The following is a 57320-nucleotide window of genomic DNA, read 5'->3' on the forward strand; positions in this document are numbered from 1 at the left end:
CGAGCAGCCGGCTGGCCCAGGCGGGGGCGGTGCTGCTGTTCAATCCGTCCGCCAGCAACGAGCTTGTCGGCAAGGCGGATTACCGCAGGCAGCTTGTCAGCAACCAGTCCGCTTCCTGTGTGGCGGGATATGTCTATGCCGGCAGCAATACCGGCGAATCGTCGACGGACGTCGTCTTCGGCGGCCATTCCCTCATCGCCGAGAATGGGCAGATGCTGGCGGAATCCGAACGGTTCACCCACGAGAGCCGGATAACCATCGCCGACATTGACATTCCGAAGATCCATTATTCGCGGATCATTATGGGAACCTTCCGCGGCGGCCGGGGCGGCGCCGATTACCGCGAAATCGCGTTCGGCAACCCCGCCCCGCAGAGCGATTCGCCCCGGGAGCTGGCCCGCAAAGTGGTCACGAATCCCTTTGTTCCAGGCAATCCGCTGCAGCGGGACGAGCGCTGCCAGGAAATTCTGGCGATCCAGACCTCTGGTCTGATGAAGCGCATCCGCCACATCGGCACGAAGCAGGCGGTCATCGGCATTTCCGGAGGGCTCGACTCCACGCTCGCGCTGCTTGTGGCCGTAAGAGCGATGCAGCTGCTTGGACGCCCGGCGAGCGACGTGCTCGCCGTAACGATGCCCGGCTTCGGAACGACGAACCGGACGTACGATAATGCCGTCGGCCTGATTAAGGCCCTGGGGGCTTCAATGAAGGTCGTCGATATCAAGGCCGCCTGTCTGCAGCATTTCGAGGATATCGGGCATGACAAGGATGTTCACGATTTGACCTACGAGAACGTTCAGGCCAGAGAGCGGACGCAGATTCTGATGGATCTCGCCAACAAGAACGGCGGCATCGTCATCGGCACCGGCGACCTGTCCGAACTGGCCCTCGGCTGGTGCACCTATAACGGCGACCACATGTCCATGTACGGCGTCAATTCGGGGATTCCGAAGACGCTGATCAAATATGTCGTCCAGTGGTACGCCGACCACGAGGCGGACGAAACGGCCGCCAGGTTCCTGTACGATATTATCGACACGGGAATCAGTCCGGAGCTGCTGCCGCCTTCACCCGATGGCGAGATCGCCCAGCTGACGGAAGACATTCTGGGCCCATACGATGTACATGATTTCTACCTGTATTACATGCTCAGAACGGGCGCTCCGCCCGCCAAAATTCTGTATCTCGCGGAGCACGCTTTCGGCGATCGCTTCACAAGAGAGCAGTTGGTTCAATGGATGCGCGTGTTCTACAGCCGCTTCTTCTCCCAGCAGTTCAAACGCTCTTGCCTGCCGGACGGCCCGAAGGTCGGCACCGTCAGCCTATCCCCGCGCGGAGACTGGCGCATGCCAAGCGATGCTTCCGCCGCCCTCTGGCTGCGGGAAGTGGAAGAGCTGTAAAGCGTCATAGCGGAGCGGACTGAAGCTTTCACCCTTAACTCTTTGTCTCATAACAGTAAAAGCGGCTGAAGCGGCTCGTAAAAGAGCGCAGCTTCAGCCGCTTTTTTTATCGTCTTACGTCTCTAAGCAAAAATCCCCATGCTTAAGTAACGCTCACCCGAATCGGGCGCAATACAGAGCACCCGCTTGCCGCTGCCTAGTCTTTCGGCCTCTCTCAAGGCAGCCCACACCGCCGCCCCGCCGGACGGGCCGATCAGAATGCCTTCCTGGGCCGCCATCGCACGGACGGTATTCAGGGCATCCTCATCGGAGACCTGTACAATCTCGTCATACACATCCGTATTCAAAATGGAGGGCACGAACCCCGGACTTGTCCCCACCAGCTTGTGCGGCCCCGGTTCTCCGCCGGATAATACCGGCGATCCCTTCGGCTCGACCACCAGAATGCGGACCCTGGGCAGATGCGCCCGCAGCGTCTCCCCCGTGCCGGTAATGGTGCCGCCGGTTCCCGAGGTCGCCACAAATGCATCCAGCTTCCCCTCCATTTGCGCCAGAATCTCCATCGCCGTCGTCGTGCGGTGAATGTCGGGGTTCGCCTTGTTCTCGAACTGCTGCGGGATGAAGCTCCCTTCAATTTCTTTTCCAAGCTCCAGCGCCTTGGCGATGGCTCCCGGCATCCGCTCGGCGGCGGGCGTAAGCACCACTTCCGCTCCGTACGCTTTCAGCAGATTGATCCGCTCCTTGGTCATATTGTCCGGCATAACCATAATCGCCCGGTACCCCTTGGCCGCCGCGTTCATCGCCAGACCAATTCCCGTATTGCCGCTCGTCGGCTCGATAATGGTGCCGCCCGGTTTCAGCAGCCCGTCCTTCTCCGCCTGCAGAATCAGATTGTACGCAGCCCGGTCCTTGACGCTTCCGCTCGGATTGAACTTCTCCAGCTTGACATACAGCTCCGCAGCATCCGGTCCGCTCAGGCGGTTTAGCCGGACAACCGGGGTGTCTCCGATCAGTTCCGTAATATGGTTGACTACTTTCTTCGGCATAACAGACCTCCTTCGTTCCTACACGGAAACATTGTACCGTGTCCGGAAAACGATGTCGAATGCCCCGGCGACCGGTCAACCCAAGCCGAAGCAAAAAACGGACCCTCGGGTTTCCCCGAAGGTCCGCATGTATAAGACAAGCTCGGCTGCTTTTTTCACCAAGTTCAATTTCCCGTATCCTTCAAGGAACGAATCGGCCTGGAAAGCTCGGCTGTGTCCGGCTGCAAATTTGTGCTTTTTGGAACTAATGTAAACATTGAAAAGATCACCTGGGACAGCTTTTTATAATTGCAGGCAAAAGCCATTCCAAGAACAGCCTCCGACGTCACAATAAGTCCATATGAATCGGTGGCCGCAGGCACCAGCAGGATTAGCAGCATCAGCCCGAGCCAGACCAGCCTGTAATTGAATAACGCTTCAACATACCGGTTGATCCATAAAACAGCGTTCATTCCGATATAGCTGACCAGCAGAACCCCGGCCCAAACCATATAGACGTTGATCGAATACAGTTTGAAATAAGTGAGTATGAAGATCAGGAACACATGAACGTACAAGAACAGAAACGAATGTTTGCCGAGAAATAGCAGCGGGTTCTTCAACGAATACTGCCGGATCAGCCTGAACAGGGCGAACGACATAAATAGCAGCACCAGGGAAAGGAAAAAGTAGCCTGGCGACATATTGTATTTTATCAGAAATTCCGTCTCCCTCGGGGTAAGAGCATAAGCCGCTGCCAGACCGCATGCCGCAGCTATACCGTAGATCAGATTCACCAGCCTGCGGCTTCGGTAGGCGAACACGCCTAGCAAAAATATCGAAAACCAAGGGACGAAGGTAAAATAGGTGTAATCCCCCTCCGGTATGAAAAATTGCTTGCCCGGAAAAGAAGGTACTTTTGCCGTAAACCCAAAGTGCAGGACGAACAGGGAGACGCCCAATATCAGATACACGTAGCGGCCGGGCCTGAAATACTTTTCTAACAAAATAATGGCAAGCACGCTCATCGCCACGATCTGCGGCACATCCGAAACGGGATCGGACCAAATATAGGGCCTCCACAAAGCGTTATAGGATAGTCCAATGACGGCGAAGACGAAATAGTAGGCAATCAGCGGCAGAACGGATTTTTTGCTCTGGAAGATTGAAGTGATCCCGGACACGGCGAAAAACAAAATAGGAGCCAATTCACCGATGATCTGAAGCGAGCGGCTGCTGCCCGAAAAAACAAGCCCGGTATGAGCCATCATCATCAGCAAACAGCTAAAGCCTTTCATCGCGTCCAACGAATGATCGTATTTTTTCTCCATCCTCTCTACTCCCCTTACATCGTAATCTTTACCAGCCGATACTTATGTAAGTGAGGTAATACTAACAGCTACATAATTACGCATCAATCATACATTCGTGTAAAAAAAAGGGCACTGCAGAGTTATATACTTTCGTCTCTACTTCTCCAAATACCGGCCCAGCTCCGTTAGCGCCCGGTGGCGCGACAGATTAAAGGAAGGCCACTTGCCCGCAGCAACCGCCAAATCCGAGCGCTTATTCCGCAATCCGCTGTCCAGCATTCCGTTATTCTGACGGCTGAACTCGATCAGCCGCGGCACCGCGTCGTCCGACAGTGTGAGAAGATAAGCCGCGTCGATCTTGCCGGTGGCTTCGTAGCGCGCGATATTTTTTCCAGCGATCATGGCATCCATGCCGATAAAGTTCATAACCAAATAAGCCGCAGCAGTCAGCAGAATATAGCATTTGGCCAGCGGAAACCGCGGCAAGCCGATGCGCAGCGCCGTCACCGTCAGCAGCAGCCCCAGAAAAATCATAAAGCCGTGAACGAGAAACCGGATGGTCGTATAGCCGTAAGCCTCTTCGTATAGAGCCAGCCGCGAATAAGCGGAGTACAGCATCACCCCCGAGCAGCCCGTCAGCAGATACAGCAGTCCGCGAATCGCCTTGTTCAGCCTCTCCGTCCCTTTCGTCCCCAGCAGGAGCAGCCCGAGCAGGATGATAAAATTGATACCCGCTACCATAATCAGCTCAAAAAATCCTCTCCTCGCATACTCGGCATAAGTCTCACCCGAAGGCAGCACTCCCTGCCAGGCGCCGAACAGATACGAGAATTGCACACAGACAAACAGCACATATACAGTGTTAACGGCAGTCAGCACGGTGGCGGCAATGATCGAATCGACCCGCATATCCGGCCATTCGGTCTTGTCCGGTTGTTCTGGCTGTGCCATGACTCCCGGAACCCCCTCATCTTGAAACGGAAACAGAAATCCCCGCAGAAGCCCGAAAAAGAACATTCCCAGGACCAGCGCCCACAGCGTCCGGGTAAAGCCTTCCACAAACGAAACGTTGCTCAGCCATACCGGTATTTCCGACAGCACGCTGTGAAACACACCGTCCGCCGATGACAGCAGCAGCAGAACGACCAGCAGCAGCGGGAAGGAAATGCAGAGGCCGATCAGCACTTTGCCAAGAACGTGCCTGCTCCCTTCATCCTCCGATTGTCCGGAGGCTCTCCTGATGATGTCAACGACACGGGGCCACTGCCGCAGGTTCTGCGGAATCAGATGGTCGAGCGCGCCGAAGACAAGGGAGAACTGGTCATAAGCAGGCCTTCCGTCCCCTAGCACATAGGCCAAATGTAAGAAGATCAGCACAGGAATAACTGCCATGTTCAAATGGTAAAAAAATTCATTGCCGAACAGGCCAAAGGTCATGGAAAGCAGAAAGATAAAGGCCAGTCCCGCGTATCCACCTGCACTAGGCTTGCGGATTTTATCTTTGGCAAAGCCCAGCATATAAGCGTAAAAAAGAACGGTGAACAGCGGATACGAGACGCCGTACCTATTTCCAAGGAACAGATACTGATGAATGACGCCCAGTGCAAAAGCGGCGGCCGGCAGTGCCAGGGAACGCGTTTGGCTGGATGCAGCTTCTTCGTTCATGGTAATCCCTCCATTTTTTTACTTACTGTACCTTATTTTAGATGATAAAATAAGAAGATAAAGAGAAATAAAAGATCATTTATTTCCTATTTTATTTGGAAGGAATGAATGCGGATTGAAGCTGCACGGCCAATATATGCGGATGCGCGCCCATTACGGCAGCGAGGGCGAGGTCTCCGTTACTCTGGACGAGCTGGCGGAGGTGCTTGGCTGCACGCATCGGAATGCGCTGAATGTTCTGGGTAAAATGGCCCGCAGCGGCTGGGTATCCTGGACCCCGAGCCGGGGGCGCGGACGTCGTTCCCGGCTCTGCTTTCTGACGCCCCGGGACGATGTCGCCATCCAATCGGTGATGCAGGCCATGGGACGCCGGGACGCTGTGACGTCGGCAATCGAACAAATTCGTTCCCATGCGGGAGTCTCAGCGCTTCACGATACGCTGCAGAGCTGGCTGCTGGCCTATTCCGGCCACCACGCCGAAATGCGCAGAGACCGGGTGATCGATACCCTCCGGCTGCCCATCCGCCAGCCTCTGCATACGATCGATCCTCTGAATATGAATTTGCTGGCTGAATCCTTTGTTTCCAGCCATGTATATGACGGGCTTGTCCGCACAGGGGGCGGCGGCGAAGAGATTGTTCCCGGCCTGGCCCATGCCTGGGAGACCGACGGGACACGGACGAGCTGGACCTTCCACCTCCGCAAGGAAGTGCTTCTGCATAACGCCGCGATCCTTGACGCGGACGATGTCGTCCATTCCTTCTCCCGCTTGATCCGGATGCCCCGGGGCAGGCTGTACAGCTTTATTTTGCGGGATATTGTTGAAGTGAAGGCCCTGAACAGGCTGACGGTAAGCATCCGGCTCAAAACTCCGAACGAGCTGTTTCTTTCTTTTCTGTGTACGAGCCGGGCGGCCGTCGTTCCGCGGGAGCCGGAGCGCAGCCTGGAGGGGCGCTTCGTCACGAAGCCGGTCGGAACCGGCCCATTCAAAGTTGCGGAATGGAATGATGGGTTTTACGTGCTGGAGGCGTTCCCGCATTATTTTCAGGGGAGGGCGCAGCTGGACCGGGTGGAGATTTTGCATGTTCCGTGGGATGCGGAGCCGGATGTGGCCGATGCGGAATTCCCTTTTCACATCATCCAGAATCCTCGTCCGGAAGAATCCGCTTCGTTAAGCCGGATTCACACCGAGACCTCCGTCCGCAAATTTCTTACCTGCAACACCAAAAAAGCGGGACCGCTAAGCGATCCCGCCGTCAGGGCGGACGTGATGTCTTGTCTGGGAAGGCTGGACGAGCCGGGCCATGGTTCCGCCGCTCATGACCCGGACGGTGTCACTGGTGATCCAGGGATTTCCAGCGATCCTGGGATTTCTGGCACGGTTGGTAACCCGGGCATTCACGGCGATCTCGGCGTTCCCGGCACAGTTGGTGCCCCCGGCGATATCGGCGGTCCCGGCTCGGATGGTACCACGGGCAATCCCGGTGCTTTCGACGTTCCCGGCAGCGACCCAAGGGTTTCCGGCGTTCCCGGCGACTCCGGCATTCCCGGCAACCCCACTCCCTCAGGCTCTTACCGACCCGCCGCCTCCGAAGTATCCGGCTCACTGTCCGGGTTGTCCCTGCGGATTGCCACGATTCCGCAGTACGCGGCGGACGCCGGGCTCGTCGCCGCGAGACTATCAGAGCGCGGCGTTGCTGCGGAGATCGTCTCCGTTCCGCCGGAAGAATTCAAGGGGCCGGTGCGGATGGAAGCCGACCTCATCTTATTCGCGCTCGTCCGCGACCGGGACGAGCAGCTCAGGCTCTTCGATCTGTATCAGACGCTGGCGGAGCACGTCACGCTGCAGACCCGGGCGGAGATCGAAGCCGAACTGCATTTGATCGCGCGCGAGCCCGGTCATGCCGCACGGGCCGAGACGTTCCACCGGATCGAGGGCCGGCTGATCCGGGAGCGCGAGCTGCATATTTTGTACGAGAAGCCGGTGGAAACAGCCTATCTGCCTTCCATCCGGGGAGTCCGGTTCAACAGCCAGGGCTGGATCGATCTGCGGCATGTCTGGTTTCCGCAGCCCTGCTGAACTAGAGGCTATTCGTCCGAAACCTTCGTTATGTTGACGGCGTCCCCAACCTGAAGATGTATCTCTACCTTGCCTGCCGTTTGCTTGCCGACGAATTTAATACGGTTTTTGCCTTTGTCTAGAGTCACCATACTTACTCCGTTGCCGCTTCCCTCTGCAATGGTTGACGCCTGCTCGCTTGGGGTTACCAGCACAACCTTGAATTCCCCTTTGCCGACGGTCAGGGAATAGTCGATCCGGATATCGGCTTTTTTCTTCACATTCAGAATCCATATGGTATCCGTACCCGAAAAGCCTTTAAATTCAACATCTGCTATCCGGGAAGTTGTTGAACCGGTCCGCAAGAAATAGCTATATTGGTCGCCTTCCTGAACGATAGCAGCGTTATTATTATACATTTGGTCTTTATCGTACGTTTGGTTCTTGCCGGTGTCGATTAGGCCGCAGCCTGCCATAAGCAGTACAGCGCTTATAACGCCAACAGTTCCGAGCCGCTTGATGGTTATCATTGAAATCCCCTCCTGGAGAGCAGATTTCAATAATTTAACATTTTATTTGCCCGCCGCCTATGACTTTTTCACCGTCTCCGCTGCGAGCAGCTTCATCACCGCCTGCCGGCAGGCAATCCGGTACACGGCATGAAGCTCGTCCCGGCCGGTCATCAGCCACTGGATCAGGCAGCCGTCGATAATCGAGCGGATGACCGGGGCGGTCTCCTGCACCGCCAGCCGGGGATCGAACACGCCCTCTCGCTGGCCAAGCTCCACAATTTCCGCGCTGATCCGCGCGCAGTTGTCATAGAAGCGGCTGTTGATTTCCCGGTAAGAGGCGCTGCGGCTGGCTCTCGCCAGAAAGTCCAGATACACCCTGTAGAAATCCCGGTTCTTTTCCGGTGACACAAAGACAGAATTGATATAGGCGGCCATTTTGTCCACTGCCCGGGATTGTCCGTTTACCGCCGCGGTTTCTTTTTCATAAATTTTCCCTGTCAGCCACCCCAGCAGCTCCACAAGCACAGCCTCTTTGTTATCAAAATAATAATGGACGACGCCTTTGCTGACCTTCGCGCTATCCGCTATCGTCTGGAGCGTTACGGCATCATACCCTTGTTCCGCGATGGCCTGAAAGGCGGCGTACAGAATCTGTTTGCGTTTTTCTTCGGATTTTTTGTAGCGGACCATAGAGCACCTGCCTGTAAAAAAGATATAGTAATTGAAAAAAGGTATAAGAAATCATTGACATAAAAAAGTTGACCGGTCAGAATAAAAATATAATGACATCATGTGACCCAAACCAACCGGCTTTAATCATTCATTAATGCTTTACATACCCATTAAAAGGAGCGTATCACTATGTCCTCATCCTTTCAAGCCCTGTTTGTAGACAACACGGAGCCGTTCAGCGTCGCCGTCAAACCAGTTTCATTAGACGATCTGCCCGCAGGTGAAGTGGTCATCAAGGTTGCTTATTCCAGCGTGAATTACAAAGACGGTCTGGCCTCGATTCCTGACGGCAATATCGTCAAATCGTATCCGTTTGTGCCCGGAATCGATTTGTCCGGCGTGGTGGAATCATCCGAGGATGAACGTTTTAAGCCGGGCCAGCCGGTGCTCGTTACCGGATACGGATTCGGCGTGTCCCATTTCGGCGGTTACAGCGAGTATGCCCGCGTCCCTGCGGACTGGGTCGTTCCGCTGCCGGACGGCCTGTCGCTGAGAGAAGCGATGATTTACGGCACGGCGGGCTTTACGGCGGCCATGTCCATTCAAGCGCTTGAAGACAACGGCGTATCGCCGGATCAGGGAAAAGTGCTCGTCACGGGCGCGGCCGGAGGCGTCGGCGGCGCTGCCGTCGCGATGCTGGCTGCGCGCGGCTATCACGTTGTCGCCGGTACAGGCCGCACATCGGAGAGCGATTACCTGAAAGGGCTCGGCGCAGCCGAGGTGATCTCGAGAAGCGAGATCTACGACCCCGAAGCCAAGCAGCGGCCGCTGGACAAGCAGCTCTGGCAGGCCGCCGTCGATCCGGTGGGCGGGAATCAGCTTGCGGCGATTCTCAGCAAAATTGCGTACCGCGGCTCGGTCGCCGTCAGCGGACTTACAGGCGGGACGAAGGTGCCGGCAACGGTGCTGCCGTTCATTCTGCGCGGCGTGAATCTGCTCGGCATCGATTCCGTCTTCTGCCCGGCCGAGCTGCGGCTCAAGGTATGGGACCGGATGGCGAACGATCTGAAGCCGGCCGATCTGGAAACTCTTGTCGGCCGCGAGGTAACGCTGGCGGAACTGCCGCAGTCGCTCGCCGATATCCTGAAATCGAACACGCGCGGCCGGGTGCTGGTGAAGCTGTCCTAAGCGAGCGGCGGAACTGCCGGGCAAACTGAATCAAGGCAGCAATTGAGAGCAAAAATGACCTCATCTCCACAATTGCGTGGAGGTCGAGGTCATTTTTCAAGTTCCTACTCTAATGCGGACTCTTGGAGATCAGCCCTTTTATTTTATGATCCCGACTTCCGAATCCAGTCTCCACCCCGTGCCTTTCACAAACCGGAACGGCGCATCGACGATGACATGCTCGTTATCGCCTTGCGGTACGTCAAACCGGAACGTCTTGACCTCTGCTCCATCGGCAAGCAGGCTTGCTTTCGCCTTGGTCCAATCCCGCAGACTGCCTCCACCGGCATTTGGCTGGGCGAGGCGTCCGCCTACTTCCGCAAGGCTGCCGCTTTGCGTTTGGCTGTTCCAGTACTGCTGGACTTTCTCCGGCGTGTAGACCTCCTTCAGATAGGCGAACAGCTTCTCTTTGGTGGAGAGATCTTCGCCCAGCCAGCGGTAATGCTCGCCCTTGCCCGGGATGGAGAATTCCTTAATCTCTCCTTCCTTCGTCGCTTTACCGCCGCTTTGGACATGCCAATAATGGGCGGCTGCCTTGGCTGCCAGGCTTGCGGCATCGGCAGGGCCGAATGCGGGAATGCCGTCTTTCTTAACCGGAACGCCGCTTCTCGGCAGCTCACGATCGGAAGCCAGCGCTGCGATCACCCAGCTTCCGTTCTCTTTTTCAAGGGAAAGCGTGAGCAGGACCGACGGCTCGGTACCGGCTGAAGTCGCCATATCCAGTCTCAGCTCGATCTGCTCTTTGCTGTTGCCGATAGGCGTATCCTTGGTCACTTCCCATTTCGTGATCCAGGGACTGGAGACGCCGGTCACCCAGTTCAGCTCTTTGAACACGGGATACATCGTCTTCTTGAGCGCCTCGGAGAAGGTGGCATACTGTATCGAGGCGCTGCGCCGCTGCAGGCCGAAGGCATACAGCTCAGCCGCCTGTCTCGCGTCGGTCAGCACGATAGCCAACGCCGGGGCCGTCTGCGTCGTCCGGTTCAACGAGAAGGACAGCCCCTGTTTCAGGTTGGCCAATATTTTACGCGCCATCCGGTAATCCGGACTACCCGGCTTTTTGGCATAAGGTGCTTCTCCGGACTTGTGCAGCGCATACACAATGCCGTTCAGGCTGCCGAGCTCAGTATAGACTCTGCTTTTCTTATAGTCCGGCCATTTGGCGCTGTCGATCACCTCGATGGTGAACAGCACTTCTCGGGGCAGCGACCGGTTTTGCGGAACGTAATAGACCAGGGTTTGTTTGTCTTTCTGGGTGAATTGAAGCCGGTTCTTCCAATCATTAGGCAGACGAAGCGTGAAAGCAGCGTTCTTGTACGTGAAGGTTTTGGAAGCGGCGGCGATCAGGGTGCCATGCCCCGGTTCAAAGTCTTTGGCCGATGCGCGGCCGGGGGTGCCGACAGCGATGCCGGATAACAGCAGCGTTCCCGCGAGAACACCTGCCGTCATCTTTCGGGTGAGAGGTGTGGTCATAGTCTGTCGCTCCTTCTGAAGTGGATATCCTGAAAACGTATACCTGGGGGCAAATGTTGCAGTCCGGTGAATGTTTTTAGTTCGAACCAGAGACAAAATAAGCGGCCGCACCGAACATGGCGCAGCCGCTTAATATTTTTTACCAAATGGAGTTTTGTTATTCCCGGGAGGTCCCGGTAAAGTAATCCAGTTCCCGCGCTTCGGCATCGCGATCCAGCCTTCTGCGCTTGACCATCTTGACCAGAAGCTGCTGAAAATCAAGTTCCATCATTAAAAGAGAAACCATAATAAGCAGTCCGCCATAAAACAAATCGTCGGTCAACCGTTCGAACCCGAAAGCGATGGAAAAGACGCTCCCAAATACGCCTTCAAGCATCATAATCAGTCCGGCGGATGTCGCCGAGGTATGCTTTTGGGCTGCGATCTGAATCGTTTGCGCGACAAAGGAACACAGGATTCCCACATACAGCAAAGGGATGAGCGCGGCCGACCAATCGATATCGGCAATCCGCTCCGTCTCCGCAAACAGGAAAAAAATCAATCCGCCGGCTCCCTGCACCGCGGCCAGCATAAAAGCCACAATACTCACATCCGTCTGTCTTGCTCCATAACCGAGATAAACAATCGAACCGGCATAAAACACCGCGCACACCAAAGAGTAGAAGTCCCCGATATTTACCGTAAACGCTTTGTTCCAAATCCCTGTCAGTATTCCCATGCCAAGCATGCATAACGAGATTGAGATGAAGCTTTTGGCCCTAAGCGGTTTTCGGTACAGGGCCCAGGCTATGAAAGGGATCAAGACGACATATGTGGCCGAAATAAACGCGTTATTCGATGGAGTGGTATACTTGACGCCAATCGTTTGCGTAAGAAACCCGCCAAAATTGAGCAATCCTGCAATCAAGCCTATTTTAAAATCCTTGAAGGTCATTTTGAATATCTTGGTATTAAAGAAGATAAGCACAAGCAGGGCAAAGAGAAAGCCCCGAAAAAAATTAATAAATCCTACGGACGCGTTGGCGTCCAACGCGATTTTGGTTACCACGAACCCCGAGCCCCAAAGCATGGAAATGAACAGCAGCAGGACATTGGCGGTGGATTTTGTCAATTTCATCGATGCATTCTCCTTCTCTATACAAGAAGAAACGCCTAACGGCGTCTTTTTAAGACGTAGGTGCGTTTCTCGTAGAAATATAAGGTAAATGATAAGCGCGAAGCTTATACTTTCTTATATTTTAAAAAAATCCTGCCTCATTAAGAGACAGGATGCATCCGCTCTTCTATTGTTCTCATCAATACGGAACGTCTACCAACATACTACACTACCTTCATGAGGTCAACCAAAATTTAGGATGTGTGTCAGCCTATACCCGGGTGAATCCAGCAAAATAGTCCAGTCCCATCGCCTCCCGCACCTCCTGCATAGTCTCACGTCCAATGGCGCGGGCCCGGGACGTGCCGCTCATCAGCAGATCGTCCACTTCGCGGGGCCGGGCCGCATAATACGCCCTGCGCTCAACCATCGGCTCAAGCAGCTCCGCGATGGCTTCCACGGCGCGCCGTTTGCACTCCGCGCAGCCGATCGCGCCTTTGCGGCATTCCTCGCCGATCTCCTCCGCACCTTCCGGACGGAAGCAGCGGTGATACGCATAAACAGGGCAGATATCCGGATGCCCCGGATCGCCCTTGCGCACGCGGGAGGGATCGGTCACCGCCTTGCGCATCTTCAGCTCCAGCTCCTCCCGGGAGGAGTCAAGGTGAATCGCGTTACCAAGGCTCTTGCTCATCTTGGCGCTGCCGTCCGTTCCCACCAGACGTGGCGTATCGCCAACAAGCGCCCGGGGCAGGGTCAGCACGGGCCGGTACAGTTCGTTAAAGCGGCGGACGACCTTGCGGGTTAATTCGATAAGGGGAAGCTGGTCCTCCCCCACCGGAATAATCGTCGCCTTGCAGAACGTAATATCCGCCGCCTGGCTGACGGGATAGCCGAGAAACCCGTAGTACATCTCGTCTTCGCCGTGGCTCTGCGCTTCCGATTTTATCGTCGGGTTATGGCGCAGACTGTTCACGGTAACGAACATGGAATAGAACTGGGTCAGCTCGGCGATTTCCGGGATCATCGACTGGACGAAGATGGTCGCCCGCTCGGGGTCGATCCCCGCCGCCAAATAATCCAGGGCGATCTCCCGCAGATGCGTCCGGATCAGCCCGGGCTGATGAAAATGGGTGGTCAGCGCCTGAACATCGGCCAGCATAATAAAGGTGTCGTACCGGTGCTGAAGCTCTACCCGGTTCTTAAGGGTTCCCACGTAATGGCCCAGATGCAGCTTTCCGGTCACGCGGTCCCCGGTTAATACTCTCTCTTGATTCATTTTTCATTCTCCTTTTTTGGTCTATTGTCAACCTTAACCATCGCCACCAGCCGCCATCCAAGGCCATCACCCCCTTTCAAAAATGTCGCCGCCAAGATAAGAATCGGCTTTACAGCCTATAACAACAAAAAAAATCCCGTCCTTATAAGGACGAGACTGCTCGCTATGCCACCTTAAATGGACCGTTTCCTGGGCTGGGTTGCACGGAATAAAGCGGTCCTCGCTGTACGGTGCGGAATCGGCGGTTCACGCCTCATCGATACCGTTCCCTCTGATAACGGCGGGAACCCCGGCCTATCCCTACGACCGGCGGGCCGGGCTCGGGACAGCAACTCGGAAGGCCATTCGATCGTATGCGGAACACCGGCTCGCAGCCACCGCCGGCTCTCTGAAATTCCTGTCATACGTCTACTTACCCTTCGTCTTCGTTGATTCTTATTTTGAAATTCCTTGAATTAATTGTAATTGTTCACCTTCCTCAGGTCAACGCCGGAGCTTGTGAACGGGAATCTCCAGCACGACTTTACCGATCAGCTTATCCTTCGCGACAAAAGGCGTGTCCCACATATGCGCGTCGAAGCTGATATTCCGGTTGTCTCCGAGGAAAAAATAGTGATCTTCCGGAACCGTTACCGGTCCGAAGGCGTAGTCCATTTTTACGCTCAAATATGGTTCGTCCACCTTGTCCCCGTTGCGGTACAGCGCCCCGTCCTTGATCTGAACGACATCTCCGGGAAGCCCGATCAGCCTTTTGACATACAGCTTGGTCTCACCTTCGACGGGAGGATGGAACACGACGATATCTCCATGCTTCAGGTAGGTGGCCCACAGCATTTTCTCCACGATCAGCCGGTCTCCCACCTGGATGGTCGGAACCATTGATTCTGTCGGAACGCTCATCGCTTCGGCGACATAGCTGCGAACCAGCAATGACAGGACAATCGCAATTAGAAGGGTCGGCACCCAGTCTTTAACCAGTTTGGTGAGCTTGTTCACTTTTAATAACCTCCATTCAAATTCCGTATGTACGGGCAATCTTTTCAAGTTCAGCCTTCAAAGGTTTCTCCGCTTCTTTCGGAACGTGAATGATGAGCACCCCGCCAAATACGGTCTCCCATTTCCCGCCGCATTTCAGCACCCGTTCCTTAAATGCGTCAAGCTCCGGCGACTGTGCGGCTTCCCGGCTGAGCAGCCTGACCATTTTCACGTAATCCGATTTACGCACCGTTTCCACGTAGTAATAGACGCCGCGTTCTTCTTTCACTTTGATGATGTCTCCCAAGGACAAGTCCGGTCTGAACACAGGCGTCTCTTCGATCCGGTATTCATTCTCGCCGATGCGGGTTACATCGAGAATTTCAATTTCGCGTCCCGCTTCATCGAAACAAAGCTGGAACTCCATAAAATCAGGCATCGGTTGCCTCCAATCGCTGTTATGTACCTAGCTCTACAATAGACTACTGCATGGCAAAATTCAAACATCGCCATTATTTGAGCGCCCGGGCGACGATCCGCTCGAACCAGCTCCACGGCAGCAGCGCTCTGCCTCCAATCATCAGCCGGGAGCCTCTGCCAAGCACATAGCGCAGCCGGGGTGACCGCAGCCGGACAATGCGGCCAATCAGGTCGGCAACCTCCTGCGGATCGGGGGCCGTAACCGCAGCCTTGCGCGAATACTTCAGCACGGCATCCAGACGCGCCCGGTAAGGCGAGTCCTCGGCGGAAGCGATCTGCGACAGCCCCTTGTTCCAGATGGGCGTGCGGTACGCTCCCGGCTCCAGCAGAACGACCTTCACTCCAAACGGCGACATTTCATGACGCAGACACTCGCTGAAGCCCTCGACCGCGAACTTGGAAGCCGCGTAAGGCCCAAAGCCCGGAAAAGCGGCACGGCCGCTGACGCTGCCAATGTTGACGATAAGCCCAGTCCGCCGCTCCCTCATCTGCGGAAGCACCGCCTTCGTCACAGCGACCAGACCGAAAAAGTTCGTTTCGAGCTGCTGCCGCCACGCTTCGGGCGGCACCTCTTCCACAAAGCCGCCTGCCGCATAGCCCGCGTTATTGACCAGCACGTCGATTCGGTCGTAATCGGCCAGCACCGCCTTCACCGTCTCTTCGATCCCGGCGGGATCGGTCACATCCATGCGCATCACCCGCACGCGGCCCAGAATGCCGGAACGCTCCGCCCGCCGCTCCAGCTCTTCCTTCCTCGACGGCTCGCGCATGGTTGCTATGACCGTGTAGCCAAGCTCCGCCAGCTTTACGGCTGTCAGCAGTCCGAAGCCGCTGGAAGCCCCGGTGACAAGAGCCACAGCTTCCGAGTCCCGGTTCTTGGAATCATTCAATGCAACCTCTCCTTATCTTGCATATTCGTATCCCTACACCATTAGCCGGACGATCAAGGTAATCAAATGGGCGGCGGGTTCCAGAACGAACTGGCCGAGCAGCGTGCCCAGAAACCGGGAGACCATGAGCAGCACATATACCTTGCCAAGCTGGCTGCGGTGCTCCGGACTGGACGTCGCCTTGTCGGTGATCAGACCGAGCTGCGGGTCGATAAAGATCGTCAGCAGAATCGTCGCCATCCCGTTAATAATCCCCGAAGCCTGGGAAGCGGTCGTGCTGAACTGCGGCACGAGATGGGCCGCATACAGCGACGACATTACGCCCACCGTATAGAAAGCCGTAACGAAAATATTCAGCACGATCAGCCGTTTCGGAACATCCAGGTACCGGAAATAGTATAGCCCGATTTTCGGCCGTCTGACATACTTTCGGGTATTTTTCAATTGTCCGATCGTGACGCTGGCCAGCAGCTTCGGGATAGAACCCTGAACCTCCAGCTTGGCAATAATGCGTCCGAACAGCCCGATAAAAGTGGGGAACAGTCCGATGGCAATCAACGTTCCGAGCGAGCCGCCCAGCAGGATAATCCTTAAATAATTCTCCAGATGAAAGCTTGAATCGTTTCTCGCAACATCCACAAATTTGGCAGTCAGCGGAGCCTGAATCAGATTTGCCGTTCGAGAGACGAGCACAATAATGCCGGTCAGGGACAGCGCGATCGCGATTTTGTTCAGTCTGACCCCGGCGTACCGGACGGAATACGACAGCGTTTCGGCGGTATGTATAACCATTGTAAGAAGAAAGACGACAAGCAGACTTCCGGCCATTCCGGTTTCCTCCCCAGGCTCCGCCCTGCCCTAAGGCTGCATGCGGAGCATTCCCAAGACTGGGTATTTCATCCATCCCATTCTAGCACATCGCCCACTACAAGTCTTCGGCAAAAAAATGACAGGCGGCCTCATAGGGAGACCGCCTGTCATTTTCTTGTGTAAACAACGACTCTTTAAGCCCGGACGTTACAATACATCGCCGGCCTCATTGCCAAACTCCATCGCCCCCGCTTCCCTGCGGCGAATGAGGAAAGTCAGGGCAAGATCGGCGGCAAAGCCGAGAGATACCAGGGGAAGGAGCACGCTCCAGACATCCGCCGTCAGCGAGTACAGATGAATCATCAGCGGATGAACGGCAACGAGGCATACAACCGCTAATCCCCACCAGTACAGGGAAAACAGCAGACAGATATGCCCGCCGAGTTGAAACTCCTGGCCCGTGTAATCCCACCACCGGCGGCGGAACAGAAGCTTCAGCAAAGCCCCGGTGGCATATTCCACAGCCGACGGTACGATAAATGCCGCGGCCAGAAACAGCGGCAGCGGCATGGTCGTGCCGCCCAAGGCCAGCAGAAGCAGAGGAGTGAAGCCGTACATCGGTTTATACGGCCCTTTCATCAGTCCCTCCTTGCGGAATGTCCCGTTGCTGTAGCGGTTATACAATCCCTCGATAAACCAGCCCAATATCGAGTAGACGATAAAATAATAAAAGTATTCCCCGGGCAGACTATGCGCCGCATCCCGGCCCCAAGAAAACAATCCCGATATCATTAACTTCCCGCCTTCCTGTCAGAATGGAATATCCGATTTTTTCTTGCAAATCGGGCATAGTATGCCATTCTGGGGACGGGAATATGCGCATAAAGTCAGCCCCGCATTAGCAGGGCTTTAGAGGCCGCATGTGGTTTGCGCGGACCTTAACCTTCATTATTTTAATCGGATATAAATCCCGGTCTTGTCATCCGATACTTTAAACCGGGGATAGCGAATGCATTCGGCGTCTTCCCGTTCCAATTGCAGCAGCCACTCGGCATAACGGCTAAGGCCTGTCTGCCTGACCTCGCGGACCATTGATTTAACCCCATCTTCTTCAGAGGTTTCACCCTCCTCCGGATAGAACAGGCCGTCTGAGACTAGCAGCAGGCTTTGCAGCCGGATCCGGTTGATTCTCCCATACTCGAAGAACTGCTCCGCTTCAGCCATTCCGTTAAGGACGGAGTACCCTTCGGCCGTGTTCATTTTCTGCTTGTTAGCCGCAATTACGGGCTTGACCGTCTCCCATAATTGATCTTTGGAGCGCACTCCCGCCTCGATTCCATCTATCCAAATCCGCTTCGACTCATGATCAATCGCAGCCACATGATCCCGGGTTATCGCCCGGATAGCCCCATCCTCATAAATCGCATAGATCATGCAATCACCGGCCTGTATGAACTCGACGGCGGCATCGGTTATGCGAACAAGGGCTGCGCCCGCTGTCCATAATTCATCCTTCGACTGCGGATTAATCCCGCACCGCTTCATTTCCTGACCCAAACGAAGGTTGGCATCCCGGAGAAGGGCTTCCATTCCTCTAAATTCAGCAGCGGTTACACTCTCGGCATATTGCTTGACGATTTGAGAAGCCAGCCGGCCGCCGGTCTCATTGCTCTTTCCGCGGAAGGGCACGAGCGAAGTGGCGCCGTCCACCACACCATAGAGCTTCAGCTCCTCATTCAGTATGACGGCGTCCTCGTTCCACTCCCCTGTACCTTGAACTGAAATCCAATCCATTTCAATCATGTTAACCTTCCCCTGTCCAATATATAATCCATCCGGCAGCATTCCTGGATTCCCCTTAAAATCAGGGCATGTACGGCAGTAATTGCGCGGCGTATGCACGGAAATCCGCTTCCTGCTCCATCTCCAAATGGTTAAGGATTTGCGTGATCTGTTCCCAGCGCAGACCCGCGTCTGCCGATGGCTTCAGGCTCTCCAGCGTGCCGGCCGCGCCAAGAAGCACTCCATATTTTCTGTTTAAGGCATAGTTTCGGGAGATGGCCTCAATCGTCTGATTTCGAACCGGCAAATAACCGGTTGCCTCAAGCACCTTGGCCTGGGCTTCGGAGGAGGCGAGGTAGTTCACCACATCTTCCGCCGCACTCCCAGCCTTCTCGCCGGCCACGATGCCAAATGAGCTGATGTGAGGCAGTAACACATTCCCGCCCGCAAGCGGCGCCGGAAGCATGTCATACTCAAATTTTCCGGCAATGTAATGGTCCAGCCAAGGTATCATATTTGAATTGGTCATATAAAATAACGTCTTGCCGGAAATGAAATCGCTTGGCGCGAGCTGGCTGCGAAGCGGCTTCATGGCCTTCGAATCAAAGACGAGTCCGCTCCATACCCGGAGCAGGCGTTCCAGTCTTTGATTACCGGGTAGACCGCTTTGCCGGGATTGCTCCCATAAATTCAACAGGATAAACGGCTTCGAATCATCCATGACCAGCGCTTGCTCCCAGCCCGCCGACTTGCGGGCAGTCAGATCGGCTTTCCATGCCTTCGTTTTGCTTCCAAGCTCCTCCAGAGAAGAGAAGTCGATCGCTTTATCCACACCCGTCCATTTCATCAGGTTCTTATTGTAAAACATCACCGGAACGGAGACTCCCGCCGGAACCGCCCATAGCCGTTCGCCATATGTGAATGGCTTGGCCGCCGCAGGCATAATCTCTCCGGGGAGAAGCGCACTGCCGGAGACCGGCGCTAACGCGTTCATCGAGACCAGTTCAGACAGCCCGTAGGAGCTGTCCAGCTCAACGATCTGCGGAGCCGTCTGGATCGACAACGCCGCGAGCAGCTCCGTATACAATTCTTTATAGGAAGGGAATACTCTCACGTCCAGTTCAACACCCGCATGGGTATTCTGATATGCAGCCAACAGATCCGACCAGCCGTCCGTATAGATCCAGCAGACCAGCTTCTCTTTTTCCGTGTCATACTGCTCCGGGACCCGCTTGACCTCAGTGAAATAGTTGGAATATACAATGACGGTAACCGTAATAATGACTAATAAAGCCGCCCATACGACACTGTTTTTTGTCATTGTCATCCTCCCTTTCTACTGGGTCCTTACACGGATAGCCCTTTTCCGCCGGACAGCTTATTTGCAATGAGCAAGGAAATCAACGTGCTTAACGTCAGAATCGATGCAAGCGCCGCGCCCGTTCCATAGTTAGAGGTGAATACCTCGCTGTAGATCGTAACGGAAATCGTTGCTGTTGCTCCATAATACAACACAAGGGTCGAGCTAAGCTCGTTAATCGTTGTAATCCAGCTCAGAATCGCTCCGGATATGACGCCCGGCGCCATCAGACGCCCCGTTGTCTTGAAGAACGTCTTCATCGGCGGAACGCCCAGACTGATGGAAGCTTCCTCCACACTGCGGTCAAGCTGATGAAGAATGGCTGTGCTGGAGCGTATGGTGTATGGAATTTTGCGCACGACATAGGCAATGACAAGAATAATCCATGTTCCCGTCAGCACAACCGGCGGTTTGTTAAAAGCGACAATCAGGCTGATCCCAAGCACCGTACCCGGCATGACATACGGAATCATCAGAATGCCGTCGAGCGCCGCCGTAAGCTTGGATTTGCGCCGCACCAGGATATACGAAATCAGCATGCCGCCCGCAACCATGATAATGATGGACAGAATGGAATACGAATACGTATGAATAATCGAACGGGGAACCCGGTACAGAACCTCCCTGTAGCTGTCGAGGCTAAATCCTGACTGGAAGACAGGACCCTTCGTTTTGATAAATGACGTTAAGATGACTGTAAGCTGCGGCAGGATCGAAATACACGCCGGAATAAAAGCGACAATTGTCAGCAGCGTCTTCGCCAATGGCTTCAGCGGAATCAGCTTCGGTGTGCGCATGCCTGTCATCGAAAAGTTTTTGCGTGCAACGAAATAGCGCTGCGTAAACAAGACCGACGTGGAGAACAAGATCAGGATGATGCTGAGCGTGCTGGCCATCGCTGGATTGCCGCCCATCTCGCTCACGAACTGCTCATACGCCAGAATCGGAAGCACCTTGAAGCCTTGTCCCAACAGCATCGGTGTGCCGAAATCAGCGAAGGATGCCATAAACACCATGAGCGCCCCGGCCGACAGGGTTGGAAAAATCAAGGGCAAGGTCACGGTGCGAAGACGCTGCCAGGAGGTCATCCCTAGGCTTTCCGACGCTTCCTCCAGCGACGTATCGATCGTCTTCAGCGCGCCGGAGACATACAGGAAGATATGCGGATAAAATTGCAGCGCGAATACAAACACGATACCGTGCATCCCGTAAATCGACGGAACCGAAATGCCGAGGTCACGAATGAATCTGGTAATAAAACCGTTGTTGCCCATCAGCAAGATCCACGAATACGCGCCAATGAACGGAGGCGACAGCAGAGACATCACAATCATGATCTGCATAAGACCTTTGAATTTAATCGCATACCGGGTGGATAAATAGGCCAGCGGTACTCCGATCAGGATTGCGCCCAGTGTGGCAAGCGCGGATACCATAAAGCTGTTCAGCAGCGCCATACGGTAATATTTTAATGAAATGAAGGTAATATAATTTTCGATGGTGAAGCCGCCTTCTTCGCTGATAAAGCTGTTGATGAACAACGTGACCAGCGGGTAAACCACGAAGACGCAGAGCAGCAGGTAAACCACGACCGTGACTGCCGTCCAGAAATCCCATTTTCTAAGCAGCAGTCTCTGCCGGATGACATTGCCCGGACTTGGCTCAGCTTTCGATAGCACGGTAGATCACCTCCTCGCCGCTGCCATTGTAAATGACAGACTGGCTCAGCTGAAGATCAAGATATACAGGCTGCTTCGGCTTGTAAATATCCCGTGTATACACCGAGTGGTCATGAACCTCAATGGATTCTCCCGACGCCATTTTGACCGTATAGCTGACTTTCTCCCCAAGGAAGGTGACCTCGTCAATCGTTCCCTTATATTCATGTTCCACGGAAGGCTCCGGCGACAGCTTAACCCGTTCGGGCCGGATGGAGAACAGCACCTTGCCGGAATGCGGCTTCAGCAGAGGCAGCTCGGTTTCAAGGCCCATCAGCTTGATATTGGCTGGATTGCTAAGCGTAGCTCCTGCATCGCAGGTTCCGTCCAGAAAATTCGAAGTGCCCATGAAGTTTGCGACAAAACGGTTCTGCGGATACAGATAAATCTCCTGCGGGGAAGCAATCTGCTGGACGGTGCCATTTTGCAGGACGGCAATCCGGTCGGATACAGCGAGCGCCTCCTCCTGGTCATGCGTTACGTAAATGGTCGTTATGTTCAGGTCTTTTTGCAGCTTGCGGATATCCGTGCGCATCTTCACTCTCAGCTTGGCATCGAGGTTCGACAACGGTTCATCCATTAACAGCAATGCCGGACGGATGACAATGGCTCGGGCCAAAGCAATCCGCTGCTGCTGACCGCCGCTCATGTTGGACGGAATGCGGTCTTTAAGATGCGTGAGCTCCACCATATCGAGCGCCTCCAGCACCCGGGTCCGAATCTCGTCCTTGGGAACTTTTCTCGCCTTCAGGCCGTAGGCCACGTTATCAAATACAGTCATATGGGGAAAAATCGCATAGTTCTGAAACACCATGCCGATATTGCGTTCGTGAGTGGGGACATCGTTAATCAATTGATCGCCAAAATAAATATTGCCTTCTTCCTGTCTGTAGAAGCCCGCTATCGTCCGAAGCAGCGTCGTCTTGCCGCATCCGCTGGGGCCGAGCAGTGTGAAGAACTCGCCTTCTTCTATCGTAAAATGCGCATTATTAACTGCCTTAGCCGTACCGAAGTATTTGGTGACGTGATCGAAAACAACCTTGCTCATAAGTATCTCCTCGCTTCCGGTAATGACGGGAACAGCGGCGGCAGCCGGTTCATGCTTCTCTGCCGCCGCTGTTCTCCTTGATGCGTGATGCGTTATTCCTGTCCAGTCGTGATTCGGGTGAACTTTTTAATAATGTCGTCTTTATTTGCCGCGGCCCAATCGAAGTTATAATCGACCAGCTTGATATCACCTGTCTGAGGCAGACCCTCTACAGGAGCTACATCGCTCCGTACAGAGCGGCGCTTGAATTCCTTTTGCACGATCTCCTGCGCGTCTTTGCTTACGAGGAAATCGACGAACTGTTTGGCCTGCTCCAGATTTTTGCTGTCTTTAATAATGGCTGCGCCGTCAGGTACGGCGGAGGTTCCTTCCGCCGGATAAATGATGCCGATTTGCGAGCCGCCTTCAATGTAACGAAGAGCCGCATCCTCAAGGGTAATGCCGAGCGCGAATTCTTTGTCCGGAACGGCACGCTGCACAAGGCTTGAACCGGAGAGGATTTTGCCGTCCATGTTCGCCACCAGCTTCTTCACGTAATCCCAGCCCTTGCCGTCTTCTTTGCCGAACGCCGTCAGCATCGTTACCAGCTGGGTATAGGAAGAGCCCGATTTGGACGGATCGGCAAAAGCGATGTTGCCTTTCCACTTCGGATCAAGCAGATCCTCCCAAGATTTCGGCAGCTCACTTTCAGACACCAGTTCTTTGTTGTAGGTGATGACCATTGGCAGCGCGTTGAATGGCGTCCAGTAGGAATTCTTATCTACGTAAGCCGGCAGCAGGTTGTCATATTCCTTAGTCTTATATGGCTGGAAGTATTCTTTATAGGATTCCAGGGAGTCGGCGCCGCCTGCCCAGAATACATCGCCTAGCGGATTGCCTGCTTCCGCCTGCACTCTTTTCAGCAGTTCCCCCGTTCCTCCAGAGATTAAGTCCACCGTAATTCCTGTCCGGTCTTGAAACTCTTTAATAATGGGGTTGTTGATTTCCGCCGCATTCGGGGAGTACACTGTCAATTTTCCGCCCCCGGCCTTGCCGCCGCTGTCAGAACCGGTAGTTGCAGCCGGATCCTCTTTAGCCCCGCATGCCGTGATCGTTAGTGTCATGAGTGCCATAGCGACGAGACCTTTAAGCCATCTTTTCTTCATTTCTTTCCAACCTCCGCTTGATGTCATGTTTTCTTTCATCGATTGAATCTATACCCACTATACTTAGCGGCCACTGTTCCCTCAATGGGACAAAATTTCGTAATTGTTTAAAAAAATGATCTCCAAAAACAGTAAAATCGCCCCCTTCCGGGGACGATCCCTTGATTTCACTGTTTTTATTATTAACATCTAACTAACGCACAATTGTCATATCATTCACATAAGTTCTCTTTCTTTACGGAATTCCGTCGGGGTCTTGCCCGTAGCCTTGCGGAATAATTGGCTGAAATAGCGCGAATCCTGATAACCGACGGCCAGCGATACTTCATATATCCGCGAATCGGGGGAACTTAGCAGCTCCATAGCCTTTTCCATTCTCACCTGTGTCACATAATCAATAAAGGTCGTTCCCGTAGCTTTACGAAACAGTCTGCTGAAATGGGCCTCACTTATGTGAAACTGGGCGGCGAGCTGCTGCAATGACAGATCTTCCGCATAGCGTGTCTGAATGAATGCCTCCACTTGTTTGAAATTGGCGGCATCTGTAGCTATAGGCTGCTCTCCCCAACACTCAATATCGCCAAACTCATACACTCCGCTCTTCTGCCCCGGACCCGGGCGCTTGAGATGGAGCGCGTCCGTCGCCTCGCGGTGAGCCTGCCCTACACTCTCAAGGCTTTGATGCGGCAGGCTTAGCCCAATAACGAGCGGGCTGTTCCCTGAAATCTCTTGAATCCGGCTCCAGAGCTGCTTACCATGATCTCCTGAATCAGCTCCGATCATTAGCGCCGCACGGTTCCCGCCCAGCGTCACAGGAGGACCTATGAGCATATCCCATAATCGGTCATGCAGTTCATCCTTGAGCTGTTCGTACCAGCAGGTATGATCCTCATACTGAATCAGTGCAATGCGGAACCCTTCTTCACACAGCCGCCGGTTATCGATGATCTCCGTTAACATCCTGGCGGATTTCGGATCGGAAATCCCCAATAATTGGTCATGAAGAAGCTTTTCCAGCACAAGGGTATACCCGGCAGACACCCATTCTCTAAGCTCCTGTTCGACCGTTTCATTGTCCCGGCTGGCCTTGATATCCCCGCAGACCTTCTCAAAGACCTCCACTAATTCATCCGGATTGGTCGGTTTCAATATATAATCGGCCGCTTTAAGCTTCACTGCCTGCTGTGCATATGTAAAGTCATCAAATCCCGTCAAAAATATAATCCGAAGCTTGGGATGAATCCGCTGCGCTTCTTCCGCAAGCTGCATTCCATCCATACTCGGCATCCGAATATCAGTCAGCAAAATATCCGGTTTATGCTCTTTGACCGCCTGCAGCGATTGCTCTCCGTTCGAAGCCTCGGCCACAATCTCGCATTCGAGAGCCTGCCAGTCAATCGTCTGCTTCAGTCCCTCCCTGATGAGCCACTCATCGTCTGTAATCAACACTTTATACAACCCGTTCAACCTCCTTCGGATCGGCGATGCAAGGAATCCGAATCGTCACCTTCGTTCCTGTGCCCGCTTCACTCTCCACCTCCAGCTGATATACCGTCCCAAAATGCAGCTCCAGCCGTTTCTTCAAATTGTGCAGGCCAATCCGCGTCTTTGCGGACGGTCCGCTATCTCCCTCCTGCTCCCACAGCTTCGCCAGCTTGTCCCCGGTCATCCCGACGCCATCGTCCTCGACGATGAACTGTACATACCGGTCTACGGCGCCTGCCCAAATCCGCAATGTTCCCTGGCCTTCCTTCATCTCAAGCCCGTGCCCCACCGCATTCTCCACCAGGGGCTGCAGCAGAAGCTTCGGCGTGTAAAGATCAAGAATGCCCTCGTCAATATCAAGCTCGATGTTAATTTTGTCGCGGTATCTAAGCTGGACAATCGTCAGATAATTGCTTATTTGCTTCATATCCTCACGGATCGGAATAACCGGATTGCCGCGCCGGATGCTAAACCGCAGCAGGTTGCCCAGCGATAAAGCCACTTTGCTAATCGCATCCATTCCGTGTATCCGCGCCATCCAGTTAATCGAATCGAGCGCATTATACAAAAAGTGCGGGGTGAACTGCGCCTGAATCGCCTTGATTTCCGCCTCCTGCACCTGAATCTGCTTCTCATAGCCTTCGCGGATTAACCGGTTGATCTGCCGGAGCATCGTATTAAAGCTGCGTCCCAGATGTCCGACCTCGTCGCCATATTTTGAAGGAAAGGTAACGTCCATCCGGCCCTTTTCTACCTCGTTCATCAACAAGCGGAGCTTGCGCAAGGGGCGCGTCATGTAATCGGACAGCAAATAAGCAATGCAATAGCTGATAAGTATGCATGAGATAACGATAAATATCGTCAAATTACGGATACTGTGACTTTCCTTCGTCAATACGCCGATCGGGACGACACTCACCATTTTGAAGCCGGAGGAATCGGAGGAGTCGTATATAATCATTTTGTCAGACCCTTCGTCCACTGTGGAAAAATAGCCCTTGGTGCCGCTCAGCACTTCAGCCATATAGCTTTTATTCAGGCGCGTTCCGACCTGCTGCTTGGAAGGGCTGCTGGAGATGACATATCCGTTCGCATCCAGCAAATACACCTCGCCGCCGGGATACTGGTGAGCCTTCTGATACTTGTCCGCCAGCGCGGACTCCTTGATATCCACGATGAAATAGCCGAGCGTCTCCCCGGTTTTTATCGATTTCAGCAGCCTTCCCGAGCTTAACACAGCTCCGTAATCCTCGATTTTCTTCAGGGAGTAATGGGTATCCCAGGCAGGGCCGCCGCCCGCGATTCTTGTTTTGCGGAATAATCCCCAGTTCGGCTGGTAGTCCCGGTAAGCGGGCGGCAAGAAATCGCCTGTAAAATATCGTTCTCCGTTCACGCCGATCACATACAGCTCGATGTCCCAGGATTTAAAGCCGAGAAAGCTCTTCAAAATGCCGTTCACCGTCTGCTCGTCCTCATACTTCTCAGCCACGCTCCGGGATGACGGTTTGGACAATATCTCCTGTATATCTTCGTTGCTGTAAATGTACATCGACAATTGCTCAATATCCTGGACAAAGTCGGTCAAGCTGTGATTGACCTGAGACAGGTTCTCCAAAATAATTTCATACGCTTTGATCTGAATTTCCGTGGAAGCCTTGCGGTAAGAGAACATCCCGAGCAATCCGAGGGGCAAAACGGTGATGATCAGCAGCAGAAGCATTAATTTTGTCCTTAACCCCATAGAATGGAACCGATTGATAAGGCTCATGCTGTCCGACTTCCTCTCCGCCTGCAGAATTTGTCGATAAATATATCACAATCCGCGAAGAGACGACAACCGGAATTCCAAAATCGCACAAGCTGGAGCCGATAGCAAAAAAAGCATAACCCTAAAGGTTATGCCCGAATCTACGGCCTGCTGTCACTGCAATCGTTATTTGGGATACTGCTCTTTAATCGCCGGCGATTGGAGCGGGCCATCTTGCAGTTTTCGAAGGGTCTCCAGCTTCATATCGCTGCGGACCCCGAAATAAGGACCGTACTTTTTCTCAAGAGCGGCTCCGTGAGGTGCGTCCTGACGATTCTGCCGGTAACGGGCGTTTCGATTCCGATCACGCATTTGCATTTTCCTCCCTAAAGGTAAAATGGGTTTCAGATCAAGAAAGTGCGCCGCTTAAGCAACAGATTTGTAAAGCCGGTATGTACTTCCAGTATACAAGATGTGCGGGCAAAAAAAATAGGCTGTCCCAAAGGAAAGCCCATTTTTCTTAAAATATAAGAAATTATAAGCTGAGCGCTTATCATTTTGTCTTATACTTTTCTTGAATTTTTATTTTTTCGGCACAGGGTCGGGATGGGCGGTTGGAGCCGGTTTGGCTTCCCACTCGTCCGCTTCGGGTTCGATATCTACCCCGTTTTCCATCTTCTTGATCTCGGCGAGCGAGTCTCCAGCTTTATTTTCCCGATTGCGGATTTCCGCTTCGTTTTGGATTTGATCGGCCATGCTTATCTCCTCCTTCTTAAGGTTTTACTTATTTGCCACATAGTTATAGTTACCCGATGATGTCTTTTACAAACATGCTAATTGTTCTCTGGAGCTGGACATTCCTGTTATGCAGCCTGGAAACCGGCACCCGTAAGGCACTTTGATTCACGGCCGTTATCCCTTATCATAAATAGAAAAAGAACGGCAAGGGGACGGGAAGATTGGAGCTGCTATATAAGACGCGCGGAGACGGGCATGATATTAAGGTATTCGATACGGATGAATGGTACGGTGAGAGAGGGCGCTTCCGGCTGCTGCAATTTTCGGAGGAAGCGGTTCAGGGAGCGATGGACCTTAATCGCCCGGAGCGGATCATGTTCGAGTATCCGAGAGCGATCCTTCATTTGATGGAGTGGAACAACCCGGCGTTCGAGGACGTATTCATCATCGGGCATGGGGTCGGCACGATTTCCGGTCACTTATCCGGCAAAAAAATTATCACCGCGGAGATCGGCCCGGAGATCGCGGAAATCAGCAGAACGTATTTCGGATACAGCGGGGATTCGGTGAGGATCGGCGATGGTCGCCGCACGCTTGAACTAGAGCAGGAGGGGGCTTTCGATTATATCGTTCTGGACGCATTCAGCGACAAGGGCACGCCCGGACATTTGATCTCGCAGGAGTTCTTCCGCCTCGTCCGGACGAAGCTGGATCCCGAAGGGATGATGCTGATGAACCTGACAGGAAAAGGCGGGAATGACCGGCTGATCCAGGCAGTTCACACAACACTTACTTCGGTATTCCCACATACGGAAGCATTCATTCTCCCTGAAAAAGGCGCCTCCAGCCTGAAAAATATGATTCTCGCCGGCAGCGGCAGGCCGATCGGCTTCAAAGCCCGCCATCTGGCGGGTTTTACCGGGACGGCACTCCCTCCGGGGCATATCCTGACGGACTAAAGCTACCGCTTCGCCTTCACGGTAATGCCTTCCGCTTTCAGCCGGCGGCGCAGCTCTGCGGCAAAAGCGGCCGCGCCCGCACCATCGCCGTGGATGCAGACGGTATCCGCTTCAAGTGGGACTTCTGCTCCGTCCAAAGACAGGACCGTCCCTTCCTTGACCATGCGGATCACCTGGCGGACCGATTGCTCCATGTTCGAAATGACGGCTCCCGGCTGTCGGCGCGGCGTCAGCGACCCGTCCCGCTGATACGTCCGGTCGGCGAATACTTCGCTTGCCGTGGCGAGTCCCGCCTCGCGGCCGGCGGCGAGCAGCTCGCTTCCCGACAGGCCGTACAGCACCAGAGATGGATCGAACCGGTAGACGGCGGCGGCGATGGCACAGGCAAGCGGACGCGAGGCCGCGGCCATATTATACAGAGCGCCGTGCGGCTTCACGTGATGAAGCCGGCCACCCTCCTGCCGGACGAAGGCGTCCAAGGCTCCGATCTGGTACGTCACGAGATCGAACGCCTCTTCGGGAGAAATGTCCATATTCCTTCTCCCGAAGCCCACAAGATCCGGCAGGCCCGGATGCGCTCCGACGCTCACGCCAGCGGCGATTGCGGCCCGAACCGCCTTGCGCATGACACCGGGATCGCCGGCATGGAACCCGCAGGCGATATTCGCCGATGTGACGGCCGCAAGCAATGCTTCGTCGGCGCCAATGGTATACGCGCCAAAGCTCTCTCCCATATCGCAATTCAAATCTACCTCAAGCATGATAACCCTCCTTCAGCTTCAGCCGGATCATCATTTCCAGCCGTTTCAGCTTGCGTTCTTCGCGCAGGTACAGGGATTCCGCGTCCTCCGGCGTGACCTCCCGAAACGCGACATGTCCTCCCGGCACGGTCTGGGCCAATACCGGAAGGTCCGCGCTGATGACCTGCGCGATCTTCGGATAGCCGCCCAGTGTCTGCCGGTCGGCCATCAGCACAATCGGCTGGCCGTCAGCCGGAATCTGAACCGTTCCGACCGCCACGGCCTCCGACAAATATTCGCGCGGCGATTCCAGCTTAAGGGACGGGCCGGATAAGCGGTAGCCCATTCGGTCCGATTGGGGCGTCACAAGGAAAGCGGATTCCAGAAAAGCCCGGCGGCTGGCTTGGGTGAAGTCGTCCCACTGACGGCCGCGGATCACCCGGATCACCGGCTTCCGGCTGTAAGCCGGAAGCAGCGACCAGGGAATGGCCCAGTGGACCGCATAGAAGGAGCCCTGTTTCCCCGCCGCCCCTGAAATCGTCGACGTCTTGCTCTGCCTGCTCTCCAGCGAAGCCGGAACTGGATATGGGTCCCGCAGCGAAGCAGAGCCTACGACCAGCTCATCCCCCGCTTTCAGCGGCCTCCCGCCAAATCCGCCGATTCCTGCGCGCAGGTAGGTACTGCGACTGCTCATGACCTCGGGGACATCCAGTCCGCCGGAGACCGCCACATACGCCTGGCAGCCGGAGACCGGCCGCTTGAGCACAAGGCTGCTGCCTTTTCGAACGAATACGGGACGCCACATTGGCACCGGGCTGCCGTCGATAACGGGAGCCATATCGCCCCCCGTTACCGCAATCCAGTGATCCTGCCGGAACTCGGCGGCGAAGCCCGAGAGCGTGATCTCCAGCGCCGCCGCGCCGCCATTGTTCCCTACAAGCCAATTCGCCGTGCGATGGGCAAACCGGTCCATGGCTCCGGAGGCGATCACGCCGTATTTTCCATAGCCCGTTCTGCCAAGATCCTGGACCGTCGTTAGCGGGCCCGGTTTATGTGTATAGATGCTCATGGTTCCATCCCCCGCAACTTCCGGTATTCTTCCTCACCGATCGGACGAAACCGGATATAGTCTCCTGCCTGAAGCAGGGTCGGCGGCGACTTCTCCGGCCGAAAGAGCGCGAGCGGCGTTCTGCCGATAATCTGCCAGCCTCCGGGCGTCTCGATGGGATAAATGCCGGTTTGGGCGCCCGCAATTCCGACCGAACCGGCGGGAACGCTGAGTCTTGGCGTCTGTTTGCGCGGGGCCGCAATGCGATCCGGCATGCCTCCGAGATAAGGGAACCCCGGCGCAAAGCCGATGGCATACACAAGATATGAGGCGCTGGAATGAATTGAAACGACTTCCTCCCCGGTTAACCCGTTCAGCTCCGCCACAATCCCAAGGTCGGGACCGAATTCGCCGCCGTAGCAGACCGGAATGTCGATGACCTGCGCGCTTTGGACCTCCTTGTCCTCACCGACCGTCTTCTCCATCTCCCGCAGGAGGGAACAAACATACTCATACGCCGTCATTTTTCGCTTTGGAAGGCGAAGCCCCATCGGATCATAATAGACGCACAACGTAGTGAATGCCGGAACACATTCGATAAAGCCGGGGAACGGACGGCCTTCAATCCGGCGCACAATGGCTCTTATTTCCTGGTGAAGCTTCTCGTCAACGCCGGAGCCGAATTCAATCAGCACCGCCGAATCCCCCAGACGGTAAAAAGACCAGGCCATCGCCGGGTCCTCCTTTCTATTGATTAAACGGCCGCTTGGACGGAACGCCGGCTGACGAAATAACCAGCGAACCACCGCGGACCGGCTGCATTTTCTTTTTTATAAGAATAAGCGATCGGCATGCCGGGGTAAACCTTTTTCCGCCCGTTTCACCGCTTCTTCCTGAACGATGACCAGCCGAGAAGCAGCAGCAGAACGACTGCCAGCATCCCGATGCAGGCAAATACGCGCGTCATGCGTTCCCCAAAATGCATCAGAGGCATGCTGCGGAACGAGAACGCCGATACGCTCATGCACATTATGCCCATACCGATCAGAAGAACCGCGACCAGCCATTCGAATTTCTTCATTAACGTTCCTCCCGCCGCAGCGCAAAATGAAGCTCGAAACAGGTTCCTTCCCCCACCTTGCTGGTGACCGTGATGGTTCCGCCGAGCAGTCCCGTCAGCTTGTGAACGATAGACAGCCCAAGGCCTGTGCCGCCATGGCTGCGGGATCTGGATTTCTCCACCCGGTAAAACCGCTCGAATATATAAGGGAGCTCGTCTTCGGGGATTCCGATTCCCGTATCCTGTACGGCCAGCTTAACCGCACCCGGCTCAAATGACAACCGGAGGCGGACCGATCCCTGCTCGGTGTACCGGATTGCATTTTCCAGCAGATTCAGCACAACTTGCTCCATCCGGGCGCCGTCCGTATACATAGGTACCGGCTTACCTTCTACCGTATATTGTAGCTCCAGGTTTTTGTCCCCGGCTTTCAGCTTCGTCTTCTCGACCGCCTGCCCCGCAAGCTCCGCCAAATCGACCCATTCCGGCGCTAGGCTGATCTTGCCTTCCTCCATTTTGGCCAGCTCGAACAGATCATCCACAAGATGCTGAATGCGACGCGCTTCCATGTAGATGATGTCAAGATACCGGTCCTTTTCCTCTTCCGTCTCGTACAGGCGTTCTTTGACCACGTTCGCATACCCCTCAAGGTAGGTAATCGGCGTCCGAAGCTCATGTGAGATATTGGCAAAAAACTCCTGCCGGGAATCCCGGTAACGCTGCAGATCGACCGCCAAATCGTTAATCGCTCCGGCGAGCGCGCCGATTTCATCCCTGTTCCCGATATCCACCCTCGTCTCCAGCTCTCCGGCGGCTATCTTCCGGGTAGCCCTCTGCATCTGCAGAAGAGGCCTGGACAGAAACTGGGCGATAATCCAGGTGCTTCCCAAAGCGAGCAGGAACGCGCCGATGCCGGAGAGTATCAGCAGCTTCCGTACTCCCGCCAGCGACTCGTCCATCCTTTCGGTTGAAGCCACGATATACAGGGCGGAGACGACCTGCCCATCCTTCATGATCGGTTCGACCGAAACGAAATGGCGCGTGCCAGCCGGATCTTTATAGAGATAGCTTACCTTTTCCCCAGAAAAAATCGCATTCAGGTCCGAACTCCGGATAAAAGACATGCACCCGTGGCCCTCGACGCCCGAGTGCATCATCACGTTGCCTTCCCGGCTCACATTATAAATGCCGACGCCCGAAAATTCGGCGAACGTTCCCATCATGCCCATCGTATCATTCTCCGAAGACTCGGCCATAACGGTAAAATGGGAAGCCAAGTCCTCCGTTTCCGTCCGCATATTGGCATAATAAAAGCTGGTGAACATCCGGTCGACAGCCACGCCCAGAAACAGCAGCACGACGAGAAAGAGGCCGGAAATGATCAGGCCGAGCTTCAGTCCGATTCGATTATTCTTCATTGGACTCCACCGGGCACCTGAAATTTATAGCCCACTCCCCAGACAGTCTGAACCGGATTGTAGCCGAGACCGGCTTTTTGCAGCTTTTCGCGGATATTCTTGATATGGGTATCCACAACCCGGGTTTCGCCCTCGAAGTCCAGTCCCCACAGCCGTTCCACCAACTCATCCCGGCTGAAGGCGCGCTGCAGGTTGCCGGACAGGACGGCCAGCAGATCGAATTCCTTCGGTGTCAGCTCAACACTGCTGTCCATAACGGACACCTCGCGGGCATCCGGACGGATGACCAGCCCGGGGAACTCCAGCACCCGTTCCTTCGGAGCCGCATACTGCGCCAGATTCGCCCGGCGGATAAGCGAGTGTATCCGGGCCACCAATTCCTCAGGCTCGAACGGCTTGGTCAGGTAATCATCCGCCCCGATCTCCAGCCCCCGGATCTTGTCCTTCGTCTCCGAACGGGCGGTCAGCATGAGAATCGGCACGCTGCTCTTGTCCCTGACAGCCTGGCATACCTGCCAGCCATCCATATCGGGCATCATCACGTCCAGCAGCATGATATCGAACGGCTCGCTGCCGATAAGCGAAAGCGCCTCCCGTCCCGTCGAGGCTTCGCTTACCCGAAAGCCTTCCTTCATCAAATAAATACGCAGCAGATTTCGCATATTCCATTCATCGTCTACAACAAGCGCACGGAGCCGCGCCATGATCGTCACCTTCTTTTTCCCGGTTGCCTACGCCGCAATTGTTATGCTATTCCGCTTTTTGGTAGGATTTTAAAGTATCAAGCTCCCGCTTCAATTGCTCATTCTGCGCTTTCAGCTCATCCAGCTCCAGCCGAATGCCGGAATCCGCTGAGGAAACGCCGTGCGAATGAGAACTCTTTTTGCCATGTCCGTGTCCGTGCGATCCTTTCATCCCGAGCATCATTACCACCATCATCAGCGGACAGATCAGCGTCAACAGCGAAGACCAATTCATCCATCATCTCTCCCGTCATTATTATAATATGAAAAAGAATAAATTCATTATAAAACGAGGTTATGTGGAAAATGTGTTGACCGCGCTGACCCATAGACCGCAGAAAAAAAGCCGTCCCCGGTAGGGATGACTTTACTTAATCATAATTATTTTACCATTCGGTATGGAAAATGCCTTCTTTATCTGTTCTCTCATACGTATGCGCACCAAAGTAATCCCGCTGGGCCTGAAGCAGATTTGCCGGCAGCCGCTCCGTCCGGTAGCTGTCAAAATAGGAGATGGCGCTGGCGAAAGCCGGAACCGAAATTCCCCGCCCGACGGCAGCCATTACCGTATCCCGCCAATCCTGCTGGTACCGGCCGATAATATGCTGAAAATAATCATCCAATAGCAGATTGGTTAAATCAGGATTATGGTCATAAGCCTGCTTGATTTTATTCAGGAACTGCGCCCGGATAATGCAGCCGCCCCGGAATATAATGGCAATACTGCCAAGGTCCAGATTCCAGTTATATTCCTTCGACGCTTTCGCAAGCAGGCTGAAGCCCTGGGCATAAGCGCAGATTTTGCTGACGTATAGAGCTCTTCGAATCGACTCGATGAAACCGGCGGGGATTTCAGATTCTCTCAGAGCCGGATCGTTGAAAGCTTTGCTCGCTGTGACGCGTTCTTCTTTCAAAGCGGACAGATAACGCTCGAACACCGCGGCCGTAATGGTCGGGACAGGGGTTCCTATATCCAGCGCATTCTGGCTGGTCCATTTGCCCGTTCCCTTCTGCCCGGCGGAATCGAGAATCACATCCACCAGATATTGTCCTGTGTCCGGGTCCGTCTTCCCGAAGATATCTGCCGTAATCTCAATCAGGTAGCTGTTCAGCTCTCCTTCATTCCACTCGGTGAACGCCTGCCGGATGTCGGCCGGAGACAGACCCAGCAGCCGCAGCATCAGCACATAAGCTTCTCCTATTAATTGCATGTCGGCATATTCAATCCCGTTGTGAACCATTTTGACAAAATGTCCGGCCCCGTCGCCGCCTGTGTACGTGCAGCAGGGTTCGCCCTCGACCTTCGCCGAGATGTCGTTCAGTATAGGCGCAATCAGCTGGTAGGCTTCATAATTGCCGCCGGGCATAATGGACGGTCCCTTAAGCGCGCCTTCTTCTCCGCCGGATATCCCTGTGCCGACAAAATAAATGCCCCGCTCTTCCAGCTCGCGGCTTCTGCGGATCGTGTCCTTGTAAAAGGAGTTGCCGCCGTCAACCAGCACATCCCCGGGTTCCAGATAAGGCAGCAGCTGAGCGATCGCCTCGTCCACGGGCTGCCCGGCCTTTACCATCAGCAGAATTTTTCGGGGCCGCTCCAGCGTCTCCGCCAAATCCTGCATGGTATAAGCGCCCTTGATGTCCTTCTCCCCAGCCTCTGCCAGCAGAAGATCTGTCTTCCCCTTCGACCTGTTGTATACAGCCACGGAATAACCGTGCCCGGCTATATTCAGGGCAAGATTCTTGCCCATGACGGCCAATCCGACAACTCCTACCTGCTGCTTGCTCATTCGATCTCCAGCCCCCTGTTTATTAGTATCGAACTCGGACATAACGGAAGTCTTTCCGGAGCGGCTGCCCCGGAAAGACTTCGTCAATGCAAGGCGAGTGCCTGCTTAGGCCTTCACGCCAACTTCCGGATTAACGCAGGTGACCGGCGCCCCGCCGTCAAGCACCGCAAAGATGTTCCGGGCGCACAGCTCGCCCATGGCTACCCTGGCTTCGGTCGTGGAGCTGCCCACATGGGGGGCCAGTACCACATTCGGCAGCTCAGCCAGTCCCGGCGCAAGCTCCGGCTCGGACTCGAACACGTCGAGGCCCGCTCCGGCAATGACGCCGCCTTGAAGCGCGGCCACCAGCGCCTGCTCGTCGATGATGGGTCCCCGCGAATCGTTGATCAGGATAGCGCTCGTCTTCATGAGACTCAGTTCTTCCGCTCCGATCAGATGGCGGGTGGAAGGCAGCAGCGGCACATGAACGGATACGAAATCCGATTCGCTCAGCAGCGTATTCTTATCCGTGAATATTCCACCCGTCTCGGCCTCAAAATCAGGATTCGGCCGCTGATCGTTGTACAGTATCCGCATATTGAAGCCCTGGGCGCGCTTCGCCACGGCCTTGCCGATCCGGCCTCCGCCGAGTATGCCAATCGTCTTTCCACTGACCTGGGCGCCGATCAGATTCATGGGGCCCCAGTTCTTCTTGCCGGCCCGCACATACGAATCGCATTCGACCACCCGGCGCGCGGCGGACAGCAGCAGGGCAAAGGCAAAATCCGCCGTCGCATCCGTCAGAACATCCGGCGTGTTGCTGACATAAATGCCGTGTTTTGACGCGGCTTCGACATCAATATTGTTGTAGCCGACGCCGTAGTTGGCAAAGATTTTGCAGCTCGAAGCAAGCGCGCTGGCCACTTCCTCATTGACTCCTACTGACACGGTCAGAACAGCGTCGAAGCCCCGGGCATTTTCAATCAGCTCTTTCGGGCTCAGGCTCCGCTCCTCAGGATTCATCACCACTTCACATTGTTCGCGCAGCAGAGCCAGAATATCCTCCCCCAGCGGATATGTAACATAGACACGGGCTTTGGACATGAATGATCCACTCCTTTTAGTTTATTAAAATTTTTAAGTATTATTGCAAAATATCAACTGCATGACAGAATATCCGCAGGCTATCTTGCCATCCAGCCTCCATCCACACAGATGATCTGTCCGTGAATATACTTCGCGGCTTCGGAAGCGAGAAAGACGGCCGTCCCGCCCATATCCTCCGGCGAACCCCAGCGTTTCGACGGAATCCGGTCCATGATCTGCCCGCTGCGGACCGAATCATTAATCAGGGCCGTATTCATATCCGTCGCCATATACCCGGGCGCAATGGCATTGACATTCACTCCCCGCGAGGACCATTCATTGGCCAATGCCTTGGTCAGCTGGGCGACCCCTCCCTTCGCCGCAGCATAGGCGGGAACCGTCAAGCCGCCGGAGAAAGACAGCAGAGAGGCGATATTGATGATTTTGCCGGAGCCTCTTTCCAGCATCCGTTTCCCGAACGCCTGGCAGAGCATGAACACCGAGCGAAGCTGGACCTGCATCACCAGATCCCAGTCTTCGATTGGAAATTGCTCCGCCGGATGGCGGCGCTGTATCCCCGCGTTGTTGACCAGAATGTCCACCGGACCGAACTGCTCCTCAATCGCCGCGGCGAGCTCTTCCCCCGTCTTCAATTCCGCCAGATCGCAGGAGACCGCATAACAGCGGCGGCCCAGCGCTTCCGTCAAAGCCGCGGTTTCCGGGCTCTCCCCGCTGCGCTGAACGGATACGATATCCGCTCCGGCCTTGGCAAGCGCAACCGCCATGCCTTGTCCAAGTCCCCTGTTGCCTCCGGTAACGACCGCCAGTTTGCCTTCCAGTGAAAAATCAGATAAATCCATCGTATGATTCCTCCATCTCCTATATTTTACGGCGGCATGAGCCTGCTACGGCTTAAGCCGCCGCTTTCTCTATTGTGAATTAGGCCGCTTTCTCGTTCGCTATGCTTTGAACCGTCTTCGGCAGCGTGGCGGTAATAAGCGCGGATACGGCCAGCAGACCTACAAGGCTGTATACCCCTACATTATAATTGAATGCTTGAATGAGAAAACCGACGATATAGGGCCCAAAGAATCCGCCCAGGTTCCCGAGAGCGTTGATGGCTCCCCGGGCTCCGCCAGCGACTTCTTTGCTGAACAAACGCGGAGGGATCGCCCAGAACACCACCCCGGCGGCTTTAACGAAGAATCCGGCGCCAATAAGAAAGATGTATGAGAACCAAACATTTCCTTTAATCGTTACAGACAACAGCAGGCACAGCGCGAATCCCAGCAGCGGAATAATGACAAATTCCCTTCTCCGTCCGGTCCGGTCGGACAGGTTGGAGAACAGCAGCATCCCAGCAATACAAGCGACCCACGGCAAGCTGGACAACAGTCCCACCATCCCCATTCCGCTATGGGTCAATTTCTTGAGCAGCGTCGGCAGCCACATGGAGAATCCGTAATCGCCAGATTGGTAGCAGAAGTTCAGAGCAATGAGCTTCCACATGGATTTATTGGGCAGCAGATCCTTGATCGATGCCTGCTTCACCTGATTTTCCTGCTCGATCGCCAGCTGCTCTTCTTCCAGCTTGCCGACAATGTAATCTTTCTCTTCCTTGCTGATCCATTTGGCCTGCTGCGGGCGGTCGCTGACCATGAGCAGCCAGGGGATAAGCACGACCAGCGACACAATCCCTTCAATAATGAACATTTCGCGCCAGCCGGACAAAGAAATGATGAATCCCGAGATAGGGCCGGTGATGATCGCCGCGATCGGCGCAAACATCAGCACAATGGCGTTGGCCCGGCCTCTTTCCTCATTAGGGAACCAGTTGCTGCACATCGTCAGGACAACCGGCAGCATTCCGCCCTCTGCCACACCGAGACAGAACCGAAGCACAAGCAGCTGAGTCGTGCTCGTTGCCAAGCCGCTCAATATGGAAACAACCGCCCAAAAGGGAATCACCCAGGCTATGAACTTTTTGCCGCTCCTCTTGGCAGCGATTTGTCCGCCGGGAATTTGCAGGAACAAATAGCCAAAGAAGAATATTCCCGCCGCGAAGCCGGCCATACCGGCCGTCATGCCAAGTTCCTTATCCATGCCGCCAGATATGGCAAAGCTCACGTTCACACGGTCCATAAATGAAATAATGCACACAATCAATAGCGGAGGCAAAATCCGTTTCCAACGGCTGTTCGGTATGGTCTGAGTTTCGCTTTTCATCTCACTGACACCCCTTGTTATAGGAAGTTTTCAAGCGAATTAACGATTACAAAATGGCTTCATTGATCTTAATGACTACTCTGCGAATTTCCGCCCTGCCGCCGTGCTCCCAAATCGGCCGGTGAACATCCTCGGGGAAAAAGATCGCATAATCCCCCGGCTCCAGTACCAGCTCCACCTCCCTGTCAACCTCGGCGTAAAAAATCGCATCCTTGGTCTCCAGCAGCGTCTCCGTCACCGTGTTCTTGCCTAAATCCACCGCAAACCCGATTCGCTCTTTCCCCTCTACCGAATAGTGCAGTTCTACATATTTGCGGTGCACTTCCGGTCTGGCCTCTTCCTTTTCCCGGGTGGTGACATCGAAGACCTGGACAAAAAAATCATCGCCTTCAATCGGATAAATGCCTGTTTCCATATGCGCAAATTCATGCTGATGCTCCTGCAAGTACCGGATGGCCCGGACTACAGGCTCCGTATACTTTTTCTCGATGGCCTCTCCGGTTTCAATGTTGGAAAAAATCATGTCCTCTAACGCCTCCCCAGATTAGTTACAAGGCTTCAGTGCTTACCTTGACGATCACTTTGCGCAGATGTGCCTGACTTTCGTTCTGACAGCCCGGACGATGGACATCCTCGGGAAAGAAGACAGCGAACTGCCCCGGCTGCATCAGAAGCTCCATTTCATTCTGGGCCTGCTTGTAAAAAATAATGTCCTTCTCCGCCGCCAAATCCTCATCTACAGCATTGTTTCCCGTGTCCGCCGCAAACCCGATCCGTTCGTTGCCTTCCACGGAAAATTGCACATCGATATACTTGCGGTGAACCTCCGGCCGGGTGTCCTCCTTCTTCTTGGTCTCCAGACTGACGACCTGAGCATAGATCTGCTGCCCCTCAATGGGATACACACCGGCGTCCATGGACAGAAATTGCTCCCGGTTGTCCTTTAAATACTGAAGAGCTCTTGCAATGGCCGGCGGATACTGCCGCTTTGTTTGTTCCAAGGTTTCAATACTACCGAAATACATGGCTGACCCTCCCCGTCTTCTTCCCCGGCTTAATGTATACTCAATGCACCGGTTTGGAATCGATTAATGATTACGCTTTCAACTCTTTGCTGTTGGATTAAGTGCTGCACAGCACACGCTTAATCCAATGACGGTTACCTGTAAAAAGGGTGATCTTCGGACGAAGCCCGGCGATCCTCTTCTCTACCCTTGGCTCCCAGAAAAAAGACATATTTCATTCGGGCGCCCGGCGACGCCACCGTGGGATGATATCCGTTCGGAATGATGACCGCATCGCCCGAACGGACAATCTCCGCCTGCTCGGTTCCATCCATCAGCATTCCCACATGAATGCCAAAGCCGTTAGCGGGAATATCGAAATAGAAGTAGATTTCCTCCAGCGTGTCGGAATGGTGATGGGGCGGCCAACTGGTCCAGGCACCGTCCTGTCCTGAGGTAATGCCTGTAACGATACGGCTCGCCCGGTCGGAACGGGTCAGCAGGTTCGTAATCTCGCGGGTATAATTGTATCTCCCGTGGATTTCCTTCTCCCGGTATGCGGCGCCGTAATCCGCATAAATAAATTCCGCGTCGCTCCACGCTTCCGCCGTTGCCATAACGAGCCTGGAAGGTTCTGTCCCGCCTTCAATCCTGACCGTCTGGCCTCGCGGGATATAAAGCCCGTCTCCTGGCAGCAATATGTAGTCGCTATTTGCGGACTGAGCCCGCTGCTTGCCTTCGATGCAGACCAGGCTTGCTTCGCTACCTTCGAGTTCAATGATTTGCGCCTCGCCCGGGGGCAGGTTCAGCACGAACAGCTCCAGAACCTCAAGTCGGCTGTTCCCGGGTCCTACAACCCGGTGCAGTCCCGGCGTGCTTGGCGCGGTAAATTTCAGCTCCATCTTCTCCTCCTTACAAAGGCTTTGGACTGTCTGACTACTGCCTACAACCGAATTTTAAAATGAAAGCGCATAATTGTCAACAAGTATTTCTGTCGACAACTTGAGACAAAGAAAAATCCCCCTCACCAATCGGCTCAGGGGAAGCGGCTAACCTGCCTCAGAAATCGGTTTTCATCAGAATTCTTTTTTATCGATCCAGCTGTTGTAGTGAAAGTGATTGCGCAGTGCGGCCAGAATCTCCTCGTTGTTACCACCCTTCAAGGCGGCCACAATCTGGCGGTGCTTGCCCACCACCTGACGTTTGTATTCGAACTCTCCCTTGTCAAACTGGCGGCGCGTTCCCACAACCAGAATGGCCCGGCACAGCTTGTCTATGTTCGCCCAGAACAGCTTGATGAACTTGTGGTCGATGACCTCGAACGGCTTCGTGTGGAACGCGATATCCTGGGCCGCGAACTCATCGGCATCCTTGTGGCCCAGCGCCAGCTCCATTCTGTCGACGGAAGTCTCCATGAAACGGATCACGGAATCCCGCGCCTCGGGCGGAATGTGGCTGAGCGCAAAAGATTCCAGCATGTAGCGGACATTGTAGAATTCGTTGACCTCTTTTTCCGTCAGAACCCTAATGACAGCTCCCTGCTTCGTAATATCCATCAGACCTTCGTATTCGAGATTGCGGAACGCTTCGCGCACCGGAGCGCGGCTTAATCCATATTCGCTTGCTATCGCGGTTTCCGTCAGCTTCAGCCCGTTCTCCAACCCGCCGCCGACGATCTTCATCCGCAAAATATCGGTCAGCTGCTCTCCCAACCCTATGTTAAGCTTCGGATCGATCATCAGATTAACTCCTTAAAATACATGTCGACATACAGGTTCAGTTTATCACAACGAGCGAGGTAAGCGCTACATAAACTGAACTTTTGTTCTAAAATAAGGATTGTCGCGGACTGCGAGAAATGCTTGGAGTTCCGGTCGCTGTTGTTTTCGGATTTTCTGGATTAGGACCGCTCTTTGCCTTTTTTCCCGGTTATGTATACCCCTGCAAACACAAGCAGTCCGCCGAGCACCTGCGCAAGCGTCACCGGATTGCCGAGCAGCATGCTGAGAATGGCCGTGAATACCGTAATCAGATTCAGATAGATCCCCGCCCGGCTGGCCCCGATCTCGCGGATCGACGCGTTCCAGAAAATAAACGATCCGACGGATGGAAAAATGCCGATATACAGAATGCCCAAGGTTGCCCGGTGGCTCAGCGGCAGATTCATGCCCGATGCGAGAAAAAACGGAAGGATCAGAATGAGCCCCAGCAGCGCGGATACCGCCGTCGCCGAGATGGGAGGCACCCCTCCCATTTTCCGTCCAAAGATCGAATACAGCGTCCAGACGAGAATCGCAGCCAGCATCAGCAAATCGCCAATATTATACTTGGTCTGAAAAATCAGCTGCAGCTGCCCCTTGGTCAGTACCAGCAATACGCCCAGCAGCGACACCAGCAGTCCTGCACCCTTGGCAAGCGTTATTCGCTCCCGGAGAAAAAAGGAAGAGAACAGCACGATCAGCGCCGGATTCATCGCATTGACCAGCGCGGCGTTCATCGAGGTCGTGAATCTCAGCGCTTCATACAGCAGGAAGTTATAGCCGACCACGCCCAATAAGGCCATAACCAGCAATATCCTCCACTTGGCCCAAACACTCCTCCACTTGGGGCGTTCCACGAGATGCGCGATCGGAAACAGCAGAAACACGGCGATCAGCCACCGCGAGAACGTCATCTGCACCGGCGTCATCTCCGCCACTACATATTTGCCGAACACATAATTCCCCGCCCAGAACAAATTAGCCAAAATTAAAAAAAGATAAGTACGGTACTTGCCCATGGTCCTTGCTCTCCTCTTTCATTCTTATGAAAATGCAAATACATTCTTTTCATTATAATACACATGGGCAAGTGGGGCAGCGACGGAGGACATTTATTTCTTACTTATATAGGGCCTTGATACTTTTTTCTAACTTATCTGCTTGGTTTATAAAATATTTCATATTACCACTAACTTGTATATTCATTCCCAAACCTGCATTACGCAGATTTTCTCGCAGCTCTTCAAAAATCTCTTTATCCTCTTCTGTTAAATCACTGAAACGATAAAGTTCATCCTTTGGATATTGATTTAGCTTATTATACAAGTGGTTAAGAATTTCCTTATCACTACTTGAAAGGGTTCCTAATTTTTCACCAGTAGTAATACCAAGCCAAATTCCGTTTAATACATCTCCCAATTCAGTCGTTACCAAGTTGGGTGTTGACCAATTATCCTCACTTTGATTTGCAATTACACCTTCCAATTCAACCAAATTTTGCTGTACCTCTCTATGGAGAATCTGCTCATTTACAAAATTCATCTTTATATATCCCCAAGCTATAACTGCGATAAGCAACATGTTCAAACCTATTGAAATTGGTAATAACAACTTTCTTTTTTCACTCAATTTTCTCCCCTCCTACCATGATTATTTTATCGTAAAAGCCCACAATCCTTATTAATGTATTCTGCCCGTTATGTGAACAAAGGCAGCCGATCATACTGACCGGCTGCCTACGTGTCCTTATTCAGCTATTAAAGATTCCAAATATCAAGGGATACCAGTTCCGCCTTACCGCCGGAGCTGAATAGCTTAAGCTTTACATGATCCGGATCGGGAAAAATGTTATTAGTCATGGTCAAGCGCCCGTCATCCGCAAATACTTCGACCACACAAGTATCTACAAAGATGTGCAGCTTCAAAGTATCCCTCCCTTTAAGGTCCAGTTGGCATGTCCTGACTCCCTCGCTCCATCCATCCGAGCGGCTTCGATCGAACGAAAGCTCCCCTGATTGCAGGGAATAAGTCAGGGCCGTCTCTTGCCCCCCATCGTCCGAGCACCTCAGCTTTATACCGATCACATCCGCTTGGCAGTCTAACAAGTCAAACTCTGCGCATATTTCCAGGCAAACTCCTTGAATGGACTGGACTTCCAGTATGGTTTCATCTTCAAAGACAGTACGTTCAAGATGGAAATATTCCTTTCGCAGCGACTTTAATTCCTCGGCCGGAGCAAATTTCAAATATCCCTGTTCGCCCAGCTCGACTGTTCTGGGGCAGGACATGGCACCGCACCAGTTATGGAGGCCGGGAGGACCGAAGCTTTTAAACCAAGGCATCCACTCCCATGCATTGAGCCATCCTATGATCAGCCTTCTTCCTTCCCCATCCAGAAAGGACTGCGGGGCATAATATTCAAATCCATAATCTATGGCTTCGTATTTATCCCAAATAAATGTGCACGTTCCATAGTCAAAATCACCGATCAAATAAACCGTTTGTCTGTTTCCATTTCCCATAGGAGAGAACATGAGCACATACCGATCGCCAAGCTGAAAAAAGTCAGGACATTCCCACATCGTACCCATCGTACCGTCACTCTCAGCCAATACGCACACATATTCCCACGAATATAAATCGTTCGAGTAGTACAATAAGGCTCTGCCTTTGCCGTCTTTACCGGATCCGACAACCATATACCACTTATCCCCGTGCCTCCATACCTTCGGGTCTCTGAAATCTGAAGAGCTTCCTTCGGGAGGAGCCGAGATCACGGGATTGCCTACGTATTTGCTAAAGGTAATCCCGTCACTGCTTGTCGCCATGCACTGTGTTTGGATGACACGTCCCTCTTTGATAATCGTTCCGGTATAAATAAGGGCCAATATACCGTCCTTTTCCACGGCGCTGCCGGAGAAGCACCCGCCTCTTTCGTCCAAATCATAGCTGTCGCTTGGCGCCAGTGCGATCGGAAGGTGCTCCCAATGAATGAGGTCCTTGCTTTTCGCATGTCCCCAATGCATGGCTCCCCATCCGGAAGAATAGGGATGATGCTGATAAAACATATGGTATTCACCGCGAAAATAAATAAGTCCGTTCGGATCATTCATCCAGTAGGCCTGAGGCATGAAATGGTATTTCAACCGCATCGGGTCCTTTAATGCGTGAGCTTTCATTGCGGCCACGGATTTGTCGGCTTTTGCCAGCATGAACTTATGATAAGTGTTGTGGTCGTAGCTCATCTCTATTGCCTCCATTAACTCCTGAGCGGGAGCTCGATTTAGTCAGCTCATTCTTTAACGGCACCCATGGTCATTTCGCGAACGATATAATTTTGCATGAAGAAGGAGAGCAGCATGACAGGTAAGCTGAACAGGGTTGCCGCTGCCGTCATAGGACCGAGGTCCAAATTGTAAGCGGTTAAAAATTCCGAGATGCCTACAGGAACCGTTTTGGCTGAAGTGCTCGTAAATAGCAACCCGAATAAAAAATCATTCCAGGACAGCATAAAACTGAAAATGCCTGTAGTCGCGAGTCCCGGTAATGAAATCGGCAGAATAATGCGGATAAAAGCACCCAGCATCCCGCATCCGTCTACACGTGCAGATTCATCCAGCTCTTTAGGCAAGCTATCGAAAAAACCAAGCATCATCCATATGACAAATGGGATATTGATGCTTGTATAAATCAAGATAAGCGCTAATTTGGTGTCCATTAAACCAATTTCGCCAATAATACGGTACAAGGGAATCGCTACGCTTATAAGCGGAATCATCCGAACTCCTAGCGTAAAGACAAGGAATAAATTGCCGATTTTGGATGAAAATCTGGTTAATCCGTAAGACGCCATGGCTCCCAGAAATACGCTCAACAGGGTTCCAAAAGCAGCGGTTATGAAGCTATTGCCGAAATAAGTAGCGATTGATAATTGACGAAACATGGCAAGGTAGTTATCCAAGGTATACCGGGATGGGAAAAAGGCAGGATTGGATGATATGACTTCACTTGGCGTCTTGAATGAACTAAACAGCAAGTAAAGATAAGGAAATAAAGACAGGCATAAGAAGCCGCAGGCCACAATAAAAAAAAGAAGGTGACGCAGTCTATGCTTCCGTACAAAAGTGCTTGTGAAATATTGCTGTTTGACAGAGACTTCAATCATACTGATTATCCCCTTCCTGCCCGGGCCGGTTTCTTGGCTGGACTCCAGAAATATTTCATAAAGAAAGAACAAATTCCTAATAGAATGAGCATGAAGATGATCGCCATGGCGCTGGAATACCCCTCCTGATTGTACCTGGCAATCGCTTTATAAATGAAGGTGCTCACTAAAGAGGATGCGTTGTTCGGGCCTCCTTGAGTCATAACCCAAATAATATCGAAGGATCTTGCCGCATCAATCATTCGGACGACTACAGCTACAAGAATCACAGGTTTTAAGCTCGGCAGCGTAATTTGCCAAAAGCTCTGGGCCTTGCTGGCCCCATCAATACGTGCGGCTTCATACAAGGTTTCCGGAATGCCCTGAATACCAGCTAATAATACCAGCATCATAAAAGGAGTGGTAAGCCAAATATCTGCGATCATACAAGAGCGCATATTTGCTGTCGGATAGCCAAAGGATGCTTTGAGGGGTTGACAATAATCCCATCTGGTACAAAAAACGGTTCAGAATGCCGAATTGATCATTCAACATAAATTTCCAAATCAATCCGGCTACCAAAGGGGATATCATTAACGGGCTTAATAGGAGGGTACGAATAAGGTTGCTACCCTTGAATCCGGTGCTTAACAAGAGGGCAAGAATCATACCCAACAGCAGTTCAATGCTTACGGCTCCCACAACAAATTGGGCGGTGTTAAACAGGGACTGCCTGAAGGTTTGCGAGGTTATCGCATTGCTGTAATGCTCCAGACCGACAAAGCCATAAGGCTCTTCATTTTCCAGAAAACTATTTCTTACCAGCAGAAACAGCGGATACACAAAGAACAGGATCATAAAAACCGCAGCCGGTAAGAAAAATAGAAAGGATATTCTCCGATCCTTACTGGTCATTTTACATCCCCCTTCCACAAAATATGGAAACAAGCAGAGGATAGTACAGTCCTACCCCCTGCTTTTTTTGCATTATCGATCAACTCTTACTGACCTTGAATTTCATTAATCGTTGCCGCCGCTTGATCCAATGCCGCTTGCGGTGATTCCTTCCCTGACAGCGCTGCCTGGATAGCGGGAACAAGAGCTTCACTCTCAATCTCATTCCAGTGGACCAGAATCGGACGATTCTGAGTCTGAGGCGCCTCCAATGTGGCTTGCAGTGCATTAAGGTGCGCATATTCAGGCTGCTTACCGTATTTTTCAAAGACCGATTTACGTGCAGCCACTCCTAGTGCCTTCATAAAGAGCTCGTTCTTCTCATAAATGAACTGTACATATTGTTTGGCGATATCCTGCTGCTTCGATGAACTCGGAATGACTTGATACCAGGGACCGGGGACTACGCCCACTCCGGATTCTCCGCCAATCATCGGAGCTACGCCTACTTTACCTGCAACCTTGGACTTGGCCGGGTCGCTCGACGGTACGAAGAAATGTCCCCATGCCAGCATCATGGCAAGCTTACCGTTCCAGAACATTTCGGAGGTTTCGGAGGAGGCCATGTTGAGTGCGCCTTCGGGAACGGATTTATCCTTGTTTAACAAAGTTGTCAGAAAATCCAGTGCTTTCACATAGGGCTCTGTGTTGACCAAGGCTTTATTGTCCTCGCCCACAACCAAAGGTTTGGCTCCCGCTTGTGCCGCATGATCTAGCCAGCTTGCAACGGAATCGCCGTTATTCATTCCAAATACGCTTGTGCCGTACATATCTGTTACACCATCTTTATTGGTATCGCGGGTAAAGAATTTGGCGGTATCCCTGTACTGCTCCCATGTTGCAGGCGGCTTCAAATCATATCCGAATTGGGCCTTGAATGCTTCCTGCTCTTTGGGATCTTCGAATAGATCGGAGCGGTATAGCAGCACCTTCGAGTTCGTCCATACCGGCATACCCAATACTTTCCCGTCTACTGTGCCTCCGTCAATCAAGCTGGGGAAGAGATCATTCTTGACGTTATCCGTCATCAGATCATCCATCGGAGCCAGCCCCTTTGCCAAGGCGGGAAACCACAAGATATCAATGGTCGCAACATCATAGGAGCCTTTCTTTGCCTTAATATCCGCATTCAATTTGTCATAGACACCGATATAAGGAACCGTCTCGATCTTGACTTCATAACCGGTCTTCTGCTTAAACTCTTCGGCAGTTTGAGTCGCAACCGTGTTGGCAGGACTCCCTCCCTCCACTAGTATCGTCAAGGACTTTCCTGAGGTTTGGGCAGAATTGCTGCTTGAGCACCCTGCCAGAGCCAATGAGAAAACCATACACCCCGCTAAAATTGCGGCCCACATTTTCCCTTGTACCTTCATGAAGAGATCCCCCCTTGGTTTGTTATCCCTTATTCAAGTATGACTGCCGTCCGTTCCTGCTGTTACATTACCGGTCCCACAAACCGTGTTCCGGCCATCTGCGAGGCAGCCGCTTCTCCAGCGGAGGGAGCTCCGGCTGCGGTTTGTGAGGCTCCTGCTGATACCAATAGGCTACACTGGAATATTCATTGCCCTGGTCATTGGCGTGTCCATGTTCGATCGTTACTCGAATTGATTTCTGAAAACGAACAGGATCTTCGATATGAAACCGGTATAAGCTCCACTTGCCGAAATGCTCCTGAAGGTCGCTTCCTAACGAGATGCCATGATAGGGAGCCGCATATTCACCGCTTGGAAAGCCCCAAGCCGCATTGAAGTAATCTTCCGTACCCGTTCCATGCAGAGACGGAGGCCAAACTTCACCATCGATAAAGATCATGTCATCGCCTTCACCGGGCCATGTAAATTCCTGATTCGAAGCGTCAAAGTTGTCGATATTCAGCACACAGCCTACATAATGGCCTTTCCCTTCCGCATCGAGAATCACGTAGTTGTCTTCACCGGTCAAATTGATACCCGGCAGATCCCACGGCGCAGGATTTTCAATGTCAGATGGGTGGACGATTTTTTCACAGGGGTTTTCGAGTCTCCACTGCGCATGGAATCGTCCTACATCATCGGTCAGAGGTTCATCCGTTAATTCGTAATCGACATAGTAAAAGAGGTTCTCGATTCTCGATTCGCTTTCATTGATGATCTTTAGAACGGCACCATTGCCAAAGGGCATCGGAAAGTAGCTGTTCATTGCGGCTGCGAAAGGACCTTTGGGACCTCTCTTTTCGCCAAATACCATGCTAAGGGGCAGCGAAACGAAATGTTTGCACGTGGCATGTCCGATTCCGAAGAAGTCGCCAAGCGGCACACGAACACTCGGATTCTCCTCGCCATCCCAATACATCTCGATCACAAGCTTCCGTAAATATTGCGGGGCGTAACAGCGGGTCGTAAGCCAGATATGCTTAATAGATCCTGCTCCCTTAATATCTGCTATGGTGCACGTTTCTCCGGGTTCAACCACCTTGAAATCCCTGTTGCCTCCGGTACGATCCCAGCTGGACTCGCGGAGAGTTCGTGCATCCTTAATTAAAGGTAATCCTCCCAATGGGCTGTTCGGCTGCCATGCGTTCATTGTGAATTCCTCCTGTATCTTCTAATTTTGATTGTGAAGCTCCCCAAGTATTGGATTATTGAAAGCGCTTTCCTCTTTACAATTTAATGATATACTATGGAAAAGACTTTGTATTTGGGAAAAGTTTTTTATTGTTTGTCATATATTGCTTTTTAGAAAAGTGATAAAGGGGGGTCTTGTTTGAACATTCAGCAGTTATCTCCGTACATTCGAGTAGCTATGGATAGTTACATCCCTTCTTCTTGGCATTTGAAGGAAAGAGTCTTATTTGACTATGAATTGCTTTATGTGAAGGAAGGCCGGATCCAAGTTGCGGTCGAGAATAATGTATGGGTCGGCCAACCGGGAGATCTGTTTCTGATCCGTCCCCGGCAACAGCATTCGATTCGAAAGCTGGGGAGCGAATTAGTACGTCAGCCGCACCTGCACTTTGATCTGTTCTATAAGGAGGACAGCCAGGACGTGAAGGTTTCCTTCAAGAAGCTTGAAGATATGACTGCGGATGAATTGAAGTGGATCCGAAACGATGAATTAAGCCAGCTCTCGCCTTCCCTGCGGAGCCATATCCGATTAAGGAATCCCTCCGCTATTGAAAGATTAATCTTTGAAATCATCCGGGAATTTGAAATGAAGCTGCCTTATTACGAAGTCAATATCAACGGCATGCTCCTTCAGCTGTTAAATACACTCATGCGAGAAAGCTATTGGAACAGCAACCCTCACCTGGTATCCAATATAGGCGAAATGGAGCAGCTTAGAATTCACCTCAAGCAAAACACGGATCGGAAGGTTACCTTAGATGAGCTGTCCAAAATCTCCGGAATTAGCAAATACTACTTGATCTCCCTATTCAATCAGACCTTCGGGATGAGCCCCATCCAATTTCACCTGCTTCAGCGAATCGAAAAAGCAAAGGAATTGATTCAGTTTACGAACGAACCGCTCAAGCTGATCGCCGAGAATTGCGGGTTTCCGGATATTTGTTCATTTAGCAATGCTTTCAAAAAAATAGACGGCGTTAACCCGTCCTTTTACCGGAAAAGAAACGGGGATCAATAATAAGCATCGTTCCATGCAGTGCAAAGGTTTTACAAAAAAAGAAGCAACGCTGTAGATCGCTTAAGCGACTCTATTGCGTTGCTTAATTACCTTATCTTCTTAATGAGTTCGTTTATATTTCTTATAACAGGATAATTCTTACATGTGATTTTATAATAGATGTAATGCTTCCAGTCCCTGCATAACAGAAATGCTCTGATTCCAAGTTCCTTAGCTCCGTCACAGTTCCGAATGTTATCATCAATAAATAAGACTTCACTCGGGGATAGCTGAAGTTCTTCAAGAGCTGTCTTATACATTAACTCATGTGGCTTGTTTACACCCAATACGGAAGAAATAATGAAGGATGAAAAATAATCTCTTAACCCGGATTCTCTATAAACATGATCCAATGATGGCCATGCATCAGAAACGACCGCCAGTTTATATTTTTCACTCAATTTCGGGATGAGTTCGATGGCATCGTTGTAGAATGTATATTTTTTATTATTATGTACGAGATCTTCTGCGATAGATTTTACATGTTTGTCATCCATACCCAATTGGGGTAATTCAGCTGAAAAGATGCGATAGAATTCAACGAAATGTACATACTCCTCATCCTTATTTCTAATTAAGCTCTGCTCCGATATGTATTTACCTGCTGTATGAAAAGCATTATTGATCGAATGTTTGTCGATAGATTTGAAACTCCGTTCATCAATGACATTGAAGAAATTCGGAGTTATAAACCAATGTCCACTTGCGGGTCTATTCAACACTCTGCCTGAGTCGAAAAGAAGAGCTTTAATTTCTGTTCTGTGGTTTCCGCCTCTCAAACTCCTCACTCCTATAAAGGTGGCGTTGAGAAATCATCAATAATTTCTGCCACTTCGATTTGTCCGTTTATCAAAAGCTCAGGAAGTTCGTTTTTTTCATTTCCCTTCCAATATGCTCTAGCTTGTTCAATTTTTCGAGAGAAAGGAGCCCCGTCTTCCTTCGGCAAAAGATTTCCATCCCCCTCAAAAGAGTTCCCAATCACTCGGAGTTTAACAATTTGTAATACTTTCCGATTGTAAGATTGAAATACATCTTTCCATTTTAAAGCGTCTTCATAGCTCTTGGCAGCGTATAAGCAAGATAATCTTGAAGGATATTCAGGATATTCTTGCAGTCTAACCATTTCTACGATCACTTCTCTAATCGCTCTGATTGTTTGGTCCATATACTTGATAGCTACATCCGCATTTTCATTATTCAAGTTTAAGCCTTCATTTGTATAATGACCTTGCAAAATCCGAATAAAGTCTTCGCCTTTGGAATTCAATTGTTCCCTCTCAAAAAAGAAACGATATAAGGTATTGTTTTGGTTCTTGTCAAAGCTGATGATCTGCCCAAGACTCATTTTTTTCCGAGTAACAATGTGATAAGCATAGAATTCCTTCATGTCCTAAACCTCTTCGAATGTACTTTCAAAATAGGGCCCTTCAATACCCTTTATATAGTTTTCAACGATCTTTCTCATTGGTTGAGGGAGCAGATTATGACTATCCATCTCATTTATAGGTATCCAGTAAAATTCTAAATGGCTCTCTTTTGATGCAGGATTCTTTCGATGATCTGCATTTTCTAATTTAGTTATAAAAACATGACTTATCTCTTGATGGTATGTCCCGCCATCTTCGTATTCAGCCTCTACTGCTCCTATGTAAGGGCCGATCTCACTTTTCAAACCAAGTTCTTCATTTATCTCTCTATACAAAGTGGTTCTAATACTTTCATGAAATTCAACATGCCCTCCTGGTAAAAATGTGTTATCCATTCCTATGCAATGGGCAACTAAAATATGGTTATCGGCTAATATGACTCCTCGTGCCAGCACGTGGTATTTTTGTGGTTGTTCTTGCTTTATCATCTTGAAGCCTCCTTCTGTAACATTTTTAAATCTATATAATCATAAACCTTCTTAATTTCTTCTTCATAATCTTGATCAATTTCAAAATACATCATGCCATGTTCCAAGCATTTGATTCTGCATTCCACGTGCTCATTGATAAATTCATCGATCGTTCTCCCTTCGGGATAGTTACGATTTTCAATGGCATTTCTAAATTTAGTGATATTTAAAAAGTTTTCTTTTATATATTTTGTAGAGAAACCAAGAAAAACGGTAATGATTTTATCAGGATAAGCGCTTTCGATTTCCTTAACATGCTGAGGTAATAAATAACAACCTTCGATGATTAGATTCTGTTCATTCTCGATATTAGTCAAAATAATACCTTTAATGATCGGCCACAATTTTTCACTAATTACTTCGGTGCTGTCAAGCGGTGTGAACCCGCAATTCTTATCTCCTCTAAATAACCCCATCTTTAAGTGATCAATAGAAAGGTAAGGGATGTGATACTTCTCTAATAATTTTTGTGACATTAAGGTTTTACCGGTACAGCTATTACCACTTAATAAGATAATCATGAATGGATGACTCCTTTTTTCGTTCCCTCAGTAATTTCTCATCGACTTAACAATGAATTCACGCACAAAATCCAAAGGCTTGATGGTATTATCCAGCGTGCTAGTAAACACGATTACGGTTTGCAAGCTCGGAATGACAATAATAAATTGCCCGTTTCTTCCCATTGCAAAAAACATCCTGTTGTTTAAAGTAAAATCATTCTGATCCGGATGTACCTTGGTTACCCACCAATGATAAGCGTAATGACCGATATAATCATAGGTTAAAAAACAGGGCTCCGTTGAATTTCTTATCCACTCTGCAGGTACGATCCGCTTGCCTTTCCAGATGCCTTCCTGCAAATACAACTGACCGATTTTGGCCATATCATAGGGTAGCAACCGAAGACCATCCGATCCATAACTGATGCCTTTTGCATCCTCAAACCAGCGGTAATCCTCTATCCCTAAAGGTTGAAATAAATGCTTGTCAGCAAATACGGATGTCTTCATGCCGGTGGCTTGCATTAAAACAGCGGAAAGCACGTGAGAACAACCCGAGTTATAGTTCATTCGTATCCCCGGATCATCCGCCAATTCCCTGTCGAATACAAATTTCACGACATCGTGTGTACACATAGGGGGCATATAGTTCCATTCGCCGAACTCCGGCCAGTCTATCCCGACGCTCATCGTCAGCAGGTGTTCAATGGTAATATCTTTCTTACGCGAGTCTGCTTGATTGTTCACAATATCAGGAAAATAACGCTCCATGGTCATGTCAACGGAAGGGATAAATCCTTCCTCTATCGCGATCCCGATTAATACGGATACGATACTTTTGGTACATGAATTAATCCGCCCAAGGTTGTCTCTAATCTTATTGCTTTTAAAATATTGATAGACTAATGTACCGTCCTTTAGAATCAGACAGCTCTTAACTTTCGTTTTATTTATTGCTCTATCAAATTTTTCCATGCAGGCTAGATCCATATTATGTTTATCGGGTGTAGAAACGGGCCATGTATTATTGGGCATCTGCTGCGAATCCCTTCTGAGCCTTGGATAAATAATATCGATGTTGAGTATTTAGCAGTTCCTTAATTTCCGGAATTACTTTATGTGATATTGGCTGTATACTTACTAATTCTCCGCCACATCTAAAATATTTACGGCCATCCGAATATATGTACACATATCCCTCCAAGCCATCTTTACACTTCCCACAATTGTAGCATCCAGTATATTTATAGTTATATTCTTCCATGACGGCTCTTACACTTTCATGAAAAATGTAGGAGTAATCTTTTGAAGCATAAAATTTCATTTTTAGTATTGGTTTTCCTTTTTCAATTGAAAACTTCATTAAATGTTTTTTAGTCTTGTTATTATTGAACACGTAATTTATCGCCTGGGTTTTTGCCTTCTTAGGTTTATACCCAAGTTTGATTGCATAATCAGCAATCTCAGAATATATATTTCTATCTTCGGCTGATAAACACTGATAAAATTCTTCGAGATCCATTCTGCTCGCCCCCTCGTTAGTTCTGTTCTATGAATTAACTTCGCTATTCATTTGCTGGGAGACAGTACATAACGTAACTGCATTCACGACGTCACTATGGCTTAAGGTCCGCTCTATGTTATACATCGATTTTGAATCCAAGATTTATTTCACTAGCCGGCAACCCACGTATTCCCCAATTCTCCATAGTTTGTTCAAGTAATATAATCATAATATCTTGTTTCAATATTCCTAAGGGTTCAAGCTTCTCCGTTATAGTTCTGTATAAACTCCTTTTAGCTTCCACTGACCGTCCTGAAAATAGGGTTATCTCAATGATTGTAAATAATTCACCAGTTTTATTTGGTGGTATTTCAAAATTTGATTTTTTATGTTCATGTAAGATTTGTATACGATCATCATCGGGTATCTTAATTGACTCAACTAATGCGTCATGAACAGCCGCCAACAAATTCATCTTATGTTTTTCAGATCTTCCTTCTCTAATATCAATTTTAACTCTTGGCATACTTAATCTCTCCGATCTTAAAAAATGAAACATCTATGGAGCCATCAGACTCCGCAGTGTATATGTGTTGTTATCGGATGTCAGCGAGTCCCTCGAATCACTAATAGCTTTTTGCATAAATAGTGCTTTTGGATTTAACAGCCTTCCAATATCTCAAGTGAAAACCATAGCTATATTCGAATAAATAGTTTTCGAGAAGCAATTGTTTTTTTACTGCAAATTGTACAAAATCGTTCATTGTTTCTGTTTTATCCAGCGTCATATAGTATAATTCTCCATTGTCCTTCAACATGTTAACAGCGCTTGAGAGAATATCATCATATAATCCTGATTCTAATCGGGTACTCCCTATCATCGTAACCAAATCGTACATTGAATTCATATTATTAATAGTAGCAGCATCTTGGCATATAATATTAATTTTATTTGGATTATTCTCATTTTCCATTCGTTCCATTAACTGTCTGCAACATAAAGGGTCAATATCAACGCTTGTAAGAGTACCTTTTAAACCAATGTGATAAGACAAGTATCTGTCCCAGTCTCCGGCACCTATTCCGATATTGCAGACATTCATATTCTCTTTAACCTGAAAGTTATCCTCAAAAAATTTCCTGATTGAATATCCTAAATACAAGCTCGTTTTAGATAAATTCCATGGGCCGGCTTCAGCATCATAACATTGGCCATATACTTTTAAGAGAAAGTCTTTATCAACCATAAGAACCTCCCCGATCTGAAGTCACTTTATTGTTAGGTGAAGTTAATGCTTCTTTAATTTCAGCTAGAAAAATGATTCTGGATATTTAAGTTCTCCTTTTATATTCTGTAATTCTCCTTCTTTTAGCTCACATACCATAAATACATCATCAGGTACATTAAATTGTTTTAGTTCCAATCCATAATTTCTAGCCGCCTTAAATCCAAACTTCGGATAGTAACTTGGATGACCTATCAATAAAATAATGTTAAATCCCAATGCTATACATCTATTAAATCCTTCATATATTAATTGACTTCCAATTCCTTGCTTTTGATAACAATTACTTCATGCCTATTACCTTCATCTTCCACTATTGCTTTACTAAGCAATAAATGACCCACTATTTGCATGTCAATTTCAGCAACAATCGACAAATCAGGAATGAATCCCTCTGATTTCCTTATTCTTTCAATTAATTTGGACTCGTCTTCACGATTTCCAAATGCCAAGAAATTCAGATTATACACTTCTTCAAAATCTGCTGCTGATTCTGTACGAATGATCATCGTTTTATCTCCATTCGAGAAATATGTTTTTCACTTAGCCGGTTTAATATTTAGGTGAATCCTATTCCCGAAATCCTCTTCCGGACATAAGGGTCGAGCTTGTTTTGACCCGCTGCTTTGAACGCAATGTTATCGGATATCCATGCCCTTCCTGAATTACTAACAAATCATTTCTTTACAATGATTTCCTGAGGTTCTGACTTAATTTGAAATTCGTAATCTTTATTATTGTAATTAATGTTGAATTCTGCTTGACCAATAATCTTATATTCACCAGGCTTATTAACTGTTAATTTATATAGTTTAGTACTAACATGCTCTTGCCCATCATACTTGTATTTACTATTTGGTTTAAGTGTTGTACTAATTCCTATATCGTTAACTGCTATCGTATCCTCATGTCTTGGTATTAGTTCTCCCTTATTATCATAAATGGCATAAGTAAATATATCCGCACCATGAAAAATACTCCAAACGGTATTACTTGTATTTATCAAAAATCCTTTCACCTCAAATGAATCTCCAACTTTGATAGTTTTGGGGACCTGCATGTCGATTCTAAACATGGATTGGGATGGTTCTTTTGTTTGCTCCGTTTTATCACTATTAATGGTTATTTTTTCGCCGTTATTGTAACTGGTTTCAAGCTTATTGCTATCTTCGGAGCAACTTGTAAGTAATATCAAACCAAAACTAATATAACAAATTAGTAACTTTGTTTTTTTCATCTTTTGTCTCCTTTTTTGCATAATATTTCGATAACGTTTCTGTATTCATTTACTAAATTGACTCTCTATCAACTCGTTGAAGTTGTTAATGGTATAATCCGCCAAAGATAAATCTTGTTTGCCTAGCGGATTTTGATAACCTATACATCTCATACCTGCAGCCTTGGCAGCAAAAATTCCGTTAGTAGAATCTTCTATAACAATGCACTCTTCCGGATCAATATTCAATTCCTTAGCAGCTCTTAGAAAAATATCAGGCGATGGTTTCGATTTCTCAACCTCATATCCACTTACTATTGATTTGAAATATTCACTTAAGTTAAACATGTTTAATACAAATTCAATTTTCCTTCTCGTCGCAGATGATGCAACCGCTAACTGAATTCCTTTTGAATACAATTGCTTAATAAGTATATCGACACCCAA

Annotated in this window: 61 protein-coding genes (2 of these 61 cut by a window edge); 5 read left to right on the plus strand and 56 right to left on the minus strand. The window is 51.1% G+C overall.

The features are described 5' to 3' along the window. Positions 1–1400: the 3' portion of an NAD(+) synthase gene (locus G5B47_RS13525; RefSeq protein ID WP_328804532.1), read on the plus strand. It extends 550 nt beyond the left edge of the window; only the last 1400 of its 1950 coding nucleotides appear in the window; its start codon lies beyond the left edge, outside the window; its stop codon occupies positions 1398–1400. Between the two features lie 122 nt (positions 1401–1522). Here the strand turns inward: G5B47_RS13525 and cysK are convergent, their stop codons facing one another. From cysK to G5B47_RS13540, 3 genes are all read right to left on the minus strand, one after another. Then, entirely contained in the window at positions 1523–2446 is a 924-nt protein-coding gene (cysK, locus tag G5B47_RS13530; RefSeq protein ID WP_165098854.1) for a cysteine synthase A, read from the minus strand. Positions 2447–2610: 164 nt separating this feature from the next. Beyond that, positions 2611–3756, minus strand: a complete 1146-nt coding sequence (locus G5B47_RS13535; RefSeq protein WP_165098856.1) for an acyltransferase — start codon at positions 3754–3756, stop codon at positions 2611–2613. Between the two features lie 138 nt (positions 3757–3894). Next, positions 3895–5403 carry a DUF4153 domain-containing protein gene (locus G5B47_RS13540; protein WP_165098859.1) on the minus strand — a complete coding sequence of 503 codons (1509 nt, stop codon included), beginning with the start codon at positions 5401–5403 and terminating at the stop codon, positions 3895–3897. 115 nt (positions 5404–5518) lie between these two features. On the opposite strand from G5B47_RS13540, the gene G5B47_RS13545 reads away from it, so the two are divergent. Then, positions 5519–7483, plus strand: coding sequence for an ABC transporter substrate-binding protein (locus G5B47_RS13545; RefSeq protein ID WP_165098862.1), 1965 nt, complete (start codon positions 5519–5521; stop codon positions 7481–7483). Positions 7484–7491: 8 nt separating this feature from the next. On the opposite strand, the gene G5B47_RS13550 is transcribed toward G5B47_RS13545, so the two are convergent. Beyond that, entirely contained in the window at positions 7492–7992 is a 501-nt protein-coding gene (locus tag G5B47_RS13550) for a hypothetical protein (RefSeq protein WP_165098864.1), read from the minus strand. A gap of 57 nt (positions 7993–8049) precedes the next feature. Beyond that, on the minus strand, positions 8050–8664 hold the full coding sequence (locus G5B47_RS13555) for a TetR/AcrR family transcriptional regulator (protein ID WP_165098867.1): 615 nt from the start codon (positions 8662–8664) through the stop codon (positions 8050–8052). Between the two features lie 171 nt (positions 8665–8835). On the opposite strand from G5B47_RS13555, the gene G5B47_RS13560 reads away from it, so the two are divergent. After that, a complete protein-coding gene (locus tag G5B47_RS13560; protein WP_165098869.1) occupies positions 8836–9834 on the plus strand; it encodes an acrylyl-CoA reductase family protein in 999 nt (332 codons plus the stop codon). A 138-nt stretch (positions 9835–9972) separates the two neighbouring features. Here the strand turns inward: G5B47_RS13560 and G5B47_RS13565 are convergent, their stop codons facing one another. The 17 genes from G5B47_RS13565 to G5B47_RS13645 all read right to left on the minus strand — a co-directional run bounded on the left by G5B47_RS13565 (position 9973) and on the right by G5B47_RS13645 (position 27917). After that, complete coding sequence (locus G5B47_RS13565; protein ID WP_165098872.1) at positions 9973–11346, minus strand: DL-endopeptidase inhibitor IseA family protein; 1374 nt, start codon at positions 11344–11346, stop codon at positions 9973–9975. A 157-nt stretch (positions 11347–11503) separates the two neighbouring features. Next, complete coding sequence (locus tag G5B47_RS13570; RefSeq protein ID WP_165098874.1) at positions 11504–12463, minus strand: DMT family transporter; 960 nt, start codon at positions 12461–12463, stop codon at positions 11504–11506. Positions 12464–12713: 250 nt separating this feature from the next. Beyond that, the gene (trpS, locus tag G5B47_RS13575) at positions 12714–13721 is read right to left on the minus strand and encodes a tryptophan--tRNA ligase (protein ID WP_165098877.1); all 1008 of its coding nucleotides are present in this window, start codon (positions 13719–13721) and stop codon (positions 12714–12716) included. A 483-nt stretch (positions 13722–14204) separates the two neighbouring features. After that, entirely contained in the window at positions 14205–14717 is a 513-nt protein-coding gene (lepB, locus tag G5B47_RS13580) for a signal peptidase I (RefSeq protein WP_165098880.1), read from the minus strand. 16 nt (positions 14718–14733) lie between these two features. After that, on the minus strand, positions 14734–15135 hold the full coding sequence (locus G5B47_RS13585) for a DUF4265 domain-containing protein (RefSeq protein ID WP_165098882.1): 402 nt from the start codon (positions 15133–15135) through the stop codon (positions 14734–14736). A gap of 73 nt (positions 15136–15208) precedes the next feature. Next, the gene (locus G5B47_RS13590) at positions 15209–16066 is read right to left on the minus strand and encodes an SDR family oxidoreductase (RefSeq protein ID WP_165098884.1); all 858 of its coding nucleotides are present in this window, start codon (positions 16064–16066) and stop codon (positions 15209–15211) included. 33 nt (positions 16067–16099) lie between these two features. Then, complete coding sequence (locus G5B47_RS13595) at positions 16100–16894, minus strand: lipid II flippase Amj family protein (RefSeq protein ID WP_165098886.1); 795 nt, start codon at positions 16892–16894, stop codon at positions 16100–16102. A 189-nt stretch (positions 16895–17083) separates the two neighbouring features. Beyond that, entirely contained in the window at positions 17084–17668 is a 585-nt protein-coding gene (locus tag G5B47_RS13600; RefSeq protein WP_165098888.1) for a putative ABC transporter permease, read from the minus strand. Positions 17669–17824: 156 nt separating this feature from the next. After that, entirely contained in the window at positions 17825–18679 is an 855-nt protein-coding gene (locus G5B47_RS13605) for a protein phosphatase 2C domain-containing protein (RefSeq protein WP_165098890.1), read from the minus strand. A 61-nt stretch (positions 18680–18740) separates the two neighbouring features. Continuing rightward, positions 18741–19979: an extracellular solute-binding protein gene (locus G5B47_RS13610; protein WP_165098892.1), complete on the minus strand. Its 1239-nt coding sequence runs from the start codon at positions 19977–19979 to the stop codon at positions 18741–18743. 26 nt (positions 19980–20005) lie between these two features. Next, the gene (locus G5B47_RS13615) at positions 20006–21697 is read right to left on the minus strand and encodes an ABC transporter permease (protein ID WP_328804534.1); all 1692 of its coding nucleotides are present in this window, start codon (positions 21695–21697) and stop codon (positions 20006–20008) included. Continuing rightward, a complete protein-coding gene (locus G5B47_RS13620; RefSeq protein WP_165098894.1) occupies positions 21681–22784 on the minus strand; it encodes an ABC transporter ATP-binding protein in 1104 nt (367 codons plus the stop codon). The genes G5B47_RS13615 and G5B47_RS13620 overlap by 17 nt, the downstream gene beginning before the upstream one ends. A gap of 92 nt (positions 22785–22876) precedes the next feature. Then, positions 22877–23929, minus strand: coding sequence for an ABC transporter substrate-binding protein (locus G5B47_RS13625; RefSeq protein ID WP_165098896.1), 1053 nt, complete (start codon positions 23927–23929; stop codon positions 22877–22879). 216 nt (positions 23930–24145) lie between these two features. Then, the gene (locus tag G5B47_RS13630; RefSeq protein WP_328804537.1) at positions 24146–25378 is read right to left on the minus strand and encodes a response regulator; all 1233 of its coding nucleotides are present in this window, start codon (positions 25376–25378) and stop codon (positions 24146–24148) included. A gap of 1 nt (position 25379) precedes the next feature. Beyond that, the gene (locus G5B47_RS13635; protein ID WP_165098900.1) at positions 25380–27182 is read right to left on the minus strand and encodes a cache domain-containing sensor histidine kinase; all 1803 of its coding nucleotides are present in this window, start codon (positions 27180–27182) and stop codon (positions 25380–25382) included. Between the two features lie 165 nt (positions 27183–27347). Further along, positions 27348–27533, minus strand: a complete 186-nt coding sequence (locus G5B47_RS13640) for a hypothetical protein (protein WP_165098902.1) — start codon at positions 27531–27533, stop codon at positions 27348–27350. 210 nt (positions 27534–27743) lie between these two features. Further along, a complete protein-coding gene (locus G5B47_RS13645; protein ID WP_165098904.1) occupies positions 27744–27917 on the minus strand; it encodes a hypothetical protein in 174 nt (57 codons plus the stop codon). Positions 27918–28120: 203 nt separating this feature from the next. Here G5B47_RS13645 and G5B47_RS13650 point away from each other — a divergent pair, with 203 nt between their 5' ends. Further along, on the plus strand, positions 28121–28858 hold the full coding sequence (locus G5B47_RS13650; RefSeq protein WP_165098906.1) for a spermidine synthase: 738 nt from the start codon (positions 28121–28123) through the stop codon (positions 28856–28858). A gap of 2 nt (positions 28859–28860) precedes the next feature. Here the strand turns inward: G5B47_RS13650 and G5B47_RS13655 are convergent, their stop codons facing one another. The 23 genes from G5B47_RS13655 to G5B47_RS13760 all read right to left on the minus strand — a co-directional run bounded on the left by G5B47_RS13655 (position 28861) and on the right by G5B47_RS13760 (position 49369). Beyond that, positions 28861–29619, minus strand: coding sequence for a LamB/YcsF family protein (locus G5B47_RS13655; RefSeq protein WP_165098908.1), 759 nt, complete (start codon positions 29617–29619; stop codon positions 28861–28863). After that, positions 29612–30667, minus strand: coding sequence for a 5-oxoprolinase subunit C family protein (locus G5B47_RS13660; RefSeq protein WP_165098911.1), 1056 nt, complete (start codon positions 30665–30667; stop codon positions 29612–29614). Before G5B47_RS13660 ends, G5B47_RS13655 begins: the two co-directional genes overlap by 8 nt. After that, positions 30664–31377 carry a 5-oxoprolinase subunit PxpB gene (gene pxpB / locus G5B47_RS13665; RefSeq protein ID WP_165098914.1) on the minus strand — a complete coding sequence of 238 codons (714 nt, stop codon included), beginning with the start codon at positions 31375–31377 and terminating at the stop codon, positions 30664–30666. The genes G5B47_RS13660 and pxpB overlap by 4 nt, the downstream gene beginning before the upstream one ends. Positions 31378–31526: 149 nt before the next feature. After that, positions 31527–31727 (minus strand): hypothetical protein, encoded by a 201-nt coding sequence (locus G5B47_RS13670; protein ID WP_165098917.1) that lies wholly within the window; start codon positions 31725–31727, stop codon positions 31527–31529. Continuing rightward, complete coding sequence (locus tag G5B47_RS13675) at positions 31727–33124, minus strand: sensor histidine kinase (protein ID WP_165098920.1); 1398 nt, start codon at positions 33122–33124, stop codon at positions 31727–31729. Before G5B47_RS13675 ends, G5B47_RS13670 begins: the two co-directional genes overlap by 1 nt. After that, positions 33121–33828, minus strand: coding sequence for a response regulator transcription factor (locus G5B47_RS13680; protein WP_165098922.1), 708 nt, complete (start codon positions 33826–33828; stop codon positions 33121–33123). The genes G5B47_RS13675 and G5B47_RS13680 overlap by 4 nt, the downstream gene beginning before the upstream one ends. A 46-nt stretch (positions 33829–33874) precedes the next feature. After that, complete coding sequence (locus G5B47_RS13685; protein WP_165098924.1) at positions 33875–34102, minus strand: hypothetical protein; 228 nt, start codon at positions 34100–34102, stop codon at positions 33875–33877. A gap of 151 nt (positions 34103–34253) precedes the next feature. Next, the gene (gene gndA, locus G5B47_RS13690) at positions 34254–35654 is read right to left on the minus strand and encodes an NADP-dependent phosphogluconate dehydrogenase (RefSeq protein ID WP_165098926.1); all 1401 of its coding nucleotides are present in this window, start codon (positions 35652–35654) and stop codon (positions 34254–34256) included. Positions 35655–35759: 105 nt separating this feature from the next. Beyond that, positions 35760–36737, minus strand: coding sequence for a 2-hydroxyacid dehydrogenase (locus G5B47_RS13695; RefSeq protein ID WP_165098928.1), 978 nt, complete (start codon positions 36735–36737; stop codon positions 35760–35762). Positions 36738–36817: 80 nt separating this feature from the next. Next, positions 36818–37579: a 2-dehydro-3-deoxy-D-gluconate 5-dehydrogenase KduD gene (gene kduD, locus G5B47_RS13700; protein WP_165098930.1), complete on the minus strand. Its 762-nt coding sequence runs from the start codon at positions 37577–37579 to the stop codon at positions 36818–36820. A 79-nt stretch (positions 37580–37658) separates the two neighbouring features. Continuing rightward, complete coding sequence (locus G5B47_RS13705; RefSeq protein WP_165098932.1) at positions 37659–38945, minus strand: MFS transporter; 1287 nt, start codon at positions 38943–38945, stop codon at positions 37659–37661. Positions 38946–38991: 46 nt separating this feature from the next. Next, positions 38992–39468 carry a YhcH/YjgK/YiaL family protein gene (locus G5B47_RS13710; protein WP_165098935.1) on the minus strand — a complete coding sequence of 159 codons (477 nt, stop codon included), beginning with the start codon at positions 39466–39468 and terminating at the stop codon, positions 38992–38994. 25 nt (positions 39469–39493) lie between these two features. Beyond that, entirely contained in the window at positions 39494–39970 is a 477-nt protein-coding gene (locus G5B47_RS13715; RefSeq protein ID WP_165098937.1) for a YhcH/YjgK/YiaL family protein, read from the minus strand. 134 nt (positions 39971–40104) lie between these two features. Then, positions 40105–40851, minus strand: a complete 747-nt coding sequence (locus tag G5B47_RS13720) for a 5-deoxy-glucuronate isomerase (RefSeq protein ID WP_165098939.1) — start codon at positions 40849–40851, stop codon at positions 40105–40107. 174 nt (positions 40852–41025) lie between these two features. Further along, positions 41026–41688: a GntR family transcriptional regulator gene (locus G5B47_RS13725; protein ID WP_165098941.1), complete on the minus strand. Its 663-nt coding sequence runs from the start codon at positions 41686–41688 to the stop codon at positions 41026–41028. Between the two features lie 161 nt (positions 41689–41849). Continuing rightward, positions 41850–42728 (minus strand): DMT family transporter, encoded by an 879-nt coding sequence (locus G5B47_RS13730; protein WP_165098943.1) that lies wholly within the window; start codon positions 42726–42728, stop codon positions 41850–41852. Between the two features lie 100 nt (positions 42729–42828). Continuing rightward, positions 42829–43338, minus strand: coding sequence for a hypothetical protein (locus tag G5B47_RS13735; RefSeq protein ID WP_165098945.1), 510 nt, complete (start codon positions 43336–43338; stop codon positions 42829–42831). Between the two features lie 128 nt (positions 43339–43466). Then, the gene (locus G5B47_RS13740; protein ID WP_165098948.1) at positions 43467–44954 is read right to left on the minus strand and encodes a glycoside hydrolase family 32 protein; all 1488 of its coding nucleotides are present in this window, start codon (positions 44952–44954) and stop codon (positions 43467–43469) included. Between the two features lie 47 nt (positions 44955–45001). Then, positions 45002–45874 carry a carbohydrate ABC transporter permease gene (locus tag G5B47_RS13745; protein ID WP_165098950.1) on the minus strand — a complete coding sequence of 291 codons (873 nt, stop codon included), beginning with the start codon at positions 45872–45874 and terminating at the stop codon, positions 45002–45004. 5 nt (positions 45875–45879) lie between these two features. Further along, entirely contained in the window at positions 45880–46266 is a 387-nt protein-coding gene (locus tag G5B47_RS25605; protein WP_235957166.1) for a carbohydrate ABC transporter permease, read from the minus strand. Then, positions 46214–46768 carry a carbohydrate ABC transporter permease gene (locus G5B47_RS25610; RefSeq protein WP_235957167.1) on the minus strand — a complete coding sequence of 185 codons (555 nt, stop codon included), beginning with the start codon at positions 46766–46768 and terminating at the stop codon, positions 46214–46216. The genes G5B47_RS25605 and G5B47_RS25610 overlap by 53 nt, the downstream gene beginning before the upstream one ends. A gap of 86 nt (positions 46769–46854) precedes the next feature. Beyond that, positions 46855–48069, minus strand: a complete 1215-nt coding sequence (locus tag G5B47_RS13755) for an ABC transporter substrate-binding protein (RefSeq protein WP_235957168.1) — start codon at positions 48067–48069, stop codon at positions 46855–46857. Between the two features lie 178 nt (positions 48070–48247). Continuing rightward, on the minus strand, positions 48248–49369 hold the full coding sequence (locus G5B47_RS13760; protein ID WP_165098955.1) for a glycoside hydrolase family 172 protein: 1122 nt from the start codon (positions 49367–49369) through the stop codon (positions 48248–48250). A gap of 180 nt (positions 49370–49549) precedes the next feature. On the opposite strand from G5B47_RS13760, the gene G5B47_RS13765 reads away from it, so the two are divergent. After that, positions 49550–50428 carry a helix-turn-helix domain-containing protein gene (locus G5B47_RS13765; RefSeq protein ID WP_165098958.1) on the plus strand — a complete coding sequence of 293 codons (879 nt, stop codon included), beginning with the start codon at positions 49550–49552 and terminating at the stop codon, positions 50426–50428. A gap of 86 nt (positions 50429–50514) precedes the next feature. On the opposite strand, the gene G5B47_RS13770 is transcribed toward G5B47_RS13765, so the two are convergent. The 11 genes from G5B47_RS13770 to G5B47_RS13820 form a co-directional block, all read right to left on the minus strand. Continuing rightward, positions 50515–51246, minus strand: coding sequence for an HAD-IA family hydrolase (locus tag G5B47_RS13770; protein WP_206107352.1), 732 nt, complete (start codon positions 51244–51246; stop codon positions 50515–50517). Positions 51247–51257: 11 nt separating this feature from the next. Continuing rightward, complete coding sequence (locus G5B47_RS13775) at positions 51258–51854, minus strand: DUF2441 domain-containing protein (protein ID WP_165098962.1); 597 nt, start codon at positions 51852–51854, stop codon at positions 51258–51260. A gap of 3 nt (positions 51855–51857) precedes the next feature. Next, positions 51858–52322: an NUDIX domain-containing protein gene (locus tag G5B47_RS13780; protein ID WP_165098965.1), complete on the minus strand. Its 465-nt coding sequence runs from the start codon at positions 52320–52322 to the stop codon at positions 51858–51860. Further along, positions 52319–52885 (minus strand): 2-phosphoglycerate kinase, encoded by a 567-nt coding sequence (locus G5B47_RS13785; protein ID WP_165098968.1) that lies wholly within the window; start codon positions 52883–52885, stop codon positions 52319–52321. The genes G5B47_RS13780 and G5B47_RS13785 overlap by 4 nt, the downstream gene beginning before the upstream one ends. A gap of 27 nt (positions 52886–52912) precedes the next feature. Continuing rightward, positions 52913–53842 (minus strand): serine hydrolase domain-containing protein, encoded by a 930-nt coding sequence (locus G5B47_RS13790; RefSeq protein WP_235957169.1) that lies wholly within the window; start codon positions 53840–53842, stop codon positions 52913–52915. Between the two features lie 49 nt (positions 53843–53891). Then, on the minus strand, positions 53892–54389 hold the full coding sequence (locus G5B47_RS13795; protein WP_165098972.1) for a hypothetical protein: 498 nt from the start codon (positions 54387–54389) through the stop codon (positions 53892–53894). A gap of 118 nt (positions 54390–54507) precedes the next feature. Next, positions 54508–54897, minus strand: a complete 390-nt coding sequence (locus G5B47_RS13800) for a tautomerase family protein (RefSeq protein ID WP_165098974.1) — start codon at positions 54895–54897, stop codon at positions 54508–54510. Positions 54898–54997: 100 nt separating this feature from the next. Continuing rightward, entirely contained in the window at positions 54998–55618 is a 621-nt protein-coding gene (locus G5B47_RS13805; protein WP_165098976.1) for a class I SAM-dependent methyltransferase, read from the minus strand. 287 nt (positions 55619–55905) lie between these two features. Further along, a complete protein-coding gene (locus G5B47_RS25615; protein ID WP_235957170.1) occupies positions 55906–56166 on the minus strand; it encodes a GNAT family N-acetyltransferase in 261 nt (86 codons plus the stop codon). A gap of 167 nt (positions 56167–56333) precedes the next feature. After that, positions 56334–56894 carry a hypothetical protein gene (locus G5B47_RS13815; RefSeq protein WP_165098979.1) on the minus strand — a complete coding sequence of 187 codons (561 nt, stop codon included), beginning with the start codon at positions 56892–56894 and terminating at the stop codon, positions 56334–56336. A 45-nt stretch (positions 56895–56939) separates the two neighbouring features. Beyond that, positions 56940–57320 carry the 3' portion of an HAD family hydrolase gene (locus tag G5B47_RS13820; protein ID WP_165098982.1) on the minus strand. The gene runs 270 nt beyond the window's last position, so only the last 381 of its 651 coding nucleotides appear in the window; the start codon falls outside the window, past its right edge; the stop codon is at positions 56940–56942.

It is taken from the genome of Paenibacillus apii (genome assembly GCF_011043685.1).
In the GTDB taxonomy this organism is placed as follows: domain Bacteria; phylum Bacillota; class Bacilli; order Paenibacillales; family Paenibacillaceae; genus Paenibacillus_AQ; species Paenibacillus_AQ sabinae.

Coding starts and splice junctions, on each gene's coding strand:
- G5B47_RS13745 (WP_165098950.1), bottom strand. CDS start 45,874: ATGATTGAAGTCTCTGTCAAACAGCAATATTTCACAAGCACTTTTGTA.
- G5B47_RS13715 (WP_165098937.1), bottom strand. CDS start 39,970: ATGTATTTCGGTAGTATTGAAACCTTGGAACAAACAAAGCGGCAGTAT.
- G5B47_RS13585 (WP_165098882.1), bottom strand. CDS start 15,135: ATGCCTGATTTTATGGAGTTCCAGCTTTGTTTCGATGAAGCGGGACGC.
- G5B47_RS25605 (WP_235957166.1), bottom strand. CDS start 46,266: ATGATGCTGGTATTATTAGCTGGTATTCAGGGCATTCCGGAAACCTTG.
- G5B47_RS13635 (WP_165098900.1), bottom strand. CDS start 27,182: ATGAGCCTTATCAATCGGTTCCATTCTATGGGGTTAAGGACAAAATTA.
- G5B47_RS13535 (WP_165098856.1), bottom strand. CDS start 3,756: ATGGAGAAAAAATACGATCATTCGTTGGACGCGATGAAAGGCTTTAGC.
- G5B47_RS13560 (WP_165098869.1), top strand. CDS start 8,836: ATGTCCTCATCCTTTCAAGCCCTGTTTGTAGACAACACGGAGCCGTTC.
- G5B47_RS13720 (WP_165098939.1), bottom strand. CDS start 40,851: ATGGAGCTGAAATTTACCGCGCCAAGCACGCCGGGACTGCACCGGGTT.
- G5B47_RS13780 (WP_165098965.1), bottom strand. CDS start 52,322: ATGATAAAGCAAGAACAACCACAAAAATACCACGTGCTGGCACGAGGA.
- G5B47_RS25615 (WP_235957170.1), bottom strand. CDS start 56,166: ATGATCATTCGTACAGAATCAGCAGCAGATTTTGAAGAAGTGTATAAT.
- G5B47_RS13790 (WP_235957169.1), bottom strand. CDS start 53,842: ATGGAAAAATTTGATAGAGCAATAAATAAAACGAAAGTTAAGAGCTGT.
- G5B47_RS13710 (WP_165098935.1), bottom strand. CDS start 39,468: ATGATTTTTTCCAACATTGAAACCGGAGAGGCCATCGAGAAAAAGTAT.
- G5B47_RS13800 (WP_165098974.1), bottom strand. CDS start 54,897: ATGCCAAGAGTTAAAATTGATATTAGAGAAGGAAGATCTGAAAAACAT.
- G5B47_RS13675 (WP_165098920.1), bottom strand. CDS start 33,124: ATGAAGAATAATCGAATCGGACTGAAGCTCGGCCTGATCATTTCCGGC.
- G5B47_RS13625 (WP_165098896.1), bottom strand. CDS start 23,929: ATGAAGAAAAGATGGCTTAAAGGTCTCGTCGCTATGGCACTCATGACA.
- G5B47_RS13660 (WP_165098911.1), bottom strand. CDS start 30,667: ATGAGCATCTATACACATAAACCGGGCCCGCTAACGACGGTCCAGGAT.
- G5B47_RS13775 (WP_165098962.1), bottom strand. CDS start 51,854: ATGAAGGAATTCTATGCTTATCACATTGTTACTCGGAAAAAAATGAGT.
- G5B47_RS13550 (WP_165098864.1), bottom strand. CDS start 7,992: ATGATAACCATCAAGCGGCTCGGAACTGTTGGCGTTATAAGCGCTGTA.
- G5B47_RS25610 (WP_235957167.1), bottom strand. CDS start 46,768: ATGACCAGTAAGGATCGGAGAATATCCTTTCTATTTTTCTTACCGGCT.
- G5B47_RS13695 (WP_165098928.1), bottom strand. CDS start 36,737: ATGTCCAAAGCCCGTGTCTATGTTACATATCCGCTGGGGGAGGATATT.
- G5B47_RS13670 (WP_165098917.1), bottom strand. CDS start 31,727: ATGAAGAAATTCGAATGGCTGGTCGCGGTTCTTCTGATCGGTATGGGC.
- pxpB (WP_165098914.1), bottom strand. CDS start 31,377: ATGGCCTGGTCTTTTTACCGTCTGGGGGATTCGGCGGTGCTGATTGAA.
- G5B47_RS13595 (WP_165098886.1), bottom strand. CDS start 16,894: ATGGCCGGAAGTCTGCTTGTCGTCTTTCTTCTTACAATGGTTATACAT.
- G5B47_RS13570 (WP_165098874.1), bottom strand. CDS start 12,463: ATGAAATTGACAAAATCCACCGCCAATGTCCTGCTGCTGTTCATTTCC.
- trpS (WP_165098877.1), bottom strand. CDS start 13,721: ATGAATCAAGAGAGAGTATTAACCGGGGACCGCGTGACCGGAAAGCTG.
- G5B47_RS13645 (WP_165098904.1), bottom strand. CDS start 27,917: ATGGCCGATCAAATCCAAAACGAAGCGGAAATCCGCAATCGGGAAAAT.
- G5B47_RS13725 (WP_165098941.1), bottom strand. CDS start 41,688: ATGATCGATCCGAAGCTTAACATAGGGTTGGGAGAGCAGCTGACCGAT.
- G5B47_RS13640 (WP_165098902.1), bottom strand. CDS start 27,533: ATGCGTGATCGGAATCGAAACGCCCGTTACCGGCAGAATCGTCAGGAC.
- G5B47_RS13785 (WP_165098968.1), bottom strand. CDS start 52,885: ATGATTATCTTATTAAGTGGTAATAGCTGTACCGGTAAAACCTTAATG.
- G5B47_RS13555 (WP_165098867.1), bottom strand. CDS start 8,664: ATGGTCCGCTACAAAAAATCCGAAGAAAAACGCAAACAGATTCTGTAC.
- G5B47_RS13815 (WP_165098979.1), bottom strand. CDS start 56,894: ATGAAAAAAACAAAGTTACTAATTTGTTATATTAGTTTTGGTTTGATA.
- G5B47_RS13805 (WP_165098976.1), bottom strand. CDS start 55,618: ATGGTTGATAAAGACTTTCTCTTAAAAGTATATGGCCAATGTTATGAT.
- kduD (WP_165098930.1), bottom strand. CDS start 37,579: ATGGATTTATCTGATTTTTCACTGGAAGGCAAACTGGCGGTCGTTACC.
- G5B47_RS13620 (WP_165098894.1), bottom strand. CDS start 22,784: ATGAGCAAGGTTGTTTTCGATCACGTCACCAAATACTTCGGTACGGCT.
- gndA (WP_165098926.1), bottom strand. CDS start 35,654: ATGAGCAAGCAGCAGGTAGGAGTTGTCGGATTGGCCGTCATGGGCAAG.
- G5B47_RS13600 (WP_165098888.1), bottom strand. CDS start 17,668: ATGATATCGGGATTGTTTTCTTGGGGCCGGGATGCGGCGCATAGTCTG.
- G5B47_RS13540 (WP_165098859.1), bottom strand. CDS start 5,403: ATGAACGAAGAAGCTGCATCCAGCCAAACGCGTTCCCTGGCACTGCCG.
- G5B47_RS13795 (WP_165098972.1), bottom strand. CDS start 54,389: ATGGATCTCGAAGAATTTTATCAGTGTTTATCAGCCGAAGATAGAAAT.
- cysK (WP_165098854.1), bottom strand. CDS start 2,446: ATGCCGAAGAAAGTAGTCAACCATATTACGGAACTGATCGGAGACACC.
- G5B47_RS13680 (WP_165098922.1), bottom strand. CDS start 33,828: ATGGCGCGGCTCCGTGCGCTTGTTGTAGACGATGAATGGAATATGCGA.
- G5B47_RS13605 (WP_165098890.1), bottom strand. CDS start 18,679: ATGATTGAAATGGATTGGATTTCAGTTCAAGGTACAGGGGAGTGGAAC.
- G5B47_RS13655 (WP_165098908.1), bottom strand. CDS start 29,619: ATGCTTGAGGTAGATTTGAATTGCGATATGGGAGAGAGCTTTGGCGCG.
- G5B47_RS13730 (WP_165098943.1), bottom strand. CDS start 42,728: ATGGGCAAGTACCGTACTTATCTTTTTTTAATTTTGGCTAATTTGTTC.
- G5B47_RS13685 (WP_165098924.1), bottom strand. CDS start 34,102: ATGAATTGGTCTTCGCTGTTGACGCTGATCTGTCCGCTGATGATGGTG.
- G5B47_RS13740 (WP_165098948.1), bottom strand. CDS start 44,954: ATGAGCTACGACCACAACACTTATCATAAGTTCATGCTGGCAAAAGCC.
- G5B47_RS13610 (WP_165098892.1), bottom strand. CDS start 19,979: ATGACAAAAAACAGTGTCGTATGGGCGGCTTTATTAGTCATTATTACG.
- G5B47_RS13705 (WP_165098932.1), bottom strand. CDS start 38,945: ATGAAAAGCGAAACTCAGACCATACCGAACAGCCGTTGGAAACGGATT.
- G5B47_RS13760 (WP_165098955.1), bottom strand. CDS start 49,369: ATGAACGCATGGCAGCCGAACAGCCCATTGGGAGGATTACCTTTAATT.
- G5B47_RS13565 (WP_165098872.1), bottom strand. CDS start 11,346: ATGACCACACCTCTCACCCGAAAGATGACGGCAGGTGTTCTCGCGGGA.